Origin of the sequence: Sodalis sp. RH21 (genome assembly GCF_047324175.1) — a bacterium.
Lineage (GTDB): Bacteria > Pseudomonadota > Gammaproteobacteria > Enterobacterales > Enterobacteriaceae > Acerihabitans.
Map to the genome: position 1 here is coordinate 2,475,791 of NZ_CP178732.1, position 57,671 is coordinate 2,533,461.

At 55.3% G+C, this 57,671-nt stretch carries 48 protein-coding genes, 1 tRNA gene and 1 pseudogene (2 of these 50 running past the window's edge); 23 read left to right on the forward strand and 27 right to left on the reverse strand.

Annotated elements, in window-relative coordinates; genetic code table 11:
- The 5 genes and pseudogenes from ACL2XP_RS11370 to ACL2XP_RS11390 form a co-directional block, all read right to left on the reverse strand.
- Positions 1-1,183, reverse strand: partial view of a hypothetical protein gene (locus ACL2XP_RS11370; protein ID WP_413738613.1) — the 5' portion only. Its footprint begins 1,526 nt before the window's first position; 1,183 of the gene's 2,709 nt are visible here — the first part of the coding sequence; the start codon lies at positions 1,181-1,183; its stop codon lies beyond the left edge, outside the window.
- 238 nt (positions 1,184-1,421) lie between these two features.
- Positions 1,422-1,888, reverse strand: a pseudogene (locus ACL2XP_RS11375) (SOS response-associated peptidase family protein).
- 575 nt (positions 1,889-2,463) lie between these two features.
- Entirely contained in the window at positions 2,464-2,649 is a 186-nt protein-coding gene (locus ACL2XP_RS11380; protein WP_413738614.1) for a type II toxin-antitoxin system RelE/ParE family toxin, read from the reverse strand.
- Between the two features lie 130 nt (positions 2,650-2,779).
- The gene (locus tag ACL2XP_RS11385; RefSeq protein ID WP_413738615.1) at positions 2,780-4,027 is read right to left on the reverse strand and encodes a DUF1835 domain-containing protein; all 1,248 of its coding nucleotides are present in this window, start codon (positions 4,025-4,027) and stop codon (positions 2,780-2,782) included.
- A 334-nt stretch (positions 4,028-4,361) separates the two neighbouring features.
- On the reverse strand, positions 4,362-4,673 hold the full coding sequence (locus ACL2XP_RS11390; protein WP_413738616.1) for a hypothetical protein: 312 nt from the start codon (positions 4,671-4,673) through the stop codon (positions 4,362-4,364).
- Between the two features lie 794 nt (positions 4,674-5,467).
- On the opposite strand from ACL2XP_RS11390, the gene ACL2XP_RS11395 reads away from it, so the two are divergent.
- Both ACL2XP_RS11395 and ACL2XP_RS11400 read left to right on the forward strand, forming a co-directional pair.
- Positions 5,468-5,890, forward strand: a complete 423-nt coding sequence (locus tag ACL2XP_RS11395) for a sigma-S stabilization anti-adapter protein IraP (protein WP_413738617.1) — start codon at positions 5,468-5,470, stop codon at positions 5,888-5,890.
- A gap of 185 nt (positions 5,891-6,075) precedes the next feature.
- Positions 6,076-6,279 (forward strand): hypothetical protein, encoded by a 204-nt coding sequence (locus tag ACL2XP_RS11400; RefSeq protein WP_413738618.1) that lies wholly within the window; start codon positions 6,076-6,078, stop codon positions 6,277-6,279.
- 102 nt (positions 6,280-6,381) lie between these two features.
- On the opposite strand, the gene ACL2XP_RS11405 is transcribed toward ACL2XP_RS11400, so the two are convergent.
- The 5 genes from ACL2XP_RS11405 to fliD all read right to left on the reverse strand — a co-directional run bounded on the left by ACL2XP_RS11405 (position 6,382) and on the right by fliD (position 9,557).
- Positions 6,382-6,543: a YnfU family zinc-binding protein gene (locus ACL2XP_RS11405; RefSeq protein ID WP_413738619.1), complete on the reverse strand. Its 162-nt coding sequence runs from the start codon at positions 6,541-6,543 to the stop codon at positions 6,382-6,384.
- Between the two features lie 155 nt (positions 6,544-6,698).
- Positions 6,699-6,953 (reverse strand): CsbD family protein, encoded by a 255-nt coding sequence (locus tag ACL2XP_RS11410; protein ID WP_413738620.1) that lies wholly within the window; start codon positions 6,951-6,953, stop codon positions 6,699-6,701.
- Between the two features lie 220 nt (positions 6,954-7,173).
- Positions 7,174-7,557 (reverse strand): flagellar protein FliT, encoded by a 384-nt coding sequence (gene fliT, locus ACL2XP_RS11415; protein ID WP_413738621.1) that lies wholly within the window; start codon positions 7,555-7,557, stop codon positions 7,174-7,176.
- 140 nt (positions 7,558-7,697) lie between these two features.
- Positions 7,698-8,087, reverse strand: coding sequence for a flagellar export chaperone FliS (gene fliS / locus ACL2XP_RS11420; protein ID WP_413738622.1), 390 nt, complete (start codon positions 8,085-8,087; stop codon positions 7,698-7,700).
- A 42-nt stretch (positions 8,088-8,129) separates the two neighbouring features.
- Positions 8,130-9,557: a flagellar filament capping protein FliD gene (gene fliD / locus ACL2XP_RS11425; protein WP_413738623.1), complete on the reverse strand. Its 1,428-nt coding sequence runs from the start codon at positions 9,555-9,557 to the stop codon at positions 8,130-8,132.
- Positions 9,558-9,921: 364 nt separating this feature from the next.
- Between fliD and ACL2XP_RS11430 the strand changes: the two genes are divergently transcribed.
- The 3 genes from ACL2XP_RS11430 (at position 9,922) to fliZ (ending at position 13,108) form a co-directional block, all read left to right on the forward strand.
- Positions 9,922-11,583, forward strand: a complete 1,662-nt coding sequence (locus ACL2XP_RS11430) for a flagellin (RefSeq protein WP_413738624.1) — start codon at positions 9,922-9,924, stop codon at positions 11,581-11,583.
- A 213-nt stretch (positions 11,584-11,796) separates the two neighbouring features.
- A complete protein-coding gene (locus ACL2XP_RS11435; protein ID WP_413739129.1) occupies positions 11,797-12,519 on the forward strand; it encodes an RNA polymerase sigma factor FliA in 723 nt (240 codons plus the stop codon).
- 79 nt (positions 12,520-12,598) lie between these two features.
- A complete protein-coding gene (gene fliZ / locus ACL2XP_RS11440; RefSeq protein WP_413738625.1) occupies positions 12,599-13,108 on the forward strand; it encodes a flagella biosynthesis regulatory protein FliZ in 510 nt (169 codons plus the stop codon).
- A 26-nt stretch (positions 13,109-13,134) separates the two neighbouring features.
- Here the strand turns inward: fliZ and putA are convergent, their stop codons facing one another.
- Positions 13,135-17,100, reverse strand: a complete 3,966-nt coding sequence (putA, locus tag ACL2XP_RS11445) for a trifunctional transcriptional regulator/proline dehydrogenase/L-glutamate gamma-semialdehyde dehydrogenase (protein WP_413738626.1) — start codon at positions 17,098-17,100, stop codon at positions 13,135-13,137.
- A 361-nt stretch (positions 17,101-17,461) separates the two neighbouring features.
- Between putA and ACL2XP_RS11450 the strand changes: the two genes are divergently transcribed.
- Both ACL2XP_RS11450 and phoH read left to right on the forward strand, forming a co-directional pair.
- On the forward strand, positions 17,462-17,761 hold the full coding sequence (locus ACL2XP_RS11450) for a hypothetical protein (protein ID WP_413738627.1): 300 nt from the start codon (positions 17,462-17,464) through the stop codon (positions 17,759-17,761).
- A gap of 64 nt (positions 17,762-17,825) precedes the next feature.
- A complete protein-coding gene (gene phoH / locus ACL2XP_RS11455) occupies positions 17,826-18,617 on the forward strand; it encodes a phosphate starvation-inducible protein PhoH (RefSeq protein ID WP_413738628.1) in 792 nt (263 codons plus the stop codon).
- A gap of 87 nt (positions 18,618-18,704) precedes the next feature.
- Here phoH and ACL2XP_RS11460 read toward each other — a convergent pair.
- From ACL2XP_RS11460 to ACL2XP_RS11475, 4 genes are all read right to left on the reverse strand, one after another.
- Positions 18,705-18,794, reverse strand: a tRNA-Ser gene (locus tag ACL2XP_RS11460).
- Positions 18,795-19,071: 277 nt separating this feature from the next.
- The gene (locus ACL2XP_RS11465; protein WP_413738629.1) at positions 19,072-19,920 is read right to left on the reverse strand and encodes an ATP-grasp fold amidoligase family protein; all 849 of its coding nucleotides are present in this window, start codon (positions 19,918-19,920) and stop codon (positions 19,072-19,074) included.
- Positions 19,889-21,211: a flippase gene (locus tag ACL2XP_RS11470; protein ID WP_413738630.1), complete on the reverse strand. Its 1,323-nt coding sequence runs from the start codon at positions 21,209-21,211 to the stop codon at positions 19,889-19,891. Before ACL2XP_RS11470 ends, ACL2XP_RS11465 begins: the two co-directional genes overlap by 32 nt.
- 370 nt (positions 21,212-21,581) lie before the next feature.
- Positions 21,582-22,415: a winged helix-turn-helix domain-containing protein gene (locus tag ACL2XP_RS11475; protein ID WP_413738631.1), complete on the reverse strand. Its 834-nt coding sequence runs from the start codon at positions 22,413-22,415 to the stop codon at positions 21,582-21,584.
- Between the two features lie 954 nt (positions 22,416-23,369).
- On the opposite strand from ACL2XP_RS11475, the gene ACL2XP_RS11480 reads away from it, so the two are divergent.
- Positions 23,370-23,996: a molecular chaperone gene (locus ACL2XP_RS11480; RefSeq protein WP_413738632.1), complete on the forward strand. Its 627-nt coding sequence runs from the start codon at positions 23,370-23,372 to the stop codon at positions 23,994-23,996.
- 7 nt (positions 23,997-24,003) lie between these two features.
- On the opposite strand, the gene ACL2XP_RS11485 is transcribed toward ACL2XP_RS11480, so the two are convergent.
- The 3 genes from ACL2XP_RS11485 to mdtH all read right to left on the reverse strand — a co-directional run bounded on the left by ACL2XP_RS11485 (position 24,004) and on the right by mdtH (position 26,708).
- Positions 24,004-24,582, reverse strand: coding sequence for a lipoprotein (locus tag ACL2XP_RS11485; RefSeq protein ID WP_413738633.1), 579 nt, complete (start codon positions 24,580-24,582; stop codon positions 24,004-24,006).
- Between the two features lie 72 nt (positions 24,583-24,654).
- Positions 24,655-25,302 carry a glutaredoxin 2 gene (gene grxB / locus ACL2XP_RS11490; RefSeq protein WP_413738634.1) on the reverse strand — a complete coding sequence of 216 codons (648 nt, stop codon included), beginning with the start codon at positions 25,300-25,302 and terminating at the stop codon, positions 24,655-24,657.
- A 200-nt stretch (positions 25,303-25,502) separates the two neighbouring features.
- Positions 25,503-26,708, reverse strand: coding sequence for a multidrug efflux MFS transporter MdtH (mdtH, locus tag ACL2XP_RS11495; protein WP_413738635.1), 1,206 nt, complete (start codon positions 26,706-26,708; stop codon positions 25,503-25,505).
- A 306-nt stretch (positions 26,709-27,014) separates the two neighbouring features.
- Here mdtH and rimJ point away from each other — a divergent pair, with 306 nt between their 5' ends.
- The 4 genes from rimJ (at position 27,015) to murJ (ending at position 39,250) form a co-directional block, all read left to right on the forward strand.
- Positions 27,015-27,599 carry a ribosomal protein S5-alanine N-acetyltransferase gene (rimJ, locus tag ACL2XP_RS11500; RefSeq protein ID WP_413738636.1) on the forward strand — a complete coding sequence of 195 codons (585 nt, stop codon included), beginning with the start codon at positions 27,015-27,017 and terminating at the stop codon, positions 27,597-27,599.
- Between the two features lie 31 nt (positions 27,600-27,630).
- Complete coding sequence (locus ACL2XP_RS11505) at positions 27,631-28,581, forward strand: Gfo/Idh/MocA family protein (RefSeq protein ID WP_413738637.1); 951 nt, start codon at positions 27,631-27,633, stop codon at positions 28,579-28,581.
- Between the two features lie 467 nt (positions 28,582-29,048).
- Positions 29,049-37,571, forward strand: coding sequence for a GH36-type glycosyl hydrolase domain-containing protein (locus tag ACL2XP_RS11510; protein ID WP_413738638.1), 8,523 nt, complete (start codon positions 29,049-29,051; stop codon positions 37,569-37,571).
- Positions 37,572-37,714: 143 nt separating this feature from the next.
- A complete protein-coding gene (gene murJ / locus ACL2XP_RS11515) occupies positions 37,715-39,250 on the forward strand; it encodes a murein biosynthesis integral membrane protein MurJ (protein ID WP_413738639.1) in 1,536 nt (511 codons plus the stop codon).
- 28 nt (positions 39,251-39,278) lie between these two features.
- Here the strand turns inward: murJ and ACL2XP_RS11520 are convergent, their stop codons facing one another.
- Together ACL2XP_RS11520 and ACL2XP_RS11525 are read right to left on the reverse strand one after the other, a co-directional pair.
- Complete coding sequence (locus tag ACL2XP_RS11520) at positions 39,279-39,662, reverse strand: tautomerase family protein (protein ID WP_413738640.1); 384 nt, start codon at positions 39,660-39,662, stop codon at positions 39,279-39,281.
- A gap of 10 nt (positions 39,663-39,672) precedes the next feature.
- A complete protein-coding gene (locus tag ACL2XP_RS11525) occupies positions 39,673-39,984 on the reverse strand; it encodes a carboxymuconolactone decarboxylase family protein (RefSeq protein WP_413738641.1) in 312 nt (103 codons plus the stop codon).
- Positions 39,985-40,099: 115 nt separating this feature from the next.
- Between ACL2XP_RS11525 and ACL2XP_RS11530 the strand changes: the two genes are divergently transcribed.
- Positions 40,100-41,005 carry a LysR substrate-binding domain-containing protein gene (locus tag ACL2XP_RS11530; RefSeq protein ID WP_413738642.1) on the forward strand — a complete coding sequence of 302 codons (906 nt, stop codon included), beginning with the start codon at positions 40,100-40,102 and terminating at the stop codon, positions 41,003-41,005.
- Positions 41,005-41,616 (forward strand): LysE family translocator, encoded by a 612-nt coding sequence (locus ACL2XP_RS11535; protein ID WP_413738643.1) that lies wholly within the window; start codon positions 41,005-41,007, stop codon positions 41,614-41,616. The genes ACL2XP_RS11530 and ACL2XP_RS11535 overlap by 1 nt, the downstream gene beginning before the upstream one ends.
- Positions 41,617-41,699: 83 nt before the next feature.
- Here ACL2XP_RS11535 and argS read toward each other — a convergent pair whose 3' ends face one another.
- On the reverse strand, positions 41,700-43,430 hold the full coding sequence (gene argS, locus ACL2XP_RS11540; RefSeq protein WP_413738644.1) for an arginine--tRNA ligase: 1,731 nt from the start codon (positions 43,428-43,430) through the stop codon (positions 41,700-41,702).
- Between the two features lie 649 nt (positions 43,431-44,079).
- On the opposite strand from argS, the gene ACL2XP_RS11545 reads away from it, so the two are divergent.
- Complete coding sequence (locus tag ACL2XP_RS11545; protein WP_413738645.1) at positions 44,080-44,640, forward strand: VOC family protein; 561 nt, start codon at positions 44,080-44,082, stop codon at positions 44,638-44,640.
- Here ACL2XP_RS11545 and ACL2XP_RS11550 read toward each other — a convergent pair.
- Entirely contained in the window at positions 44,637-45,797 is a 1,161-nt protein-coding gene (locus ACL2XP_RS11550) for a MalY/PatB family protein (protein ID WP_413738646.1), read from the reverse strand. The two genes, ACL2XP_RS11545 and ACL2XP_RS11550, sit on opposite strands and share 4 nt — an antisense overlap.
- A gap of 131 nt (positions 45,798-45,928) precedes the next feature.
- Between ACL2XP_RS11550 and cutC the strand changes: the two genes are divergently transcribed.
- On the forward strand, positions 45,929-46,687 hold the full coding sequence (cutC, locus tag ACL2XP_RS11555; protein ID WP_413738647.1) for a copper homeostasis protein CutC: 759 nt from the start codon (positions 45,929-45,931) through the stop codon (positions 46,685-46,687).
- Positions 46,688-46,780: 93 nt separating this feature from the next.
- Here cutC and cmoB read toward each other — a convergent pair whose 3' ends face one another.
- The 4 genes from cmoB to ACL2XP_RS11575 form a co-directional block, all read right to left on the reverse strand.
- Entirely contained in the window at positions 46,781-47,752 is a 972-nt protein-coding gene (cmoB, locus tag ACL2XP_RS11560) for a tRNA 5-methoxyuridine(34)/uridine 5-oxyacetic acid(34) synthase CmoB (RefSeq protein WP_413738648.1), read from the reverse strand.
- Positions 47,749-48,492, reverse strand: a complete 744-nt coding sequence (gene cmoA, locus ACL2XP_RS11565; RefSeq protein ID WP_413738649.1) for a carboxy-S-adenosyl-L-methionine synthase CmoA — start codon at positions 48,490-48,492, stop codon at positions 47,749-47,751. Before cmoA ends, cmoB begins: the two co-directional genes overlap by 4 nt.
- A gap of 94 nt (positions 48,493-48,586) precedes the next feature.
- Positions 48,587-48,982, reverse strand: coding sequence for an MAPEG family protein (locus ACL2XP_RS11570; RefSeq protein ID WP_413738650.1), 396 nt, complete (start codon positions 48,980-48,982; stop codon positions 48,587-48,589).
- Positions 48,983-49,084: 102 nt separating this feature from the next.
- Positions 49,085-49,942: a DUF72 domain-containing protein gene (locus ACL2XP_RS11575; RefSeq protein ID WP_413738651.1), complete on the reverse strand. Its 858-nt coding sequence runs from the start codon at positions 49,940-49,942 to the stop codon at positions 49,085-49,087.
- Positions 49,943-50,272: 330 nt separating this feature from the next.
- Here ACL2XP_RS11575 and ACL2XP_RS11580 point away from each other — a divergent pair, with 330 nt between their 5' ends.
- Both ACL2XP_RS11580 and ACL2XP_RS11585 read left to right on the forward strand, forming a co-directional pair.
- Entirely contained in the window at positions 50,273-51,565 is a 1,293-nt protein-coding gene (locus ACL2XP_RS11580) for an AAA family ATPase (protein WP_413738652.1), read from the forward strand.
- A complete protein-coding gene (locus ACL2XP_RS11585; protein ID WP_413738653.1) occupies positions 51,565-52,335 on the forward strand; it encodes an HNH endonuclease in 771 nt (256 codons plus the stop codon). The genes ACL2XP_RS11580 and ACL2XP_RS11585 overlap by 1 nt, the downstream gene beginning before the upstream one ends.
- Before the next feature lie 293 nt (positions 52,336-52,628).
- Here ACL2XP_RS11585 and ACL2XP_RS11590 read toward each other — a convergent pair whose 3' ends face one another.
- On the reverse strand, positions 52,629-53,195 hold the full coding sequence (locus tag ACL2XP_RS11590) for a hydrolase (RefSeq protein WP_413738654.1): 567 nt from the start codon (positions 53,193-53,195) through the stop codon (positions 52,629-52,631).
- 344 nt (positions 53,196-53,539) lie between these two features.
- Between ACL2XP_RS11590 and aspS the strand changes: the two genes are divergently transcribed.
- From aspS to ruvA, 5 genes are all read left to right on the forward strand, one after another.
- Positions 53,540-55,330, forward strand: coding sequence for an aspartate--tRNA ligase (aspS, locus tag ACL2XP_RS11595; protein WP_413738655.1), 1,791 nt, complete (start codon positions 53,540-53,542; stop codon positions 55,328-55,330).
- Positions 55,331-55,774, forward strand: coding sequence for a dihydroneopterin triphosphate diphosphatase (nudB, locus tag ACL2XP_RS11600; protein WP_413738656.1), 444 nt, complete (start codon positions 55,331-55,333; stop codon positions 55,772-55,774). It begins immediately after the preceding gene.
- A 23-nt stretch (positions 55,775-55,797) separates the two neighbouring features.
- Positions 55,798-56,541, forward strand: coding sequence for a YebC/PmpR family DNA-binding transcriptional regulator (locus ACL2XP_RS11605; RefSeq protein ID WP_413738657.1), 744 nt, complete (start codon positions 55,798-55,800; stop codon positions 56,539-56,541).
- 43 nt (positions 56,542-56,584) lie between these two features.
- Positions 56,585-57,106, forward strand: a complete 522-nt coding sequence (gene ruvC, locus ACL2XP_RS11610) for a crossover junction endodeoxyribonuclease RuvC (protein ID WP_413738658.1) — start codon at positions 56,585-56,587, stop codon at positions 57,104-57,106.
- Positions 57,107-57,210: 104 nt separating this feature from the next.
- Positions 57,211-57,671: the 5' portion of a Holliday junction branch migration protein RuvA gene (ruvA, locus tag ACL2XP_RS11615; RefSeq protein WP_413738659.1), read on the forward strand. 157 nt of this gene lie beyond the right edge of the window; the window shows 461 of its 618 coding nt (coding positions 1-461); its start codon is at positions 57,211-57,213; the stop codon falls past the right edge of the window.

Here is a 57,671-nt window from a genome sequence, read left to right on the forward strand (position 1 = left end):
GGCGCAGTCCATTCCAGTGAGCTTCAAGATGTATACGTGTCGCGTGATCGAGTATAGGATTAATGTTTTTTATTTGATGATCGAAATGTGAATGGATCATGGGGAAGTGGCTATCGAGTCCGCTTATCCAATTTTGGGTCTCTCGCATCATCTCTTCTGCGCGGGATTTTAAACGTTCTGCAAGTTCGATGGTTTTATTCGCGTAATTTAATTTGGCTTCAGAACAGCGATTTCGGTCTTCTTTGCTCTTGTTAGCATTATTATATTTAGCTATTGTTTGATTATGCTCATTTTTTATGCAAGCAATTTCATCCTTCATTTCTTGCATAAAGTTATCTATTTTTTGCCGCCGATCCTGACTTATCCCTGCTCGCAGTTGTCTGTCTTGAGCGTGATGATGCTGGGTTTCCTGTTGATGTTTTTGCTCCAATGCCAATGATGTAGCGCGCTGTCGAGCTTCTTCCGCCTGGCGATGTTGCTCCGCAACCAGCCTGTTGTGCTCTTCGTTGCGCCTGGCTATTTCTTCTTGCAGACGACATTGTTCTGCCATGAGATTGTTCTGCGCTTCAGCTATTTTGGCCATTTCCTGCTGGAGCTGCCGTTCATATTCTTGCTTTTGTTGTTCTGCTAAATTATTTGCTCTCTCCCAAGCTTTTGCTGCACCTGTCTGAGCTGCCGCAATGCGCATGGATGCCATGGTTTTTGCCATTTGGCCTTTGAAATTTGCCTGTGTGTTTTGTATGCTTCTTGCTATTGCCGCATCTGAATGTTGTCGTTGTTTGGTGAATGAAAGTTGTAATTTATTCTGGAGGTCTAGCTGTAGGTTTCTATTTCTCTCACTTTCAACTTTCATATGATTCAGGGTAAATTGCTGGCCTTCTATCAACCTCCTTACCTGCTGTTGCTGTGCATCCAGCCTGGCCGATTCGGCAGCAGTAGCTTTTAAGCTTGCAAATTGGGCCTCGGTAATCATTCTTTGCGTATGTGCAGCTTGTTCTTGAGCACCTGTATGAATAGGTACTACATTATCTGGATATAAGGTATTGGTTTGAGCACTATCGGTAGGGTTGTTATAAACACCACATAATATACTACTAAATCCTTTAGACTTATCAAAAGGTATATTTATGCAATCTTCTGTTGTTGCAGGGGGATTGGCATAAACAGTTAGAGTTTCGTCCATGATATTTCCTGGTTTAATCTGTTAATTATTGATTTAAAATATTAATGACATTTCATGGTGTTGAAATGCGTCATGCAAACGAGATAAATTAACCACAGAAAAGATCACGGAATGTTAAATGAAATTGAGATAATAAAATAAGCAATTGGCAATATGATGTGATTAGCTGACTAATAATATAATGTGTGGCGGTATTGGGCGGCGGCTGTAATTAATGAGGCATGACTAGTTCATGTTTTTAATGGGTTGGCGACGGTACCGGGTTATCGACGCGCTTGATAATCGACTCGTTGTTGTTGTGACTATTTCCCACAGCTTTGCCCACAGGATGAAATGCAAAATCATCCGCCGGTATGGCGCCGTCATGCGCCAGCTCTTCGACGCGTTTCTCGCGTTGTCTCGGGCGATAGCCATTCAAGGGACGCTTCTCGCGTCATAACTAATGGCCGGTGGCCGCCGTCTCGACGCGTGCATTAATCAGGGGAGGGAGACCAGCTTCTTTGGTCCAGGCGGGCTGGTATCCCCACATAACCGGATCGATTGCAATTTATCATCGCGCGGGTTCAGCAACAGAACGCGAATGCCGAGGGCCACGTTGTGCTGGCCGAGAGGTTCGCCATCCAGGGCACCCACAAACTCGACGTCAGGCTTAAGGGATTCGAGGAATTTCTCTCTGGTATCGCTCGGGGAAAATCGGCCGCACATGATGGCAGTCTTTGTGGAAGGTGATCACTGAAGTATAGATGGCGGTTCAATCACTGCGGTCTGCTGTGATGAACAATATGCGTCAGGGGAGTTTGATGATACACCGGTGATGTAAGCGTCTGGGGGCATGTAGGGGGCAAAAAATTACCGCAACTATTCGTAACGATGCGAGCGCATAGGACGGACATTGCGGTAATGCTCTGCTACAACGTACTTATGCGCCGAGATTCTAAGTTGTTAATTTATCAAATCATATTATGAATATGTCGGTGTAGTGGTGTTAAGTTATTAATTTATAATATTAATCTTGCGCGCTTTCTCTTCGAGGCATGGGTGGGGTAAAAGCTGATAATTTCTGATTTAACAGCTCTACCTGCCCACTGTTGTTTTCAGGCATCGCCATATATGGTGAAAATCAATTGAGCCGATGCATGGCCCATTTGCGCTGCGATAAACGTGGGATTGGCGCCAGCGGCTACGGAAGAGCAGCATGATAGAGGGAGTATCCAAAGAGAAAACGCGTAAGACGATCCCCGGATGCGCTGGGTTATGCACTCTGGCCATGATTGTCCCCATCAATGGTAGTCCTGATAGTCAACGAGGATAGCGTCCTCACCGTCAAATCTAAACGTCAGCCGCCAGTTGCCGTTAACGGATATGGCCCAATGCCCGGCAAGGTCGGCGCCTTTTAATGGGGGCAGTTTCCATCCCGGCGCGCTCGTCCGGACACGCGCGCCCAGCAACCCCGATAAGCAAAGCACCTAGCTCCGCGATGCCGGCCAGGACGGGATCGTTCAGTCGAAATGGCCCACCTGTTCGACCAACGCGTATCCGGTCGCGATGTTAAATGCGCCCCACAGGACGTTGAACTGGGTAGTCCCTCACCGGGAGTTAGTCGCGCCACACAGGATAGGAATTTACATCAATCATCCAGTGAGGTCGGCCAGGTTGTATACATACTCCGCCTACCCATCGCTCTTGGGGCGCAAGGTCAGGCCAATAAACCTTTCCGCTCAGGACATTATGGCCTAACGGGGTCAGCTTCAACGTGCGTTTAGGCCAATCCGGATGAGCGTCTGACTCGATCAGTAATGGTGTCGGGGAGTCGATAAAAGGCCGCATGACCGCGTAAAACATCAAATCGCCCAGGAAAGGTAACGGTTCTCGCTTATCCATAAGCTCGGCGAATACTGTGCCGAACGTCGCCGGCCCTGCCTCATCTACAAGTTGCAAGGACAGGCGTTCCGTCAATGATAATCCGTCGCGGATGCCCGGCAGTTCTTGTAATTGCCGCAGCAGCGCCGGAGCGAGGAAGGGCAGGCATTTTTGCGGGCTGTGGGCCAGGTTCGCCAGTTTGATGGGGGAAGCGGCGCAATACGCCGACCAGGCCTGCCGAGCCAATTGAACAGTTTCTTCATCAATGAGCCTGCGCTGTGGCCACAACCACGCCAGTACGTCAGGCGCCAACTGGCCAATGCCCTTGAAGCGACGTACGCCGGGTATGCGATCAACTTCTATAAGTTCGAGCTTGGCCGGCAAGCTCTCAAGACCTGCCAGCGCGCGAATCAAGAACAGCTGGTCATAAGCATCCGCCTCGCACCAGAGGACATGGCGATCGCCACTGCCCAAGAGCTTGAGGCTGGTGTACTCGTCGTCTAGCCGATGTATCACATCGGCGCTATTTATCCCAAACGCTTGGCTTATATATTGGCTCCGGGTAGCCTTGTATTTCTCTATAGGTAAGTCCTGGACCGGCCCCATGCATAACGGGTCGGTCAGCATTTGAAAGGCGCCCTTGAAACCGGCCAAACGCAGACTGTGCGCAATATCGTTTCCGCATCGCCAGTGGGTGGTTCGAGCTTCATCGCTGGCATCAAAGTCCGGATGGCGAGCAGCGAAATCAATAGCATCGACATGCGCCTTGAGCTTAGGCCAGCTACTGAAACCTAATTGTCGGGCGATCAGCCATTGGGCGTCAGATAGGGTCGGAGGAGAGAGCGCATTTCTGCCGGCGAGCTGGGAAAGTTGCTCGGGATCAGCACCTTTTTTCATCCGTTGGAGAAGCTCCTTGGCGCGTTTGCGTTGCTGCTCAAGGTTGATTCTGCCGTCATTGGACAGCGGCATAGCAGGTCGGGACATACGATCTCCTTGTACAAACCTTGTCCGCTTTAAGGTTGGGAGTCGTAATGATGTGATGTTGAATCAAAGTCTTGGGCGCAGCCCTTTCCGCGGATGGTGGCGTAGATAGCGCCTTGCGGGAGTATAGGTAATTGGACGTTTGATTGCAACGGAGGAACTGGTCCAAATTCATCGAACCAAGGCGTAGCCCCGGGGCCGGCGTAGCCCATCGGTGATGCGACTAATGATGGGCTGTCAGCGGCGGGCAGGCGTGGGATGGCGCGACGGGGACGTTTTTACGTATCTTGGCTAATGACGCGGATAAGTTCCGCAGCCGTGAGGCGGTGTTTAAAGGTTAATTCATTAAACATAAATATCCCGGTCCGGTAAAATAGGTGTCATCGTACTTTTTAGGATGCGGATGATAACCGATGGCTTTGCCATTGCCATCGCGGGAACAGCTTTGATCTCCTTCAGCCTGCATGTTTTTTGGTATGGAACCAAATAAACTCGAATCATTCCAAAACTGATGCTTTTGAGCGGAAGACGTGACAATTTTCGGCGACGTGCTCGAAGGTTTATCCCCTGGGGTTCCGCTTAAAAAAGCGCAGCCCGAAGTCAAAATAATACATAAAGCCAGTGGTGCTATAAAAAAAGATCGATTCATTTTTATTATTCCTGAGAATGAATGTGTTGATTGAAATTTAAATACGGGTTTTTGCCGTAAAAAAGTTTTTATCTGTTAGCCGTGGCATTTTTGTCAAGCATTATAGCGGCGTAAGTTTGCCCGTTAGTTTTTAAATATTCAATCCTGGTCATATAAAAGATGCGTGAAATTTAAATTTTAATAATAGATTTATATATAAAATGAGGATGTGAAATTTATTAGTAGGTGATTGTGATAAGTGAAATTATTCATTAAATAAAATAGTTCGATAATTATCTATTGCGATAAATTTTTTGTAATCATCTGAATTTAATGATTTTTTATAATGAAATTTACGGATTTGAGATGATTTTAGTCAAGATATAACTGCGGATATCCGGCGTCCCATGTCTTGGCGTCTGTGATGGTTCTCCTCCTTACTCCCTCTGTTTTCTTGCCGGCTAGGTACACGGAGGGTGCAACTGAAGGCGCTTTTATATTAATTTCCATCCGGTTTCATCATCTAACACTGCCTGTTTCATTGGCGCGCGGGTCCTGGTTTACAATATATATTTCCCACTGAGCGCCATGGCCTGATGACGATGGTTTGCGGAGGTTTTCTGCTGAAAATCGGTTAAATCGGCCAGATAGGGTCGAGTAATGCCGGTCGCATTCTCTATTCCTTGATTATGGGCAAATGGTGCTACTTGAAAATTTCTCGGGTCATATCATGCCCCTATGGTATAAGGCCTCACAAACGGCAGAGGCGGGTTTGTGGTACAATGCCTCCTCCTTTTCGAGTGGGAAAAGATAGCATGAATGATTTAATCATCCAGATTCTAAATAAATTGGCCCGCACCGACGCTAAAATGAAAGATTTGACCGCCCTGGTGGAGGCGCAGTCGCTGCTGCTGGCGGCGCTGGTCTTAACGGTGGGCAAGGGCAGTTCTTCGGTAATGTCGGTTAATATCCAAAAGGCCATTTCTTCGGCCAAAGAGGCTTCCGAAGAGATAATGCAATCGGACGCCGATCTGCTGTTAGCGCATTTTGTCAGGTTGATTTCGGTGACGCAGTTTATCGAGGCGAATGCCGAGGTTGACGTTGAGGCCGGCGACGAGACCAGCGCCAGAGCCGCTATCGATATCATTGCCGAGGCTGGTATTGAGACAAATGCGGTGACAGGTGGCGAGACAAATACCGCTCCGGCGGCCCTGAGCCCGCAGCCGGCAGAAGAGTAGTGCATCCGGCCCGCCTTTTACCCGGGCCTGGACAGTGCGTGGCGCCTTTGCGGTGCAACCATTTCATTGTGGGTTTTCTGCATTCCCGCCTGTCCTGGTTCCTCCTCCCTTCATCTTTCTGACATAAAACGACCGCATAATATGGTTTTTTAACCTGCGGCAAGATGAAGAGTATCGGGACGGCCATGGCTTTAACGCAAACAGAGTTACCAGCGGCGCATGAGATTATCAGTCAACTGATTGGGCAAGCCATCCTCGATCTGCATAGGCATGGCAAAAATATCCACCAATTGCAGATAGTCAATTATCTGATGGCGCAGCAGGAAAAAGAGGCGGACGAGACCCGGCGATTCTTTTTGGGCGTGGCGGCGGGGTTGCTGGCGTTATAATAACGCTTATATTTGATTAGCCAACATCATTACCCTATGCCGATTAATTACGCCCCTTAACTTGCATAACTACGAAATATTTAATAATTTACGAAATAAGAGTTATTTGTCTTTCGGCAAAAAATAGTGGCCGCATTTTGGGCAAACGAGGGTGACATTTTTACGCATTTTGTCTGCGGGTTGCATGGCGACATGTTTGCATTCCGGACAAATTACTTTGACAGTGGTACTGCCTAATTTTTTTAGCGCATCAAAGATAGACATAATATTCGCCGCAGTTGTACTTGATTTTTCATAATACCACTTCGCGCGGCGGATAGCTCGCTGTGCTTGGCCCGGCACAAAAAACGGCAGCCTCCCATGGGATTAGCTGCCGTTGATTGCCGGTCAGTGCACGGCTGGCTGGCGCCTATTTGGCCTTAATGACGGCGATGCCCCAAAATCTTCGCCAACAGAAAACCTATGCCGCTGGCGATTAACAACGCGGGAATAGGATCGTTGGTGGTTTTTTCTTTGATGGTATCGATGCAGTCGTTAACGCTATACGACGCCTGCGCGGCATACTTGCGGGCTTTCCCTTCAAGGTGCAGTGCGCGATCGCCGGTTGCCTTGCCGAACTCTTCCTGGCCTTTACCCGCGGCTTCTTCCGCTTTATCTTTGGCTTTATCAAACATCGTTATCATCCTTTTTTAGTGGGAACCCTTTAAATATAGGCGGGTTTGGCAAGTTTTCCTGCTTTTTGGACCATTTAACGACGTTTTTGGGAATTATCTTTATTTTTTGCGCAATGCCGCCTGTCGGCGCCCTAAGGGGGCCAGAGCAAAACGAGGCCTGTAGGTTAAACAGGTCCCGTTTTCGATATGTTCGTCATGCCAGCCCGGCGCCGGGGTAAAATTAGCCGGTGGTTTTTATTTCGCCAGGCAAGATGGACGCCAGGTCGGAAAATTTATGGTAGGCTGAATTAAGGGTTTGCTGACGCGCCGATTGGCTAATTAATTCTTTTAACTGGCGCATGCGGGCCTGAAGTAATTGATTGACTTCATTTTCATTATCTAACAGCTGGCGTAATAATGTGGTGATATTATCTTGTATCAACGCGGGCAGGGTTTGCTCTATGCCGGCGTTGAGTTCAGAAATGTTTGATACAGCCTGCACGTATTTTTCTTCAATGTAGACCAACGCATCCCATTCTGACTGACGAGCCATCGACAGCATATTTTCGCTTAACACAAGAATGTGCTGATAATGGGCTAAGAGGGCGGGGCAAGCATCCATCATGGCTATCCTAAAAATTATTGTACATATATATTGGGTTAATTATGCTCATTTTCTAGCTATTTTTATCTCACACCCTGACGTGCCGGGATAACCATGATTAGAAACGAAACATGAATAAAATCGTTAAATGGGCAGTTTTATTATGATTGGGCCATATCCGGCGAAATCTGTTTCCAGGCATCGGCAATGTCGGTGAGCAGCACGCGAATTTGTGTTAATAGTCCGCGATCGTTATGCAGGTTAACCTGGATCAATTGCCGGCAACAGTAATCATACAAATCGGCCAAATTACGGCTCAATTCACCGCCTTTTTCCATATCCAGACCCAGCTTCAGGCCGCTGCTGATAATATCGATAGCTTTGGACAGGGCGTTGCCTTTAGCGGCGATATTGCCCTGTGCCATATAAATATCCGCTTTCACCAGGGCGCTGAGCGCCCCGTCAAATAAGAGAGTGATTAGTTTGTGCGGGCTGGCGCTCATCACGCTGCTTTGCAAGCCCACTATCGCATAAGCTTGTGAACCATACATGGTTGTTATCCTTTTTTCGACATTACGCACATGCATCAGCCGCTATTTACTGCTGGACATGTTGGATATGGCATCAAATTGCTGGGTTAAATAGTTGGCGGTGCTGTTTAACGAGTTAACCAATACATCCAGCTGGGTAAACTGCTTTTTATAGCGGGCGATATTCGCATCGATACTGGACTGCACCTGGGTGTATTGCTTATCCAGGCCAGTAAGCACATCGCTCAGGCTGTCTTGCGCATCGGCGATGGTGCCATGGTCTGCGGTAAACGACGTCAGGATGGTGGACATTTGCGTCGCCAGCCCGGTGGTCTTGCCGTCGCCGATAAAAAAGTCCGCCACTTTGGCCGGATTATTCGCCAGGTTTTTCACCAGCGCCGTTTCGTCGGTGGTCAGGGTGCCGTCTTTATTAAGCGTTACGCCCAGTTGGTTCAGCACCTTAAACGTATCGTTACTTTGCGCCGAGCTGATCGCGGTTTTTAACTGGGTTTTAACCGAACGCAGTACGCTGTCGCCGAGCAGGGCGCCATTGCTGGCATCCTGGGCGGAGCCCGACGTCACCGCCGTATATTTGGTCAGGGTATTAAAGGTGGTTTGCAGCGTATTGTACGCCGTTACCCAATCTTCCACCGCCTTGGCCGAATCGGTGGCGCTTTGGCGGATAATCAGGTTTTGCGCGGTATCGTTGGTGGCGGCCAGGGTCAGGGTGACGCCCTGGGGCACATCGGTAATGGTATTGCTGCTGCGCACCACCGTAATGCCGTTCATGGTCAGTTCGGCATCCTGGGAGGCGGTGGCCGCCATGCCCGAGGCCGCTCTGTCGGCGTCGCTGTCGGTGGCGGCGCTGCTGTAGTTCAGAATGCCTTTCAGCGTGTCATCGCCGGTCACGCTCAGGGTCATGTTGGACGCGGTGCCGGTGGTATTGGACGCCACTACCAGTTGATAGCCATTATCCTTGGACTGCACGATACTGGCGGTCACGCCGGCGCCGGACGCGTTGATGGCGTCACGTACGCCGGCCAGGGTGGTCTGCGCATCGGTCAAGGAGATGCTCACTTCCTTGCCGCTGCCGACCTGGATACTGAGTTTGCGATCGGTACTGCTGGCGCCGATCTGTGATGTGGTATCGGAGAAAACCTGTTTGGTGGCCAGTGATTGGGCCGTTGCCAGCTGCGTAACTTTGATATTGTAACTGCCGCTTACCGCGCTATCGCCCACCGTGGTGGTAAATCCGGTGGTGGCGCTGGCGACTTTTTTGGTATAGAGCGTTTTATCGGTCAGCGCCTTGGTGGCGGTATTAAAGGTGTCCAGCGCGGTTTTCAGCGTGCCGTAGGCGGCAGTCGTGGCGTTGATGCTGGTTTTTTTGCTGGTGATTGGATCTAAGCGCTTATTTTCGTTGGTGGTTAACGTATCAAGCAGCGTGCTTAAATCCAAATTCGATCCTACGCCCAATGAACTGATGCTGGCCATGCTATCTCCTGAGGGTTACGTGTTAGGCGTAGCGGTTATCGGCATATAAGGCCAGAAGTTTACCCCGATTTTATAATTCCCATGGCGGGGAAAGAGGGCGCGTTCGGGGCTAATTCCGGCTATTGAGGGATGGCGGCTAACTTGATGCGCAAGGGCGACGATCGTGTTGACCGGCCTTTATAAAGGGCAGCGGGGGCGCTGGCGTCAAGGCCGTGGCGGGCAGGGCGGCAAGTAAATTTACAGTTTTAGCTAAAGGTTGTCCGGCCCTCGCCGATACATGTTGGGACGGTCATTAACGGTAATCTGTTTTGATGCCCGAATTATTTTACCCAGTCCTGATGCATGTTTTATAAGGAACATTACCATGGCACAAGTTATCAATACGAACAGCATTTCCCTGCTGGCTCAGAACAACCTGAACAAATCTCAGTCTTCGCTGAGCACCGCTATCGAACGCCTGTCATCAGGCCTGCGCATCAACAGCGCCAAGGACGATGCCGCCGGCCAGGCGATCTCCAACCGCTTTACCTCCAACATCAATGGCTTGAACCAGGCGTCGCGTAATGCCAACGACGGCATCTCCCTGGCGCAGACCACCGAAGGCGCGCTGGACGAAATCAATAGCAACCTGCAGGCCATCCGTACCCTGACCGTGCAGGCGCAGACCGGCACCAACTCTTCCAGCGATTTGCAGTCCATCCAGGACGAAGTCACCCAGCGTCTGGACGAAGTTGATCGTATCTCCAAACAAACCGACTTCAACGGCGTAAAAGTACTGAGCTCTGACAAAAATTTGTCAATTCAGGTAGGTTCCAACGATGGTGAAACCATCGATATCGCATTGAAAAAAATTGATGCCAAAAGCCTGGGTTTAGGTACGTTTAACGTTAACGGCACGCAGGGTCAAACCACCGCAGTGACCAAAGCCGGCACTTCCATGACGCCAACCGCCGTCGTTCTTAACACCGACAAGTTCGGTGCTGATACGATCAAATCGGTCGCGTTAAAAGATAGCGATGGCAATGATGTTACCGCCGCATTGAGCAAGGACAGCAGCGGAAAATATGTCGCCACCACGGATAAAGGTTACTATGCCGTAGATGAAGCCAGTCTTTCCATTGATGCTTCCGGTAAATTAAGCGGCACCGTGGGTAGCTTCACTACTGCCGAAAAAACTACGACGACCGGCACTACAACTACGCCGAAAGTATTAACTACCAAGACATCTGCTGATTTACACTCGGGTGCTGCTGGTACTACCACCACCAAATTCACCGATAGTGCCGGAGTGGCTTTGACCAACTCGGATAATATCACTGTTCAACAAGATGCCGATGGCAATTACTATGCCATTGATACGACCAACGGCACATACGCGACAATGGCTACTGCTGACGCCACAAGTGGCGACTATGACGACACCAACACAGGCGATGAGACGTTAACTCTTAAAGTTTCAGGTACATTTACTGCTGGGGTGCCTAGCGATACGACAACTGGTGTGCCGACTACTTCTTATGTTACTACTGCTAGCGCATTTGAAGGCACGGACGTCACTAAGGTTAATCTTGCCGATAGTAACAGCATCAGCAGTACCAAATTTGCAACCAGTAACCTGGTTTCAGATGAAAAAGGTAATTACTATGTTCAGGATGCTGATGGTACTTCTTATGCTGCAAAAGTGTCCATTGACACTAACGGCGTCCTGACCGCTACCGCTGATTCGACCAAAGCGATTAAAAACACCGGCACCGATAACGCGCTAGCTACTCTTGATTCGGCACTGTCAACCGTTGATACCATGCGTTCCAACCTGGGTGCGGTGCAAAACCGGTTTGATTCCACCATCAATAACTTGGCTAGCACCACCAGCAACCTGAGCGAAGCGCAATCCCGTATCCAGGATGCCGACTACGCCACCGAAGTTTCCAATATGAGCAAGGCGCAGATCCTGCAGCAGGCGGGTACGTCCGTACTGTCCCAGGCCAACCAGGTTCCGCAGACCGTTCTGAAATTGCTGCAATAATTTCAGCCGGCTATCAAATAAACCTCGCTTCGGCGGGGTTTTTTTTGGCTATTGCATTTTGAACTGCTCTTTACTATTTGCCGGTAACAATAATTCCGTTCAATGTGCGCAAGATCTAAATAGAGGGGTAATAACGCGACTATTCCGGCGATTGATCGCCGCCGCTAACCGGATAATAACGGCGATAACAGGATCAATGTAGGGTTAGTCATGGTGAGCGATCTGTATACTGCCACGGGCGTAATAGATAAACAGTCCCTATGGCAGCGCTATATTCCTTTGGTTCGTCACGAGGCCCTGCGATTACAGGTTCGGCTGCCTGCAAGCGTGGAACTGGATGATTTGCTACAGGCGGGAGGCATCGGCCTGCTCAGCGCGGTGGAGCGCTATGACTCCCTGCAGGGAACGGCGTTTACCACCTATGCGGTACAACGCATTCGCGGGGCGATGCTCGATGAACTGCGTAGCCGCGACTGGGTGCCCAGGAGCGTGCGGCGCCATGCGCGGGAAGTGGCGCAGGCCATTCACCAGACCGAGCAGCAGCTCGGGCGGGTGGCCTCCGAACAGGAAGTGGCCCAGACGCTGAATATCAGTTTGGCGGAGTATCGGCAAATATTGCTCGATACCAATAACAGCCAATTATTTTCTTATGACGAATGGTGTGAAGATCACGGCGATAGTGCCGATAACCTTATGCCGGGTCACGAAGATGCTAATCCGCTCCATGTATTAATGGAAGGGAAATTACGTGAACGGGTTATCGAGGCCATTGACGCGCTGCCGGAAAGAGAAAAAATGGTTCTGGTCTTGTATTACCAGGAAGAGTTGAACCTAAAGGAAATAGGGGCCGTTCTCGACGTCGGCGAATCGCGGGTCAGCCAGTTGCATAGTCAGGCCATTAAGCGCTTGCGTGCGCGATTAAATAACGATCTTTGACGCTGGATAATAAGCGCGGGCGTATTTTTTCAAACACGAATTTACCGCACTCCTGTTTCCAGGCAGTAGGGAAAACGACATGTTAGCCAAAGTTGGAAAAAAGCGGCCTCTGAGCCGTTATTTAAAAGATTTTAAACACACCCAGACCCATTGCTGTCAATGCGCCAAACCCCTGGATCGCATGACGCTGGTGTTTCGCGGGCAAATTATCAATAAAGAAGCTATCGCCGGCATGGATCAATTGATCGACGATAGCGTATGGCAAAGCCTGAGCCAGGAACTGACCGCGCTGTGCCGTTTTTGCAGCGTAATATCCTGCGACAGCGCGGCGAACTATTTCGATATTAAAGCCTTTAAGCAATATCTCTTTGAACAGACGGCAATGAGCCATAGCACCATTCGGGAATATGTTGTGCGCCTGCGGCGGCTGGATGAAATATTGGCGGCGAGGAATTATCCCCATGATAAATTCGAGCGGCCAAGCGGGGCGCAAACGCTAATTGAGGATGTGCCCGACGCCGGACAAAGCAATTATCGTATTGCGCTACGCAAATACGATCAGTATCTGAACTGGCAGCGCAATTTTTAATTCCACCGTGTGGTATCGCGCCGATGTCAGCCTAAAGTCATCAAACTGGCGTTGCCGCCGGCGGCGGCGGTATTGATGCTCACCGCGCGCTCCACCAGCAGGCGCTCCAGCATAATGGCCGTTTCGCCGCGCGCATAGCCATGTACCTGAATCAACGGGCCGGGTCGCTGCGCGATCTTGGCGCATACCGGCAGCAATTGGTCCGAGTCGCCGTGAAACAGCACCGCGTCGATGGGGCCGTCGGCCGCCAGCCAGTCGGCATTGACGGTAATTCGCTGTTGTACCGCCGCCGGCAGGGTCGTGAGCAGCGTACGGACCAGCGCCGTGTCATTCCACAAAATCCCGGCCCCCAGGCTGGTGGCCGCCGCCAGTTGATTAAGCAGATCGTCTTCATCGTGCGCCAGGCACAATACGTGCTCGCGCGGCAGCAGGCGATAGGTATTCTGTTCACCGGTAGGACCGTTAAGCTGGCGCACCGTACCGGCCTGGGACAATTCGCCAAAACGGCGCCATAGCGCCGCTTGCTGCGTACGCCGCCCCTCGTCGGCCCAGGCCACCAGCGCCTGGTGGGCCGCCGGTTCCGGCCGCGGCATGGCGTCCGTTTCCTGCGCGCTATCAAGCGCGCGCAGCGAAGCAAGGGGTTCGTCCGTCCGGCGCCGGGATAACAGCCGATAAAGGTAAAGCGGGCCGCCGGCTTTCGGACCGGTGCCCGACAGACCCTCGCCGCCGAAAGGTTGCACCCCCACCACCGCGCCGACGATATTGCGGTTAATATAGCAATTGCCCACCCGCGCCCGCCCGATCACCCGGTTAATGGTCTCGTCAATGCGGGTATGCAGCCCCAGCGTCAGGCCGTAGCCGCTGGCGTTAATGTCTTCGAGCACCCGCGGCAGTTCATGGCTGCGATAGCGCACCACATGCAATACCGGACCAAAGATCTCCTTAGCCAATTGCCCGACGTTATCCAGCTCGATAAGCGTGGGCGGGACAAAGGTGCCGAAGGCATTATGCTCCCTCGCGCTGGCGACGGCGCCTTCCGGCTGCCATACCCGGTGTCCTGCCTCGCCCATGGCGGCGATATGCTCCCCGATCGACCGCGCGGCGTCGGCGTCGATGACCGGCCCGATATCGGTGGCTTGCAACTGCGGGTCCCCCAGGCTGCATTGTTCCATCGCCCCGCGCAGCATCCGCAGCGTCCGGTCGGCCACATCCTCCTGGATGCATAACAGGCGCAGCGCCGAGCAGCGCTGCCCCGCGCTGTCGAACGCCGAGGCGATAACATCGTTAACCACCTGCTCGGTCAGGGCGGATGAATCCACAATCATGGCGTTTAGGCCGCCGGTTTCCGCGATCAGCGGCACCGGCCGCCCTTGCGGGTCCAGCCGCGCCGCCAGGGTGGTTTGCAGGCTACGGGCCACGGCGGTTGAGCCGGTAAACATCACGGCGCGCACCCGCGGGTCGCCCACCAGCAGATGGCCGATGGTTTCACCGTCGCCGGGCAGCAGATGCAGCACGCCCGGCGGTATCCCCGCTTCGTGCAGGATAGCGACCGCCCGGGCGGCCACCAGCGGCGTTTGTTCCGCCGGTTTGGCCAGCACGGTGTTGCCGGCGGCCAGCGCCGCCGCCACCTGGCCGGTAAAAATCGCCAGCGGGAAGTTCCAGGGGCTGATGCAGACCACCGGACCCAGCGGGCGACAGCCATCCTGTGCAAACGCGCCAAGCTGGCTGGCGTAGTAGCGCAGGAAATCCGCCGCTTCGCGCACTTCGGCGATGGCATTGGCGAAACTTTTGCCCGCTTCCCTGATCAATAAACCGATCAGCGCCGGCATGCCGTGTTCCATCAGATCCGCCGCCCGGCATAGAATCGCCGCCCGTTGCGTCGCGGGCGTGGCCGCCCATACCGGGCCGTTGTGACCGGCGCTGGTAATGGCCTGACTGGCCTCGGCGGCGCCGGCATCGCGGCACTCCCCGACGCAATCCCGGCGATCGGCGGGGTTAAGGATCGGCCGCGCCGGGTGGTCGGGCATCATGGCGGCCGGGGGCGGGTCGGTCAGGGGCTGCGCGCGCCAGGGCAGAGTGCCGCCGTTAAGCAGCGCGGTGGACAGCGAGGCGAGGCGATGTTCGTTGGCCAGGTCGATACCGGCCGAATTCAGCCGCGCGGGACCATAGAGATGGCGGGGCAGGGGGATGCGTGGATGAGGCAGGCCTATCTGCCCCTCCTGTTCCCCCATGGCCTCGGCTTCATCCACCGGGTCGGCGATCAGCGCCTCCAGCGGCAAGGTACCGTCGGCGATACGGTTAACAAACGAGGTATTGGCGCCATTTTCCAGCAGTCGCCGCACCAGGTAGGCCAGCAGGGTGGCGTGAGTGCCTACCGGGGCATAAATCCGGCAGGGGCGGTTGAGTTTCCCAGCGGCGATGCTGCCCACCACCCGATCGTATAACGGCTCGCCCATGCCGTGCAGGCATTGGAATTCGTACTGGCCGGGATAATAATTCTGGCCGGCCATATGATAGATCGCCGCCAGGGTCTGGGCATTATGCGTGGCGAACTGGGGATAGATATGGTGGGGCACCGCCAGCAATTTGCGGGCGCAGGCCAGATAGGCGATGTCGGTATAGACCTTGCGGGTATAGACCGGGTACCCCTCCAGCCCGTCAACCTGGGCGCGTTTGATTTCGCTATCCCAATAGGCGCCCTTAACCAGCCTGATCATCAAACGCCGCCGGGTTCTCTGCGCCAGATCGATAAGTTCGTCGATCACCAGCGGACAGCGCTTCTGATAGGCCTGGATGACAAAACCAATGCCGTTCCAGCCGGCCAGGTCGGGCTCAAAACAGAGCTTGGTCAGGAGATCGAGGGAGATCTCCAGCCGATCGGCTTCTTCGGCGTCGATATTAATGCCGATATCATATTGCCGCGCCAGCAGGGTGAGGTTGAGCAGCCGGGGGTAGAGCTCATCCATCACCCGGGCATACTGGGCGCGGCCGTAACGCGGGTGCAGGGCGGAAAGCTTGATGGATATTCCCGGCCCCTCATAAATCCCGCGGCCGTTGGAGGCCTGGCCGATGGCATGAATCGCCTGCTGGTAGGACAGCAGATAAGCCTGCGCGTCATCGTCCGTCAAGGCGGCTTCCCCCAGCATATCGTACGAATAGCGGAACCCCCGTTGCTCCATCGGATGCGCGTTGGCCAGCCCTTCGCCGATATTTTCGCCCGTCACAAACTGCTCCCCCATCAGGCGCATGGCGACATCCACCCCTTTGCGAATCAGCGGTTCGCCGCTTTTGCCTATGATGCGGTTAAGGGAGCGCGACAAACTGGCCTCGTTATGGGTAGCCACCAGCCGGCCGGTAAAGAGCAGGCCCCAGGTGGCGGCATTCACGAACATGGAGCGGCTGCGCCCCAGATGGCTTTGCCAGTCGCCCTGGCTGATTTTGTCGCGGATCAGGGCATCGCGGGTGGCTTTGTCGGGTACGCGCAGCAGCGCCTCCGCCAGGCACATCAGCGCCACGCCCTCCTGGGACGAAAGGGAAAATTCCTGTAAAAATCCCTGTACCATGCCCGCGCGTCCTGCCTGCGTTTTTTGGTTACGCAGCGCTTCAGCCAGGCGGCGGGCCAGGAGGGTAATGGCATGCGCCAGCGGGGCGGGTTGCCGCGCCTGGGCAATCAGCCAGGGGACCGCTTCGGTTTCTGGCCGGCGCCAGGCGGCGGTAGTGGCGGAGCGCAATATGGATTGAGGTAAAATCTGCTCGGCAAAATTAAGGAACGGCTGGCGTGAGTCCGCCGGCGGCGGAGGAGGTAGCTCGCGATCTTCCGGGGTTGCCTCCGCGTCGGGCGCGGGGGCGGCATCGCTTTCCAATAAATCGAGATAATGGAAGATGGCATGTTTAATCAACCAATGCGGCGTGCGGTCGATGCGGCGCGCCGCTTGTTTAATGCGTTCCCGGGCGGCGTCGTCAAGCTTGACGCCCATCGTAGTCGTGGCCATGGCGCTGTTTCCGCGAGCAAAAGATGCTTCACTATCGCCAATGTTGCAACTTTGTGCAACCAGGTTAATAAACAATTATCTTATAGTGAAAACGCGCCTTGTGCCGGTAGGCTAATTTGTAATAATTGATGTTTTTGATCGGTCATGTTTTAACCGGAAACCATGGCGCTAATTAATTTTTTTCCCTGTTTCATAAAGGCGTTATATAACGCTGGCGGCGCGGTTGGGATAGGAGAACATAAAGGCAGATGGTTATTAATTGCCCGGTCGGCAAAAAAAAAGTTGCATAGGGGCGGCAATCTGTTGCAATGTCATTATACTCAAGACATCAAGTGTGGATTCATAAACGCGGGGATTGCTGATGACAATGTCCTTTTATGGGCTGATGACACCGCAACATGCTTTACCAGCCGCCTCCCTGGTCTCCGGCGGTTGCCATTCCGACACTTGCTACTACGATATCTATTATTTTAATACCACACTGCCTACCGTTTTATTGCTTACCCCTACTTTAATTACGCCTCAGCGTTACCGATTAATTCCCTATTTTACCCCCGATGGAAATCGCGGCGCGTCCGGATGGTTAACGCGCATGCGCCAAGATATTTCATCATATTTTATGGCTATCATTGGCTTGAAAGGAAGCCACAACCTCATCTGAATGTGTAGCGTAATCACAAGGCTTACGCCCTGTGAATGGTGAAACAAACTGTAAGGTGCCACTTATGGGAAGACAAAAAGTAGTGATCAAAGCTCGTCGTGAAGCAAAACGTGTTATCCGGCGTGAGTCGCGCAATCACAAAATGCGCGAAGAGGACTCGGTCACTTCTCTTGTTCATATGAGCGGGATTGAATCGATTGGCATGGCGCGCGATAGTCGCGATACTAAGTTAATTGAGGCACGAAATGAAGTTCAGGAAGCTTACTTAACGGCCATTGAGACCAAACAGTTAATATTTGCAACCGGTGAGGCTGGGTGTGGCAAAACCTTCCTCAGCGCCGCCAAGGCGGCAGATGCGTTAATCCACAAAGAGGTTGAACGTATTATTGTCACCCGGCCGGTATTACAGGCCGATGAAGACCTCGGTTTCCTGCCCGGGGATATTGCCGAAAAATTCGCTCCTTATTTCCGCCCGGTTTATGACATTTTATTGCGCCGGTTAGGGTCGTCTTTCATGCAATATTGCCTGCGCCCGGAAATCGGCAAAGTGGAAATTGCCCCTTTCGCGTATATGCGGGGACGAACGTTTGAAAATGCGGTAGTCATTTTGGATGAAGCGCAAAATGTTACGGTTAATCAAATGAAGATGTTTTTAACCCGGCTGGGGGAAAACGTCACGGTAATCGTCAATGGGGATATTACGCAATGCGATTTGCCGCGGGGGGTTAAATCAGGTCTGGCGGATGCTCTGGAACGCTTTACCCAGGAAGATGAGATGATCGGTGTGGTGCGTTTCGGTAAACAGGATTGCGTGCGCTCGGCATTGTGCCAGCGTACGCTTAATGCCTATCAATGAGGATTAAGACGGCCGGCGGCCGGTGATGGACTAAAAACGCTAAACCAAAAAAAGCCCGGATAGAAATCCGGGCTTTCTTTTTAATTTTGGCGGTGAGAGAGGGGTTCGAACCCTCGATACGATTTCTCGTATACACACTTTCCAGGCGTGCTCCTTCAGCCACTCGGACACCTCACCACGTTGTTGTCGCTGCTGTTGATGTAATTCAGTACATGCTTAACTACATCTTTAACTACATCTTTAACTACAGGGGCAACGGGGCGGTACTATAGGGATTCGCCCCATTCTGGTCAAGTATAATTTTTCAATGTTCAGCTGTTTGCTCAGGCTTTGAGCATATGGGCCGCATCGTTATTAAAATATGTTATTGCGTGGCCCATTAGTCTTTTGCCGGCCCGCCTGCGGTCAATTTGCGTAATTGGCAGACTTTGGTTAAACACGCAATTTCCCCCGATCAGTCGGTAAAAAAGCTGCCCCATTGATGCTGGACGCCTTCCGGGTACATTTTACACAGCCCCGCGCCGGGGGTGAAGGTGAGTTCGCCAAAATAGACGCTGCCGTTGGTTTCGTAAAAATCTACCCTGACATAGGAAAATTCTTGGGCAATATGTTTAGCCAGGGAAACCATCTCAGCCAGGTTTTTGGGCGCGGCCATGGGGACCGGATTGTTCGGCAGGCCCATGCGTATATCGGTCTTGTTCCATTGGGTATCAAACACATCCCGGCGATGCACGCCGAAGCGGTCATAATCCACCTGAATAAAGATATGCATTTCCCCCTGTTGGTTAAAACAGTGAAATTTCACATCGTTTGGCACTTTGCCATCTTCTATCAGCAGTTGCTCCACCATAATGTAAGGCTGGATTTTTTTATAATGTCTTTCACGAGTTACTTTATAGAAATTACTTTTGGTCCATTGCTTGGTTAGCGCGCTTAACTGGGCAAAAGTGGTTTGCATTTTATCAAAGACCACCAGGTTAAAACCCGAGCCATGATTGGCTTTGATCACGAACGATTCCGGCAGACCGTCATAGATGGCCTGGGTTAACTCGGTGCAATAGGCATGTAGATTAATCAGGTATTTTTCGCCAATGGAATTCGCTATATAATCACGAACCTTTAATTTATCCGCCAAGTCAGTATAAATGGTCTTGGGCCTGAAATTACGGAGAGTGATCTTCTCGCTAAACGTGGTGGGCTTGGAGAAGTTCGGCCATTTTTTAAACACTCGCGCATATTTTAATTGATGATACAGCATATCTGGGAGTAGTTTAGTGGCTTGTCTGGCGATTGGATTTAACATGGTTTTTTACCTCTATTATTAAAGCAGGGATACTTTTGTAGGCACCAAATAAATGATTTGTGACTAACCCTTTTTTAAACATGGCATTAAGCAAAAAAAGCGATATAGCCTCGGAAAACAATGTGGATAGTGCGGCCCCGGTTATGCCGAATAACGGAATAAAATGATAATTAAGGCCCACGTTCAATAAAGCCACGATGGGCATCTTCATCGCCATAAATCGATACCCCGCATGCATAATGATGATGCGATAAGAAATGGTGCCCAATACGCCACACAGCGAGGTCAATGCGCAGATCGGCAAAATAGCTGCGGAAGCCATGTAAGCCTCGCCATAAACCAACCGTATGATTTCTTTGCTGAATAATGCGATTATTATGATTACCGGCACGGATAGCGACAGGGTAAGCATATACAGCAAACGGATCCGGCCATTGGCTTTCTGCGGGTCTCTTTCGCCCGCAATCAGGCTCATGAACGAGGTGATGAGGGCCATTGGCACCAGCACCCACCCTTGGCTAATCGCCATGGCCGCGCTATATAATCCCACCGCATGGTAGCCGATGAATTTTGCCAGCATAATTTGATCTATGCGGGTATAAATAACAATTGCCAGGCCGGATACCGCCAGCGGTAATCCAACCTTCAATAAATAAATATTATAAAATTTTAAATATTTTAACTTCAGCGGTTTCTGGCGCGCATAGCGCTTGGCCATGTGACCGCGGCTAAATATCACTTTTCGCACTAGATAAGGGAGCAGGGCGCGTACCGCGACTGAACCCGCAAACCACGTCAAGCCTAACTGAAAATGAACAAAGGCCAGATTAAGCGCCACAAAAATGACCAGCGCCGTGTTATTAATGACTAAATTAATTTTCGAAGCCAGCGTCGCGTCATAGTACAATTTATAAATATCACGCAGAGTAAAAAAACTGCTAATCAATAATATCGCCAAAATTTTCGTTTTATCTGCCGGCAAAGTCTGGCTCGCCCAAATAAACAATCCGGTGCTAAAAAACAAAAAAAGTATAAATTTTATCCGTAAAGAGGCAATCATCAGCGTCATACCGCTAAGCGGTTTCTTCGCAATTCGATTGAATAAAATATTATCGCTGCCTAATTGAATGAAAGGAAGAATTAAGGCAATGATTGAAACTAAATAATTTAATGTCCCAAAATTATCCGGTCCTAAATAACGAGCAACATACATGGCAGAGATGATGCCCGCACCGGCGAAGCAAATTTTCTCAAGAATGATCCAAAAAGAATTATAAATTATTGCTTTCATGATCCTCGTGGCAGTATTGAAGGGCTGTAGTCATCGTCGTACATGCATGATTGACAATTGCATTATCATGAAGGCAGCTTGAGACGCTCTTCACGACTTATGCTTCAGCCTAAAAATAATGTTTGCCGAGTGACTAATATAAGAATAAACGCTGGGTTAAACAAATAAAAAAAGATGAAATGGTATGTTTAATACAGAAATTATTATTGAGTTTATATGAAATATACTTTGTTTATAAAATTCATATAACATTTTATTGTGTTTTATATCATTGGTCTCATCGACGCATGAGGAAATAACATAAAAAAGGCCCGAAATGGCTTTCGGGCCTTTTAGTGAGAGAAGTAACGCGATAGGGCAGGGGGTTAGATCATCTTATATTGACTGCCTGGCAATCAGCGGTGTCTATGGCGAATTTGGTGGTGTAATGTTCACAACTGGCTTCATCTGAAAAAAACTTTCCATAACCTAGCGGACAAGTCAACGATAGGACATTTGCGCGGCTCAGGTTGGCTAATCCCAGAGTGTAAGAGGATATGGGCGCCTTGAGAATGGATAAGGAACATAAGATGACTACTGCAAAGACAAAGAAACCTAAAAAGCTAATAACTATTTCATTTTTTTTATGCTGAATCATCAACAAACAAAGATAAGTAATACTTTTTAACTTATTCGATCGAATTAATGACGTTTTGCTTACGCTACGAGCCGATCTGGAATGAGAAGGCAGCGCCCAGATTGGTGCACAATATAACTCTTCATCGCGATCATGCCCTTTGTACCGATCATGCTCATTGCTACGGGGGATATTCGATCTTTTCCCTGCTGAAATGTCTGCCACCTGAGAGGTGTCATGCTGCGGCTCGGGTGGGCTGATTTCGGCAATGAACTCCTCGTCTGAGTTAATAGTAATTCTTTGTTTTTCCTCAATTATATAGCCAATCCTGGGAATGGTTTTAATAATTTGATGATTTTCATCGCCAATCTTTTGACGTATTGATTTTATAGTTTGATTGATCGTTGAATCTGAGCAATAAGTGCCTTTCCAAATGGTATCAATCAACTCGGCGCGGGTGAGCACTTCCGGTGATTTTTCAAGTAATAAGAGTAGGATCTGATACTCTTTCCAGCGTAGCCGGGTACGAAGATCGGTTGGAATTTTCACATCACCCTGATTTATGGTTATTGTTTGTGACAGTTTCATCTGCAAATACCTCGAGGTAACTCTTTTTCTTATACATGCTGTTGTGAACGTTACGCTAGGTGCTGAAATTTTCAAGATATAGAATATTGTATTTTCTAATATTTTATCTTTTTCATAAATCCGTTACCTGCTCATGCCTACCTCCTAATAAGGTTTATCTTAAAGAAAATTAATACGAACCATAGAAACAATAGACGAGACCAGAAATTATAGTGAGGGTAATAAATCTGAATTTCGAACAATGGGTGGGTTGGTAAGTTGTATATAAAATTATAAAACCTAATATTTTATATGGTTATTTATTTTTTTTATCTAAAATTTTGCCTCATTTATTTCAGGAATGTTCATTTTGGCAGCAGTGCAATCGCAAGTTAATGCGCAGTTGCATAAATATGCAGATTGGGTGCTGCTGCTACCTGAAATAATGCATAGAATAGTTGTTTAATTCCAGCCTAATACAGAATATAGGTAAGGGTATGATCTTATCACGTCTGCTTATACCAGCAGCATACTTTTACTCTTAAAAACGACTGTTGAGTCACAAATCCTGCATTAATATTCTTTTTATAAATTTTGGTCTTAGTTTTCAACTAATTGATTTATAAGATATACCTTTAAATGAGATAAAATAAAACAACATTTTACTTTGCCGCTTCGCTGTCATTTCGGCCATACAATGTTCATTTAAGGGGAGGGATATTTTTTTTAACGCAGGATGGGAAATGTCTGGGAGGTGGGTCAAATTCTGCTTTATAAAAAACGCGAATCACAGGCTAAACAGCACAAAATGTTACAGCACGCCGCAGCTTTGTATCACAATTTGCCCTTGCCGGCCTGGTGCCGCCACGTTCGGCTTTGTATTGGCGCGGCATCCGCAAAACGCTGTTCTATGCATTGCGCAATGCATTATTTTATGCCAAGGTTCGCGCCGGTTTAGTAAAACGGGTATATGGGATGAACGATTTCTCTATGGTTTGCCGGGTGTTGGGGACGTTATTTTACCGTCAGCCGCAGGATGCCACGCTGGCGCCGCTGATGGCGCTAATTGCGGAAGGTAAGCTGGCGGCCCATTGGCCGCTTGAGCAAGATGAACTGTTGGCGCGGTTGCAGCAAAGCTGCGTTCCGGCGGGTCTGGCCGAGGAATATGCGCGGCTATTTATTGGCAAGTCGGTTATTGGCAACACGGCTATTAATGGTACGGCTATTGATGGTACGGATAGAGAGGGTGCGCTTATCGGCGAGGCCGCGCGCGTATCGCCCCTGCGTTCGGCGTGGTTGCCGGCGGACGCGGCCGATGTGACGGCGTTCTTGCAGCAGCTCGGCATGCCTCGCGGCGACGGGCCTGCGGATCACTTTGGCGCCTTATTGCTGGCCGCTTCGTGGCTGGAAGATCATGCGCAGCAGGATGAAACCGCCGCCCAGCGCCGGCTGTTCGACCTCTATTTGCTGCCCTGGAGCGATCGGTTCCTGGACCAGGTGGAAGCCTGCGCCGCCGGAGACTTCTACCGCGCCCTGGCGATAATATCCCGCGAAGCCCTGCAAGCCATGCGCGAAGAACTGGACGAAACGCCCGCAGGTTGAATACGCATCAATAGCTAAAGGGGATGACCAACGCGCCGGGTATAACGTCTATACGCTGGGCCAGCCGTTTGGCCAATGCCTCGTTCTTATCGCGATCCGCGTCCAGCACATAAGCGGGCTGCGTGTCGAAATAGGACTTCAGGGCGAGATCGAGATAAGGGCTCAGCGCACTGAATGTCGATGCCAGCGTTTCCGGCTGTACCCGGTAATCCAGCAGGCGCATGTCGCGCAGATAAATCGCGCCCCTCGATTTGTCATAGTAAGGCTGCGCCTGCAAGGTCAGCTGCACATCGGCCCGTTGCGACCCCCAGAGCGTATCGATGTCCACCCGGGCGTTGCCGGATAGCCTGACCTTATCCGCTTCAGTACGGCCGATTTGGCTGGCCAGATCGGTCACCTCGATGCGGGCATCGGCCACGCCGGGAATGCCGATATTTTTTTTGAAATCGCTATGCTTTTGCAGATAGGTATTCACTTCGCGTTCGCTGATGGTGTATTGCGTAAGCTTATTACAGCCGCTGAGCAGCATGCTCGCGGCCATTGCGCCGAACAGCCACGCCCGCGCCGTCTGTTTAGGTTTCTTCATTCCCGTCCCGAAAAGTCTGGCCAAACCGCCCGGCGCCGTTGTCCACCGGCCATCGGCGCCGGGCGGTAAAGCTTATTGGGCGACGCTGGTCAACAGGTTAACCTGCGTCTGTTTGGCCATATTGTCGCGGTAATCCGCTACCCGGGTCGGCCAGTCCAGCCCGGCGACGATGGTCAGGGAGCGCAGCCGGGCGAATAAATGGATATCGTCATCGGACAACTCGCCGTTGCAGGCGTTGGCTTGCTGGATCAACGGATCGAGCTCGCGCAATTGCTGGCTGACCTTTTTTACCAGTCCCGGCGTATGGGACAGATGTTCTTCGAAGCTGCCGTTGGCGGCCTCTTTTTTGGTAATGAAATAACTGCGCGCCGCCGGGGTGGAGAACTCTTCAAACGGGGCATTGGCGTTTCGCGGCAAAACCAGCGGGTAGGATGATTCATGATTGGTGGCCAGCCATTGACCAATGGCGGCGTTAAGCGGCCCGGTCAGCAGCGGCTGGCCATACTGCCGATCGATGAAATGGACGATATCCATACTTTCGGGCATAAAGCTGCCGTCGTCTTTTTGTAAGATCGGCACCATTTTTTTACCTACCATACCGATAGGCGTGGCTTCGTCGTCATTGAGAAAGACCTTCAGTTCGACGGGAACATTCTTCAGGCCGAATATCGATCGGGCTTTAACGCAGAATGGGCAATGCTCATAGATATAGAGTTTCATAATGAGGCTTCTTCTCCTGGTTGATATATCTTGGCATAGTGGCGGCATAGTGGGGCCGTGTAACGCAATAGCCGTGGCCGTCCGCTAACGTAAATCCATGCCGGTAGAGGTAATTATGGGTTAACCCTTGCTATATAACCATATTTATCGCCCCGTTTGTCCGGCCAGCAGCGGACAAATACGGCCCGCGGTTGGCGTACTTAGCGCCCGCTAAGCATGGCCGGTTCAATGCCGCGCTGGTGAAACTGCCGGTACAGGCCGAATAGGGTGGCCAGCCCGATGAGGCCCAGCATCATCCAGGGCAGCTCCGGGAGATCCAATTGCATACCGACATCGTATAACCAACCGCCGCCGCTGTATCCGATGGCGCCTCCCAGCGCCAGGCCCAGCCGGCTAAAGCCCAGATAGCTGCCCCTGGCCCGACCGTCCGCCAGCGAGGCGCCGAGGGTTTCCCTGGCGGGCTCGGCGATGATTGAGCCTACGTAAAACAGGCCGATTAAACTAAACAGAACGTGCAGGCTGCCGGCCATACCGATAGGGAACAGGCTGAGCGTCATGATTAGCAGGCCCGCCATCAGCCTGACCTCCAGGCTGAACCGTTTTTCACTCCAGCGGGCGATGGGATAGAGCAGGGTAAGGGACAGCACCGCTTCGATGGCGTACATCCATTTTACCGCCGAAGGTTGTCCCGACACTTCGTTGACCCTAATCGGCAACATCAGCATCACCTGCACTGCCAGCATATAATAGCCGGTCAGCGTCAAGACATAGGTGACGAACCGCCGGTCCCGCAGCACGCGCCGCATGCCGTCCAGCATAGGCGCGCGCACGGACGAAATGCGATAGGCAGGCAGCAGCCAGCCGTTGAATATCGCCGCCAGGATAAACATCAGCGCGCCCGCCCAGCAGACCAGGTGAAAATCGTATTTCAGCAGCCAACTGCCGATCAGCGCCCCGATCACCGAGCAGGCGCTATCTTGCATCATCAGAATGGAAAAGAACCTGCCCCGTTCATGGGGCCGGGTCAGCTTGACCACCAGCGCGGTGCGCGGCGGGTCAAACAGCGTTCCGCCCAGGCCTGAAAGCGCGCAGGACAGCCAAAGTACCCAGGGTTGATCCGCAATGGCCATCAGGGCGAAACCCAAGGCGCGCAACAGCATGCCGGTGATAATCATGGGCTTGGCGCCCAGGCGATCGGCGATAGCGCCGCCAAAGATGCCCAACCCCTGTTGAATCAGCTGGCGCAGCCCGAGGGCGATGCCCACCAGCAGCGCGGCCCAGCCTAATTGATCGACGAAGCGGATGGAAATAAGGGGAAACACCACAAAAAAACCCAGGACGACCAACATATTATCCAACAGGAGAAAATACTTACCCAAGCTCCGAGCTTGCGACACCGATGACATACTTCACCACGAACCCAATGACCTATTATGAGAACCTTATTCTGACCGCTATGGGTGAATAACGATAGCCCGGCGGCAGGGATAATTTTTTTATCGAAAAATGATGGCAGAACCGTTAATTTATGAGGGGGATCACTTTCCCACGGTTTAACGGCAAAAAAAGTGTATGCCGCTAATTGTACTGTGGTGAAATGGCCGGGTCGAGGCCGCGGCTTCGCTTACAGCGACCTCTTTAAGGGCGCGTCGGCCAATGACCGGGACGTCGACCCGACATGCTTATCGAATTGCCCGGATAGCGGAGGAAAGATGTTTGGCTATCGCTCAGCGTCGCCTAAGGTGCGACTGGTTACCGCCAGGCTGGTGGTGCGTTTGGTTCATGAACGCGACGCGTACCTACTGGCTGAGTATTATGCCGCCAACCGGGACTACCTGAAGCCCTGGGAACCGGTTCGTGATGAAAGCCACTGCTTCCCTTCGGGCTGGCAGGCCCGCCTGGGCCTGATTACCGAAATGCACCGGCAGGGTACCGCTTACTATTTTATCCTGCTCGATCCGGAGGAAAAAGAGGTGTACGGCGTGGCCAACTTCAGTAATGTGCTGCGTGGGTCGTTTTATGCCTGCTTTCTCGGTTATTCGCTGGGCGAAAAATGGCAGGGCCAGGGGTTAATGTATGAAGCGCTGCTGGCCGCCATTCGGTATATGCAGCGCCATCAGCAAATGCACCGTATCATGGCCAACTATATGCCGCACAATCAGCGCAGCGGTAACCTGCTGGCGCGCCTGGGGTTCGAGCAGGAAGGCTTTGCCAGGGAGTATCTGCTGATCGACGGCCAGTGGCGCGATCATGTCCTGACGGCATTGACCTATAGCGCTTGGACGCCGGGTCGTTAAATATCTTGCTTGAAAGCTTGCCGGAGAGAGTATGACCTTACGCATCGGGATCGTGGGACTGGGCGGTATCGCGCAAAAAGTCTATTTGCCGTTATTGTGCCAAACGGAAAACTGGCAGGTGGTCGGCGCCTTTTCACCCAATCAACAAAAAGCGCATGCCATATGCGCCGGCTATCGCATCGAATGTTTCTCCAGCCTGGACGCATTGGCGCAGCGGTGCGACGCGGCGTTTGTACATACCAGCACCGCCACCCATTTCGCGGTGGTGGGGCAATTGCTGGCGCGCGGCTTACATGTCTATGTGGACAAACCCCTGGCGCAGACGCTGGAGCAGGCGGAGCAATTGGTCGCCCTGGCGGCCCATAAGCAACGGGCTTTGATGGTGGGGTTCAACCGGCGTTTTGCCCCGCTGTATCTGCGCTTAAAACAATCCTTGCGCCAGCCGGCCTCGATCCGGATGGATAAACACCGCGCCGACAGCGTAGGCCCTCAGGATATGCGCTTCACGCTGCTTGATGATTATCTGCACGTGGTGGACACCGCGCTGTGGCTGGCGGACGGCGAGCGTGCCGGCGGCGGGGCGGCAACCCTGGCCTGCCCCGATCGGCCCGGCGGCCCGGTCCTGGAGAGCGGGGTGCTGCAAAGCAATCCGGCGGGCCAGCTGCTGTATGCCGAGCATCATTTCAACCATCGGGGCTGCCTGGTTACCACCAGTATGCACCGCCAGGCGGGCAGCCAGTGCGAAACCGTCGGCGCGGTGGACGCGGGGGCGGTGTATCGCATCGAAGAGATGCGCGTATGGCGCAGCGAAAGCCAGGGCGTTATCAGCGAATTACCGGTGCCCGCTTGGCAGACCATCCTGGCCCAGCGGGGGTTTACCGGCGCGGTACGGCATTTTATCGATGCGGTAAGCAACCAAACCCCGCCGGCCATCAGCGGCGACCAGGCGTTGCTTGCCCAGGCGTGGGTGGCGCGTTTATAACTTCACGGCCCCATTTTTCCCCGCGGGACCTGTTTTGCTTTGATTTAATGACTCACTAAGCAACTTGATATCATCGCATTGGCGAAAATCAAGGTTATGGTCCATATTCAGAGTACCCGATATGCACGCGCCGCCTGGCGGCGCGATCAGGGGGCGGTTTATTGCCCCCATGCGGATGCTTGCATTTCTTTTTTGCCGTTAAGGCATTCCTTACTCAGGCATGGTTAATCACATGCGCGGCACCACGCGCGGTGCCTCTTACCAGGGTGATGTCGCCGCATATGACGGCGACGAATGGCTTTGTCCTAATGTGCTCCGCTATCGAGCGGCCAGCGCCGCTGGCGCGGCGGTGAGAACCGCCGCGGGATGGCGGGGGACGGTCATTGCATTGAATCCATAATACGGCATGTTGCACGTATATTATTATTGGTTATGCCCGTGGCAAGAAGCCGCGGGTCGAGGCTGCTATGAAAAATTTATTGGCTGGGATATTTCGTTTCCGCGAGGCCTCGTCACCGTGGAATGACACTTCTCCCGTCAGAAGAGAATTGTTCGGCGTCGAACGGCTGGAACAACATGCACAAACCCTGGCGATGGCACAAACGGTTACCGCTAACCCCCCCTCCGTATCGTCGCTGCGCCTGCGGCTCAATGATAACGCCGCGGTATTGCTGGCGGCTTACCGGGCCAGCGCCCAGGAGCTGGAAAAGGGGCGTACCGTGGTGCCCGCCGCCGAATGGCTGCTGGATAATTACCATTTAGTCGAAGCGCAGATCCGCGAAATCCGCGAAGATTTGCCGCCGAGTTTCTACCGCCTGTTGCCCAAATTGGCAGAGGGTCCTTTCGCCGGTTACCCGCGCGTCTTCGGCCTGGCCTGGGCATTTATCGCCCATACCGATAGCCATTTCGACCCGGAAAATCTCAAGCGTTTTATTAATGCCTACCAACGGGTGCAGCCGCTCACCATCGGCGAACTCTGGGCGGTGGCCATTACCCTGCGAATTGTGCTCATCGAAAATCTGCGGCGCCTGGCGGATCAAATCGGCGAGGGGCGTAAAGCCCGCCAGAATGCCGAGGAACTGGCCAACCGGCTGCTGGCCAAGGGTAATGCGCAGGCGGCGATGGAAGCGGCGCACCTTTCCCGCTACACCACGCCGCTTAATGAGCATTTCGCCGCGCAGCTGGCCAAGCGCCTGCGCAATCAGGACCCTCGCACCACGCCCGCGGTGGCCTGGCTGGAAGAGCGTTTAAATCAGCAGGACAGCTCCATCGAGCTGATTGTGCAAAACGCCCAGCAACGGTTGGGCGCCTCCAACGTGACGGTGCGTAATATCATCACCAGCATGCGCCTGATTTCCGATATCGATTGGGCCACCTTATTTGAAAGCGTAAGCCTGGTGGACGACCGTTTACGCCAGTACAGCGCGTTTGACGAAATGAACTTCACTACCCGCAACCTGTATCGCAGCGCCATCGAACAATTGGCCAGGGGGTCGAGCTGGAGCGAATTGGAGATAGCCTCGCGGGTGCTGGAAGTGGCCCGCGACGCGGCGGCCGGCCAGACCGACCCTCTCGAAGCGGCCCGACTGGGCGATCCCGGCTACCATCTGATTGCCGGCGGCCGTTTGGCCCTGGAACGGGTCATCGAATTTACCCCGCCCTGGCGGCTGCGGATCAACCGTTTCGCCATCGAGCCGGGCATCACCGGCTATGCCGGAGCCATCGTGGTGGTCACGCTGTTATTGGCGGCGGGGGCGGGCGCGGCTTTACATCCGTCCCTCCAGGGCTTCGGCTGGCTGACGATATTCATCCTGCTGGGGCTGCCCGCGTTCAGCGATGCCGCCAGCGCCCTGATTAACCGGCTGGTCAATTGGCGTCTCGGCGCATCGCCGCTGGCCGGTCTGGCATTAACCGACGGGGTGCCCACCGCATTGCGCACCATGATCGTGGTGCCGGTGCTGCTCACCGACGAGCGGGATATCAATGAACAAATCGAACGGCTGGAAGTGCATTACCTGGCCAGCAGTACGGGAGATTTAACCTTCGCCCTGCTGTCCGATAGTTTGGATGCGCCGCAGGAAACCCTGCCCGGCGACGCGGCGCTGCTGGCCTGCGCTCAGGAGGGCGTAGCCCAACTGAACCAGCGCCACGGTCCCGGCCCGGCGGGCGCGCGGTTTTTGCTGCTGCATCGTCGCCGTTTGTTTAATGAGCGCGAATCCTGCTGGATGGGCTGGGAGCGCAAACGCGGCAAACTGCATGAACTTAATCTGCTGCTGCGCGGCGCAACGGATACCAGCTTTATCCCGGGCAGCCACGTGCCGCAAGGGGTGCGCTATGTCATCACCCTGGATGCGGATACCCGGCTGCCGCGCGAAACCGCGCTGCTGCTGGTGGGTAAAATGGCCCATCCCCTCAACCGGCCGAAATTCGACCCGCAGCGCAAGCGTATCGTCAGCGGCTACGGCATTTTGCAGCCGCGCATTACCCCCTCGCTGCCCCTGGGCAATGAAGGTTCCGTTTATCAGCGGGTCTTCTCGGGGCCGGGCGGCATGGACCCTTATGCCTCCGCGGTATCCGATGTCTATCAGGATCTGTTTGGCGAAGGTTCGTATACCGGCAAGGGTATTTACGATGTGGATGCGTTTGACGCCGCCTTGGACGGGCGAATTCCTGAAAATACATTACTTAGCCACGATCTGTTCGAAGGTATCTATGCCCGCGCCGGCCTGGCGTCCGACGTGGAGCTGGTGGAAGATTCCCCGGCCCGTTACGACGTAGTGGCGAAAAGACAGCATCGCTGGACGCGCGGCGATTGGCAACTGTTGCCCTGGATCGTCAACGGCCGCGGCGGGTTAAGTCCGGTGCCGCCCGTCGGCCGCTGGAAAATGATCGATAACCTGCGGCGTTCGCTGCTGGCGCCGTTTAGCCTGGTCGCCCTGGGGTGGAGCTGGTTATTGCCTCAACCGCTGGCGATCTTGGCGACGGCGATGATTGTCGCCGCCATCGCCGTGCCGTCTTTATTGCCCATCGCCTGCGATTTATTGCCGCGCCGCCGCCGTGTCCCGCTGCGCAAGCATTTACGCAACGTCGCCATCGATTTGCGTTATGCGCTGTTGCGCATCCTGATGCAGGTGGTGTTTTTAGCCGACAATGCCTGGCGCATGCTCGATGCTATCGTCCGATCATTATCCCGGGTATTTTTCAGCCGCCGCAAACTGCTGGAATGGACCACATCGGCCCAGACCGGCGGCAGCCCGCGCTTAAACCTGCTCGGCTTCTACCGGCAAATGATCGGCGGCATCATCCTGGGACTGGCGATGTGCGCGGTAATCGCCTTTTTCGCGCCGTGGAGCTGGCCGACCATCGCTATTTTTGCGCTGTTATGGCTGCTGTCGCCATTGATGGCCCTCTGGGCCAGCCGCGCGCCGGTCATTGCCCCGCAGGCCGTCCTGGCCCCGGCGGATGCCCAGTCGCTGCGCCTGACCGCCCGGCGCACCTGGCGCTTTTTTGAAACCTTTGTCACCCCGGTGGACAATATGCTGCCGCCGGATAATTTCCAGGAAGAACCGCGGCCGATCGTGGCCCACCGGACTTCACCCACCAATATCGGGCTGTATCTTTTGTCCACCGTGGCGGCGCGCGATTTTGGCTGGACCGGCACCCACGACAGCCTGCGGCGCCTTGAAGCGACGTTCGAGTCGCTGGATAAATTACAGCGCTATCGCGGTCATTTCTTTAACTGGTATGAAACCCGCAATCTGGAAGCCCTGGCCCCGGCCTATGTCTCCTCGGTGGACAGCGGCAATCTGGCCGGCCACCTGATCGTATTGGCCAACGCCTGCGAAGAATGGCAGGGCGTCGCCGTGGCGCCGGGCTGGCGGGATGGGGCGCGGGATCATTTGCTGCTGATCCGCCGGGCATTAAAGAAATCCCCCGATCTGGCCGAGCTGCCGCTGGGCGTATTGCTTGATGAAATCGCCCGCCAGCTTGAACTATCGCCGTCGGATGACGGACTGCTGGCTGACCTGGCCGCGCTCACCGAAGAGGCGCATGGACTGGTCTACGATCGGGACATAGACGCGGACGAAAAGCCTGAACCGGCCCTGCTGTTTTGGCTGGAAGCGCTGAAAAACGGCATTGCCGGCCACAATGAGGATCGGCTGCTGTCGCTGTCGGAACCGGCGGTAATGCACCTGCGCCTGCAATCCCTGGCGGATCGCGCCCGCGCCCTGGCGCTGGGCATGGATTTCCGTTTTTTGGTGGACGATGAACGCAAGTTGCTGTCGATTGGCTACTCTTTTACCGATAATCAGCTCGATAGCAGTTGCTATGATTTATTGGCTTCCGAAGCCCGCCTGGCCAGCCTGTTCGCTATCGCCAAAGGGGATATCCCCACCCGGCACTGGTTTCGCCTGAGCCGCGCGGCTATCCAATCCGGTAAAGGGACGGCGCTGATTTCGTGGTCGGGATCGATGTTTGAATATCTGATGCCGTCGCTGGTGATGCGGGCGGCGGCCGGTACGCTGCTGGAACAGACCAACCGGGTCGTGGTGGCGCACCAGCAGGCTTACGGTCAGGCCCTCAAGATTCCCTGGGGCGTCTCCGAGTCCGCCTATAACGCCCGCGATTTGGATTTTACCTATCAATACTCCAATTTCGGCGTGCCGGGGCTGGGGTTGCAGCGCGGCCTGGCGCAAAACCAAGTGATCGCCCCGTACGCCACCGCCCTGGCCTCCATGGTGGACGGCCGCGGCGCCATGCTCAATTACCGCCGGCTGGCGGAGATGGGCGCGCGCGGGGAGTATGGCTTTTATGAGGCGCTGGACTTCACGGCCGCCCGGCTGCCGGAAAACCAGAAAGTGGCCATTGTGCGCAGTTATATGGCTCACCATCAGGGCATGACGATCGTCGCGCTGGACAACACCCTGCTGGGAGGCGTCATGCGCGCCCGGTTCCATCGCGAACCGATGATCCAAGCCAGCGAACTGTTATTGCAGGAACGGATGCCGCGCGAAGTGGCGTTGACCAAACCCCATGCGGAAGAAGTCAAAAAAGCCGTGGTCAAATCCGCTCAGGAATATGTCATGCAGCGCCGCTTCTCCGCGCTGCCGGCCGGCGCGCCGGTCACGCATCTGGTATCCAACGGCCGCTACGCGGTAATGCTCACCGTGGCCGGCGGCGGTTATAGCCGTTGGGGCAATATCGCCATCACCCGCTGGCGCGAAGATGTCACCCGCGACGACAGCCGCTCTTTTATCCGCTTTCGCGATCTGCGCAGCGGCAAGGTATGGTCGGCCGGCCTGCAGTTGCAGGGAATGACCACCCAAAGCGAGCGGCGCATCCGCGCCTTGAAAGGAAAATCCTTCAACCAGGTGATTTTCAGCGAAGACGATGCCACCTTTATCCATCACGACCGCACCCTGACCACCACGCTTAATGTGCTGGTGTCCGGCGAGGATGACGGCGAAGTCAGGCGCGTGATGTTAACCAACAGCGGCCGCCGTACCCGCGAAGTGGAATTGACGTCGTATTCGGAAATCGTGCTGGCGCCGGACAATACCGATATTGCCCACCCGGCGTTTGCCAAAATGTTCGTGCAGACCCATTATCTGCCGGAATTTACCGCCCTGGTGGCTACCCGCCGCACCCGCACTCCGCAGGAACCCCACGTTTGGGCGGCGCATTTGGCCATCGTGGAAGGGGAGAGCCTGAGCGATCCGCAGTATGAAACCGACCGGGCGCGGTTTATCGGCCAGGGAACTTCGCCGACCTTCGGCGATGCCATCCTCGGCCGGGAGCCGTTGTCCAATACCGTCGGCACGGTGCTTGATCCCATTTTCTCCCTGCGCCGCCAGGTGCGTATTCCTTCCGGCAGTTCGGTGCGCGTGACCTTCTGGACGCTGGTGGCCTCCACCGAAGAGGAGTTGATGGCGCTGATTGACAAGCACCACGACCGCAGCGCCTATAAACGGGCCAAGACCCTGGCCTGGACCCAGGCGCAGGTCCAGCTGCGCCATCTGGATATCAATGCCGAGGAAGCCGCCGACTTCCAGCGCCTGGCGGCGCCGCTGCTCTATGCCGACTCGCGTTTCCGCGCGCCTTCCGACACCATCATTCGCGGTTCCGGCATTCAATCCGCCCTGTGGTCGTTGTCGATTTCGGGCGATCTGCCCATCGTGCTGCTGCGTATCGACGATGTCCAGGATATCGCCCAGGTGAAACAACTGCTGCGCGCCCATGAATATTGGCAAATGAAGCTGCTCAGCGTCGATTTGGTGATCATCAACGAGCACTCCTCGTCCTATTTACAAGACTTGCAAATCGCCATTGAAACCGCGGTACGCAGCAGCCAGTCCCATCCCCGCTATGCCGGCGACGCCAGGCGCGGCAATGTCTATACGCTGCGCGCGGATTTGATGAGCCAGGAAGCGCGGATGCTATTGCAGTCCATAGCCCGGCTGGCGCTGCTGGCGCGGCGCGGCCCTATCGGCAGCCAATTGGCCTCCCTGGAACTGCCGCCGGTGACCCTGTTGCCGCAGAGCAAATTGCACTTGCCGGCGCCCGGCCCGCTGCCCGTGCCCGCCGATTTGGCGTTTTTTAACGGCACCGGCGGATTTGCCCGGCATGGACGGGAATATGTGGTGGTAATGGATGGACAAACCCGTCCGCCCGCGCCCTGGATCAATGTGATCGCCAATCCCGATTTCGGCTTCCAGGTGTCGGCCCAGGGCGGCGGCTATACCTGGGCGCAAAACAGCCGTGAGAATCAATTGACCCCCTGGCTGAACGACGCGGTCCTGGACAGCGGCGGCGAGGCGTTGTATATCCGCAACGAAACCACCGGCGAATTATGGAGCCCCACCGCCCACCCCATTAATGACGGCGGCCGCTATCTGGCGCGCCACGGTTTCGGGTATTCCCGTTTCGAGCATAACACCCTCGATTGCGCGGCGGAGCTGTTGCAATATGTGCCGTTGGATGATGCCATCAAGATTTCCCGGTTAACCCTGCGCAACCTGGGCGATCAGACGCTGCATCTGTCCGTTTCCGCCTATGTGGAATGGGTGCTGGGCACCTCGCGCAGCGCATCGGGGCCGTTTCTTATCAGCGGCCAGGAAGAAAATACCGGCGCCATATTGGTGCGCAACTCCTGGGCTACCGCCTTCCAGGGCCAGGTGGCGTTCGCCGATCTTGATGGACGGCAGGATTCATTTACCGCAGATCGCACCGAATTCCTCGGCCGCAACGGCGCCATGCAAGCGCCCGCCGCTTTGGTGAACGGCAGCCGCCTCAGCGGCGCCAGCGGGGCGGGTTTTGACCCTTGTACGGTATTGCAGACCCATATCGAAATAGGCGTAAATCAAAGCGTTGAAGTGGTGTGGTTTATCGGCCAGAGCGACTCGGCGCAAAATGCCCGGTTACTGATAGAAAACTACCGCGCCGCCGATCTGGATGCGGTATTGGCTCAGGTTACCGAACATTGGCAACGGCGATTGGGCGCGATACAAGTGACTACGCCCGATCCGGCCATGGATATCATGCTTAACGGCTGGCTGCTGTATCAGACCCAGGCCTGCCGCATCCAGGCCCGCTCCGGTTTCTATCAGGCCAGCGGCGCCTATGGCTTCCGCGATCAGTTGCAGGACGGTATGGCGCTGACCTTCGCCCAGCCGGAGCAAACCCGCGGCCATTTACTGCGCGCCGCGGGCCGCCAGTTTATCGAAGGCGATGTGCAGCATTGGTGGCTGCCTCACTCGGGCCAGGGGGTGCGTACCCGCATTTCCGATGACCGGGTGTGGCTATCCTACGCCGTGGCCACTTACATCGCCTGCAGCCGGGATGAAGCGGTGCTCGATGAAGTGCTGCCCTATCTGGAAGGGCCGCGCCTGGCGCCTGGCGAGCACGATGCCTTTTTCCAGCCCATGGTGGCCGCCGAAAGCGCGACGTTGTACCAGCACTGCGTGCAGGCGATGGAACAGTGCCTGACCCTGACCGGTGAACACGGTTTGCCGCTAATGGGAACCGGCGACTGGAATGACGGCATGAACCGGGTGGGCGAGGGAGGCAAGGGCGAAAGCGTTTGGCTCGGCTGGCTGCTGATTCGCACCATCGCGCTGTTTGCTCCCTGGGTCGGCGCCCGGGAACCCGAGCGGGCGGCGCGCTGGCAGGCCCATGCGCAGTCCGTGCGCCAGGCCATCGAGCAAGACGCCTGGGACGGCGAATGGTATCGCCGGGCAACCTTTGACGACGGCACCTGGCTTGGCAGCAAAGATAACGACGAATGCCGCATAGACTCCATAGCCCAATCCTGGGCCGTATTATCCGGGGCGGCCGAGCCGCGGCGGGCGGCCACGGCGATGGATTCCCTCGATCGCTTATTGATCCGCCGCGAGGATAAGCTGGCGCTGCTGTTTACCCCGCCGTTTGATCAAACCGCCCACGATCCGGGTTATATCAAAGGCTATCCGCCCGGACTGCGCGAAAATGGCGGTCAATATACCCATGCCGCCATGTGGGCGATCCTGGCGTTTGCCGGCCTGGACCGGGGGGATAAAACCCATGAACTGTTTGCCCTGCTTAACCCGATCAATCACGCCTCGACGCCGGAGCAGGTGGCGCGCTATAAGGTCGAACCCTATGTGATAGCCGCCGATGTCTACTCCGTCGCGCCTCATGTCGGGCGGGGCGGCTGGACCTGGTATACCGGTTCAGCGGGCTGGATGTACCGCGCCGGCGTCGAGGGGATTCTCGGCATCCGGCGGGAAGGGGATATCTTGATTATCGATCCTTGTCTACCGGCCGCCTGGCCGGGTTTCGACGCCGAAGTGCTGGTGCTCGATACCCGCTTTAGCATTGAGGTGACCAATAGCGGCCGGCATCCGCGCGGGGTCAGCGAGGCGCTGCTGGACGATCGGCCGCTGGAACTGGTGGGGCATCGGGTACAAACGCCATTGGATGGCGGAACCCATCATCTGGTGCTGAAGTTATGATAGCGCTTACCGGGAGTAACAACTCTCGGTAGCGATTTTCTGAAGTCAGGGTAGACTAGGCGCACCACAAAAGGATAGGGATGTCGGCGGGGCTTGGCAATGCAACGAACCCCGACACCCGGGCGCTGTAGAAAAATAACACCATGAATTTATTAAGATCGCTGGCTGCTGTCAGTTCCATGACCATGTTTTCGCGGGTGCTCGGTTTTGCCCGCGACGCTATTGTCGCGCGTATTTTTGGCGCCGGCATGGCGACGGATGCATTTTTTGTCGCATTTAAACTGCCCAACCTGCTGCGGCGCATTTTTGCCGAGGGGGCATTCTCGCAAGCCTTTGTGCCGATCCTGGCTGAGTATAAAACCCAGCAAGGAGAAGAGGCGACCCGCACTTTTATCGCCTATATTTCCGGGCTGCTGACCCTGGCGCTGGCGCTGGTCACCGTAGCCGGCATGCTGGCGGCCCCGTGGGTCATCATGGTTACCGCGCCGGGTTTTGTCGATACGCCGGATAAATTTGCCCTGACGTCTTCGCTGCTGCGCATTACTTTCCCCTATATTTTGCTGATTTCCCTGGCGTCCCTGGTGGGCGCCATTCTTAATACCTGGAATCGTTTTTCGGTGCCGGCATTCGCCCCTACGCTGCTTAACGTCAGCATGATCGGTTTTGCGCTGTTCGCCGCGCCCCATTTCCATCCACCGGTGCTGGCCCTGGCCTGGGCGGTGGTGGCCGGGGGCGTATTGCAGCTCGGCTATCAGCTTCCGCACCTGAAAAAAATCGGCATGCTGGTTATGCCGCGCCTGCAGTTTCGCGATGCGGGGGTCTGGCGGGTGCTGCGTTTGATGGGGCCGGCGATCCTCGGGGTTTCGGTCAGCCAGATCTCGCTGATTATCAATACCATTTTCGCCTCGTTCCTGGTCTCCGGCTCGGTCTCCTGGATGTATTATGCCGATCGCCTGATGGAGTTTCCTTCCGGCGTGCTGGGGGTGGCGTTGGGCACCATTTTGCTGCCGTCGCTGGCGCGCAGTTTTTCCAGCGGCAACCATGATGAGTATTCACGCCTGATGGATTGGGGGCTGCGGCTATGCTTTGTCCTGGCTTTGCCGAGCGCGGTGGCCCTGGGGATTCTGGCTAAGCCCCTGACCGTGGCGCTGTTTCAGTACGGACGGTTTTCCGCCTTCGACGCTTCCATGACGCAGCGCGCGCTGATGGCCTATTCGGTAGGGCTGATCGGACTGATTATGGTGAAGGTGCTGGCCCCGGGGTTCTACTCCCGCCAGGATATTAAAACGCCGGTGAAAGTGGCGATTATCACGCTTATCTGCACGCAGCTCATGAACCTGGTGTTTATCGGCCCGCTGAAACACGCCGGGCTGTCGCTCTCCATAGGCCTGGCCGCCTGCCTGAATGCCGGCCTGCTCTACTGGCAATTGCGCAAGAAAAACTTCTTCCAGCCGCAGCCGGGCTGGGCCGGTTTCTTAATCCGGATGTTTGTCGCCGTGGCGGTCATGGCGGCGGCGCTGCTGGGCATGATGTGGGTCATGCCCGACTGGGCGCAGGGCAATATGCTGGCGCGGCTGCTCAGGCTGGCGCTGGTGGTGGCGGTAGGGGTGGTGGTGTACTTCGCCACGCTGGGACTCCTGGGATTCCGCCTGCGGCATTTTGCCCGTTCGGCCGGGTAATCATAACCTCACGGGGCCGAACCCCGGCTCACGGCGGGGCAAACATTGCTCCGCCGCCAAATGACCAATCCTGCGGACGGTTCAAGGTGATGACGATCATCACATCCTGCGGCCTGACGTGCAGCTTTTGCTCCAGCGTCTCGGTCAACCGGCGATAGAACATCCGTTGGGTATCAAGGTCGCGCCGCCGGCCGGCGATAATCTGCAATAATATAAAATCCTCGGAACGCGGCCCGCAAATATAGTCGCGATCAACCACCAGCGACTCTGGGGGAACTTGATCAATCACCTGGAAACAGTCGCCGGGCGGCACGTCGAACCACGCCACCAGATTTTGCTGGAGCAAAGATGACAGGTCCTGGATAAACGCCGGCGCTCTGCCTTGGCGCAGCGTAATACGAGTGAATGGCATATTGCACTCCTTAAGATTGAGGCCAATTGGCCAGCGAGGCCAGGGCGGACGCCGCCGCCGGCCAGCCGGCGTAAAACGCCAGATGGGTTACTAACTCGGTTAATTCCGTTTCATTTACGCCGTTATCGCGTGCCAGCGCCAAGTGATAGGGCAATTGTTCCGTTCGCGCCAGCGCCACCAATGCGGCAACGGTTATCAGGCTGCGGTCCCGGGGCGTTAATTCCGGCCGCTGCCAGATATCGCCGAATAAAACCTGTTCGGTGATTTGCGCCATCTTGGGCACCAGGCGGGCCAGATCCTGTCGGTCGAGGGATTTTTTCATGCGCTTGTCCTGTGGGTTTCGGGTTGCTGGGGTGTTCAACGCCAGCTTAGAAGGTTATGATGGTTTTTAAAATCGGTATTAACAGCATCAACCATCCCGAAATACAGGACTGATAATGGGCGAACCGCGACGCATCACCTTTGATTTGGACGCCTTACGCAGTTTTGTCGCCGGCGTAGAATTAGGCAGTTTTAGCCTGGCTGCGCAGCGGCTGCACCGATCCACCTCCGCCGTCAGCGCCCAATTGAAAAAGCTGGAGCAGCAAAGCGGCGCCATATTGCTGCAAAAGCGCGGCCGCGGCCTGGCGGTAACCGCCAGCGGCGAAGTCATGCTGGCCTATGCCCGCCGGTTATTGGAACTGAATGACGAAGCCGCCGGGGCCATTACCGGCCAGGATCTCGACGGCAGCGTGCGCATCGGTATGCAGGAAGACTTTGGCGAAACCCTGCTGCCCGCTATTTTAGGGCAGTTTTCCCGCGCCCATCCCCAGGTGCGAATCTCCGCCAGAATCGGGCGTAACGCCGAGCTGCTTGACGGCATTATTCGCGATGATCTGGATCTGGCCCTGAGCTGGCAAGGGGAACCGACCACGGCCCATGCCCGGCAACTGCAATCGGTCGCGCTACACTGGATCGGCAGTCCACGCTGGGAACCGGGGGCTTATCTGGGGAGTAATGAACCGCTGCCGCTACTGGTGTTTGATGCGCCCTGTATTATGCGCAGCTTTGCGACGGCCGCGCTCGATCGCGCCGGCGTCCCCTGGCGCGTCGCGTTCACCAGCCGCAGCCTAAGCGGTATTTGGGCGGCCGCCAGCGCGGGGCTTGGCATTACGGTGCGCAGCGCCATCGGCAAGCCGGATACGCTAAGACTGCTGGATCATCCCGCGCTGCCCGCACTGCCGGCGCTGGGGATTGTGCTGCACCAAAGCCATGCGGAGTTGCCTGCGGCCACCGCACGCCTGGGGGAAATTATTTGCCGGCAACTGGCCGCAGGGGCATTCACCCGCCAGGAGATCGCATAATGGAGTGGAATGCCGTCATTGCCGTATTGAGCGTTTATATCGTCGGGGTGGTCGTGCCGGGCCCGAATTTTGTCGCGGTGGCCCATACCGCGGCCTCGGCTACGCGCTCGGACGCCCTGGCGGTGGCGGCCGGGATAGTCGTGGTCAATTTATTTTGGGCGAGCTGCGCCATACTCGGAGTGGGGTTGGTGTTTGCCGCTTTCCCCTGGCTGGCGCTGGGGGTGAAGATCGCCGGGGGGCTTTATCTTATGGCCTTTGGCCTCCGCCTGATTCGGCGTTCCCATCGCGCTGCGCCGGCAACGGGCATCACGGCTGACCGCGGATTCCGCCGTTCCTTCCTGCAAGGGTTCGCCACCAATATCGCCAACCCCAAGTCCATCGCCTTTTATGCGGCGGTGTTTTCCTCCGCGACGCCGGCCCATGTCGCCTGGCCGACCTTTTTAGCCATGCTGGCGGTCGTGGGCGTAGTGGCGACGTCCTGGTACGGGACCGTGGCATTATGCCTGTCGCTAAAACGCGTAGCCGTGCTGTATCGGCGGGCTAAACGCTGGGTGGATCGCTGCTGCGGCGCGGTGATTATGCTGTTGGGACTGCGCCAGCTGCTGCGCTGATTGGGGCGTCGCCCGGTTAACGGCGAAAAAAAACCGCGCGCGGCCGGAGCCGTGGCGCGGTTGTCAGTCCGGTACGAATGCAGTTACATCCGTTCCACCGTTTGAATACCCAGCAGCTCCAAACCCTGCTTCAGGGTTCTGGACGTCAGCAATGCCAGCTTCAGGCGGCTTTGCTGAATGCCGTTATTATCGGCATTAAGAATCGGACAGTGTTCATAGAAGCTGGAGAACAGCCCCGCCAGATCGTAAAGATAAGCACACATGACATGGGGCGTGCCGTCGCGGGCCAGCACGGTGACCGCTTCTTCAAATTGCAGCAGGCGCGCCGCCAGCCGGGTTTCCTGCTCGGCTTCAAGAATGACCGGCGAGGTCAGTTGCCCTTCGTTCAGGCCGCTGCGCTTGAACACCGACGCCACCCGGGTATAGGCATATTGCATGTAAGGCGCGGTATTGCCTTCGAAGGCCAGCATATTATCCCAGTCAAAGATGTAGTCGGTCGTGCGGCTTTTGGAGAGATCGGCATATTTTACCGCGCCGATACCGACTACCTGCGCCAGCGTTTCCAGTTCCTGCGGCGACATATCCGGATTTTTCCCGGCGATCAGGACGCGGGCGCGTTCAAGCGCTTCATCCAGCAGGTCGGATAGTTTAATCGTACCGCCGGCGCGGGTTTTGAACGGCTTGCCATCCTTGCCGAGCATCATGCCGAACATATGATGTTCCAGCGGCACGGACTCCGGCACATAACCGGCTTTGCGCACGATGGCCCAGGCCTGCATCAGGTGCTGGTGCTGGCGGGAATCGATATAATAGAGCACCCGATTCGCCTTCAGGGTCTCATAACGGTATTTGGCGCAGGCGATATCGGTGGTGGTGTAGAGGTAGGCGCCATCCTTCTTTTGGATGATAACCCCCATCGGCTCGTCTTCCTTGGTCCTGAACTCCTCCAGATACACCACCGTGGCCCCGTCGCTCTCCACCGCCAGTCCTTTGGCCTTCAGGTCGGCGACGATGCCCGGCAGCATGTCGTTATACAGGCTCTCGCCCATGACATCCCGGCGGGTCAGCGTTACGTTCAGGCGGTCATATACCTGCTGGTTTTGCGCCATGGTGATATCCACCAGCTTGCGCCACATGCGGCGGCAATAATCATCGCCCGCCTGCAGCTTGACGACATAACTCCGGGCGCGCTCGGCGAAATCGGCGTCTTCATCATAGGTTTTTTTCGCTGCGCGATAAAATTCTTCCAGGCTGGATAACTGCATTTCCGGTTCGCCCCGGGACTGGATTTTTTCCAGATAAGCAATCAGCATCCCGAACTGCGTGCCCCAATCGCCCACATGATTGGCGCGAATCACCTTATGGCCGAGGAATTCCAGCGTACGTACCGCCGCATCGCCGATGATGGTGGAACGCAAATGGCCCACATGCATTTCTTTGGCCACGTTGGGCGCGGAATAATCCACTACGATGGTCTGGGGCGTTACCGGGGTAATATTGAGATGCGGGGCGGCCAGCGTGGTCTCAATCTGTGCCGCCAGCCATTGCCGGTCAAGAAAAATATTGATGAAACCGGGGCCTGCAATCTCGATTTTTTCCGCAATACCGTCCAGCGCCAGCAGCGAAACCACGTGTTCCGCCAATTTCCGCGGCGGCATGCCGAGCTGTTTGGCGATGGCCATCACGCCGTTGGCCTGGTAATCGCCGAACTGCGCCTTGGCTGATTGGCGCACCTGCGCCTCGCTGGCGGCGGGCGCCCCGGCCGCAGTTAACGCTTGACTGACTTTGTCTGAAAGAAGTGCCTGAATATTCACCGTATTACCTTTCTTACTCACGTCGGAAGCGAGGAACGCCGCTCCATGCTTCCGGCAACCTGATAAAACGACCGCCCCCCGCCGCTGCGCACAGGGCGTGGATGCGAACCGTAAAGTAAAAGAAACAACGCTTATACCATAATCAGCGCCGCGAGTCAGTACGGCCGACCGCGCTCAGGACTAAGTAATCGCAGTGTTGGGGAGAAGGAGAGGGTGGGATACCCGTAAAAGAAAGGGATTAAGCTATCGATTACGAGATTTACGGGATGCGCCCAGCTGATTGCGATTGCGGGTGCGCAAATGCTGTATAATTGAAAATATCGCTACAACAACGAGTATTAGGCATAATATTAATAACAGCATAATTATGTACTCACATTATAATATATTGCGAAAATAACGTATTTCCTTGGCATATACAATCCACCCGATGAGCTTTAAGATTATACTTAGCATTAAATGTCCATTGCCGTCGCGCAATGCGGCAACCGCCTTTTTGCCATTTTTTGCCATTGATAGTTGCGCGGTGGAATTAAAACAATATGTCAATAATCATTAAGATTATGCAAATAAAAAACGAAAAATGTAATCAAATAAATTATCGGCGCTTTTTTTATTTTTATGTATGACAATTATTAGGAATTTTCCCATGAATTGGAATGCCATATCGCAATTAGCGGATCTGGTTGAGGATTTAACCCGTTTTGAACAGCGCCTATCGGCGTTGGCCGATAGGCTCGGACTTCCTTTACATATTTATAACATTGATCATATCGCGCTGCGCTGCCGCCAGGATGCCACGGCGCAGCGCTGGTTCGACGGCTGGCAGCAATGCGGGCGCTGCCTGAAGAACAGCGAATTCAACGGGCGCAACATCGCGCTATTCGAATTGCATCAGCCCCTGGCGCTGGGGCCGGTGCGCATTGACTGCGTGGAATTACCCTGGCCGGGGCAGCGCCGCTACCCCCATGAAGGCTGGGAGCATATCGAAATCGTCCTGCCGGTGCCGGCGGAGGACTTGCCGCGCGCGGCTCTGGCGCTATTGGCCGATGCGGCGCTGGCGGCGCCGGATATCAGTATCCGCCACAGCGCGCCCCGGGACATCCTTGAGCGCCTGCCCAACCCTACGCTTGCGGTGACCGACGGCCAGGTTACCATTAAATTTCATCCCCATAGCCTACGCGCCATCGTGGCCAGCGAAGCGCGCTAAGCCTGCGGGACCGGCTCGCGGCGGGCGATGGCCCGCTCCATGCGCTCCAGCGCCTGCATCAGCAAGGCGCGGGGACAGCCGAAGTTCAGCCGGATGAAATCAGGGGCGCCAAAATCGGCCCCCGCCGACAACCCCACGCCCGCCCGCTCAAAAAAGCGCTGCGGATGGTCCACGCCCAGTTCGCTGGCGTCTATCCAGGCCAAATATGTGGCTTCGGGCACCGTCATATGCAATCCGGGCAGCGCGGCGACGCGTGCGGCCAGCCAATCCCGGTTGCCGCGCAGATACTCCAACTGCTCCGTCAGCCAGGGCTGGCCGTCGCGCCACGCCGCCGTGGCGGCCGCCAGCGCCAGGACATCCACGCTGGGCACAATGCCGCTGCGCTGGGCCGCAAAGCTCATGCGCAGGCGGGGGTTGGGAATTATGGCCAGCGATGCCCCCAATCCAGCGATATTGAAGCTTTTGGACGGCGACAACAGGGTGATGGTCCGCTGTTCGGCATCCTTGTTCAACGAGGCGAACGGAATATGCCTGACGCCCGGTTCGAGCAGTAGATCGCAGTGGATTTCATCGGAACAGACCCACAGGTCGTGCCGCCGGGCAAAATCCAGCTGCTGTTCCAGCTCATCTTGCCGATAGACGGTACCGCCCGGATTGTGGGGGTTGCATAGCATCAGCATTTTTTCCGTCCCGTCCAGGGTCCCCGGCAGCCCGGTTAAATCCAGCAACCAGCGCCCTTTTTGTAATCGCATGGGGGCCAGGCGTTCTTCCCTGCCCGCATTGCGCGCCGCGGATCGAAACGGCGGATATATGGGCGAGGGGATAATAATGCTGTCACCCGGCTGCGTCAGCGCGCGCGCCGCCAGATTAAGACCGCTTACCAATCCGGGTAGAAAAACCAGCCACTCCGGTTCAACATGCCATTGGTAACGTTCCCGCATACGTTCGACCACCAGCGCGGCGAGTTCCTTGGGCGGTATGCCGTAGCCGAAGACGCCGTGGGCGACCCGGGATTGCAAGGCGTCGATGATACACGGCGGCGACCGGAAATCGGTATCGGCTACCCAAAGCGGAATAACGTCTTGTCCATCATACTTTTGCCATTTATAACTGTCGCTGTGACGACGGTCGATACTTTCGTCAAAGTTGAATGCCATAGTTCTTCCCTTGAATGATATATAAGAAAGACGATAAATAAACGTTTATCGCTAACGCCGATCAATGCCGACTCCCGGATAAGCGCGGTTGCATAACCCTCTTATCCTGAGGTGTAAATAAGGAGTATACAATGCCTAAATTGGAAGTCTGCTGTTATAGTCTGGAGTGCGCATTGACTGCGGAGCAGGCGGGCGCAGACAGGATCGAACTGTGCTCGGCGCCGAAAGAAGGGGGGCTTACGCCGTCATACGGCACGCTTAAACTGGTCCGGGAAAAAGTGGCGCTGCCGGTGCATCCCATAGTCCGGCCCAGGGGCGGCGATTTTTGCTACAACCAAAGCGAGTTCGACACCATTCTGAGCGATTTGGCGCGGGTGCGCGAAATGGGTTTCCCGGGGGTGGTGGTGGGTGTGCTGGACGCGGAAGGTCATATCGATTTGCCCAGGATGCAGCGCATCATGAGCCAGTGCGACGGCCTGGCGGTGACCTTCCATCGGGCCTTCGATATGTGCTTTAACCCCTATCAGGCCCTGAAACAATTAACCGAACTCGGCGTGGCCCGCATCCTCACTTCCGGCCAGCAGCAGAACGCCGAAATAGGTTTAGCATTATTAAGGGAACTGACCAACCAAAGTCGTGGTCCAATCATTATGGCAGGCGCTGGCGTGAGGTTGACCAATTTGCATAAGTTCCAGCAAATCGGTATCCGTGAATTGCACAGTTCGGCGAAACAGGTTGTCCCGTCCGGCATGCGTTATCGCAAAGCGGGGGTCAGCATGAGCATCGACAGCGAAGCGGATGAGTTCACCCAATACTGCGTGGACGGCGATATGGTGGCGGCCATGAAGCATGCGCTTACCCTGCCGAGTCCCGCCCACCGGCCGGCCTGACCACTGATTTTGCCGCGCACACGAACTAACCCACGTGATGCTTGCAAGTACCAAGCCCCAACCTATTTCTTGGGGCTTTTTTTTAAGCGGATTTCAGGGCTTGCGGGCAATCACCACGGCGCGCAGCGGGGCGGGATAACCTTCCACAGTCAGGCGCGGGTCGTCCGGATGCAGGAAATCGGCCAATGATTCGCTGGTCATCCACGGGGTGCGGCGCTGTTCGCCGGTGGTCGTGGCCGACATATCCGCCAGGCGGACCTGCTCGAAACCACATTTTTCCAGCCAGAGCATCAGCGCCCCGGCCGACGGGATAAAAAACACATTGCGCATTTGCGCATAGCGTTCGCCCGGTACCAGCACCTGCTGGGCATCGCCTTCAATCACCAGCGTTTCCAGTACCAGTTCGCCCCCGCTGATCAATTGATTTTTCAACTGCAGCACATGATCCAGCGGCGAGCGCCGGTGGTACAACACACCCATGGAAAATACGGTGTCGAAGGCCGCCAGCTCGGGCAGTTGTTCAATTCCCAACGGCAGCAGGTGCGCCCGCCGATCGCCGCCGAGCAGTTTTCGCACCGCTTCGAACTGGCATAAAAACAGCTGCATCGGATCGATGCCTACCGCCAATTGCGCGCCGGCGCCGACCATGCGCCACAGATGATAACCGCTGCCGCAGCCCACATCCAGGATGATTTTTCCCGCCAGCGGATCGATATGCGGCAAGACGCGCTCCCATTTCCAATCGGAGCGCCATTCGGTATCTATCTCAATGTCATAAAGCGAGAATGGCCCCTTGCGCCAGGGCATCAATTGACGCAGCAGGCTCTCGATTCCCTCTTTTTGTCCCGCTGGCAGGGGAAACTCGCCCTGGGCCGCGACCCCATGCAGCAAATCCAACCGCGCCGGCGTCAACTGCGGCAGGCGTTCAACCGCGTTAAACCAGTGTTTGAATTTGCCGTGCAGGGAGTCGCGCTGCCATGCGCTTAGCTGCGAGGGCAGCGTATCAAGCCAGTGGCTGAGCGGACTTTTGGCTATCAATTGGTAAAAATCGCCAAAATCGGTCATGCCGCCGTCCCCGGTTTAAGCGCAATTAACGAGCCGAAATTAAAACATTGGAACCAGACCTCGGCGTGACCGAAACCAGCCTGGCGCAGCCGCTCTTTATGGGTTTCCACCGTATCGGTCAACATGACGTTTTCCAGCAGGCTGCGTTTTTGGCTGATTTCCAGCTCGCTGTAACCATTGGCGCGTTTAAAATCGTGGTGCATGTTAAACAGCAGTTCACCGATGCCGGGATCGGTAAAACTGAATTTCTCGGACAACACTACCGCGCCGCCGGGATTAAGGCCGGCAAAAACCCGGTCAAGCACGGCTTGACGATCGCTGGGTTCCAAAAATTGCAGCGTGAAATTCAGCACCACCAGCGAGGCGTTTTCTATCGGCACATCGCGAATATCCGCCTCTATCACCTCTACGTCGGTGGTGGCGCGAAACGCCGCGATGTGGCGGCGGCAGCGATCCACCATGGCGGCGGAATTGTCCACCGCCACGATCCGGCAGCCTTCGGCGATGATATTGCGGCGCATGGAAAGGGTAGCGGCGCCGAGGGAGCAACCCAGATCGTAGACCTGGGACGCGGGCGTGACAAAGCGCTCCGCCAGCATGCCAATCATGGAAATAATACTGGAATAACCGGGCACCGAGCGCTGGATCATGTCCGGAAACACCTCGGCCACGCGTTCGTCGAAGGTCCAGTCGCCCAATTTGGCTATGGGCGCGGAGAAGAGATTATCGTGGTTTGTCATTAGAATATCGGGAATGTTCAGGGAAAGCCGCTATTCTAACAGATTGATGGCACAAATCATGCCCCGCCGCCTTTTGCGCGGTGAAACCCCCGTTTTAACGCCAACTGAAAATCAGCTCCCAGGGCAAGTACCATAAATTGAGCAACACCATCACGATCAGCGCGGTATAGGTGGCGCTCATGCCGGTGCGGCGCAGTTTGAATTCCCGGTGGCGCAATCCCAGCGAGTGCATGATCCGGCCCGTCATCAGCATCAAGCCGCACAAATGCAAAGACCAGTTAGGCGCGCCGTTCATTTCCAAAATCACCAGCAGTACCAGGCCGATGGGAATATATTCCACCGCGTTGCCGTGTACCCTAATGGCCGTCTGGAGTTCATAAAACCCCCCGTCCCCATAGGCCACGCGGTATTGCGTACGCAGTTTTACCACATCCAATGACAATTTTATCAACAGCATAGCGCCGAAAACCACATAAAGCGCACTAACCATCTTCCACTCCATTACCCTTGTGCCGAACAGCGTGCCAAATAATAGCCTGACTCCGGCGCGCTGTCGTTAGTTATCCTCTTAAAAACAGGGGGTTTGTAACGGTTAAAACAGCGTTTCCTGCCGCGGCCAGGGCGGCATGGGGCCGAGGCCGGGTATGCTGGCCGCCAGCAACGGCCATAAATGCTGGGCCAGGCGCGGGGCGTAGCCGATATCCGGCGTATGGATAAACAAAAACGGCGTGCGGCTTTGCTGCCATAACGCCAGTTTTTCCAGCCAGGGCTTGAACAGGCGCAGGCTGTCGTCCATATCGTCATTGCCGATATAGCGCACCAGCGGCCGGTCCGCGGTCAGCACGGCATGCACCGGCACGCGGGGTTTTTGCCGCTGCGCGGCCAGCATGGCGGGGGATTTGACCGGCGCGGCGGCCCCGGCGCCGGGATGACCGCCGTCGCCGCCATAGGGCTGGTGTACCGGACGGCTGTCCAGCACCACGCGATTGACGCCGCGCTCCTGCAAGCCGCGGTTAAGCTGGCGTTCATCCTCGCCCTTGGTAAAAAAAAGCGGGTGGCGCACTTCTACGCCATAACTGAAATCCGGCGGCAGGGCATCCAGAAAAACCCACAGCGCGTCCAGATCCGCCGGACCAAAGGCCGCCGGCAATTGCAGCCAATATTGGCCGATGCGCCCGGCCAGCGGCTCCAACACCTGGTAAAATTGCGCCAGGGGCTGGCGGAAATCACGCAGGCCGCCCTGATGGCTGATGGTGGCCGGAAATTTAAAGCAAAAACGAAAGCTGTCCGACGTCATGGCGCGCCAGTCCAGCACGCGGGCCGGATCGGGCAGGGCGTAGAGCGTGGTATTGCCTTCCACGCAGTTGAAATACCGGGCGTAATCCGCCAGGCTGTGCAGGCCAATCCGGTCCCAGGCCGTATGATGCCACTGGGGCAAGCCGATATACATAGCGGTGAATCCTTTTATTGCCTCTCTCTTTAGCCTAACGCGACTGCGGCACGGCGGCAAGAATAGCGGCGCAGAAACCCACGGCGTTTATCGTCCGCCGCCGTGCGGCAGGAAAACTATTTCATCGGTAACCGATTCGATCGGCTTATCGTAAATCATTCCCGACGCCAGCTTATTCACAATATTAAATATGCATTCAATTAAGCGCCGTTTTTACCAGTAATTTTATTTATTTACCAGCGGCGTTATTTGACGGGTGAACCGTGTTTTTATAGACGCGTCGCAAACAATACCGCATAATAAAAACAGAGCGAACCGACAGATATTTATATGAAAATATTAACTATGTCTTTATGTAATTTTAAATGTTTCGAATCATTAGACTTGAAACTTAATGAGCACTTCAATGTTATTATCGGCGATAACGCCACCGGTAAAACCAGCATCCTTGACGCAATTTCTTTTGCCCTGGGCACGTTTTTGATCGGCGTGCGAAAAGTGACCGGCGACAGCGCGATTGAAATCAGAACGCTCAAACAGCAGGAAAAACGGAAAATCCTGACGGAACATGTCCTTAATTACCAGTTGCCCTTTAACGTTAAATTACGCCATACCCTGCAAGGGGTCGAATACTGCTGGGCGCGGGAAACCAACAAAGTCACCGGGGGCGCCACCTCCTTTAAAGATGCCAATGATATGATTAAGCATGCGGAGCGGTTATGTAAAAATATCTATGAAGCCAACGACCAGACCACTTTGCCGCTCATCGCCTATTACGGCACCGCCCGCTTATTCAGCGATAAATCCCAGCGCAGCCGCGCTTCCCGTGCCACCGCCCGCACGGAAGGCTACGCCGCTGCCCTTGACCCGCAATGCCTGCAAGAGCATTTTGTCTCCTGGTTTGCCGACTACGAAGATTCCATATTAAAATTCGCCAAAGAAAAAAGCTTATACACCGCCTTTACCCATACCATCACCACCATGGTGCCGGATTGGGAAAAAATACATTACAGCTGGGCGCATAACTGCATCCTCGGCAAAATGGAAAATGGCACCTGGACCCCTTTCGACATGCTGAGCAGCGGTTATCGCAGCATTGTCAGGCTGGCCGCCGATATCGCTTACCGGGCGATAAAATTAAATCCCCACCTGCGAGAACGGGCCGTATTGGCAACCGAAGGCGTGGTGCTCATCGACGAGCTGGATATGCACCTGCACCCCTCATGGCAGCGTGAAATCGTCCGGTTATTTAAAACCGCCTTCCCGCGCATCCAGTTTATCGTCACCACCCATTCTCCCTTCATTATACAATCCGTCCAAAATCACGAGCTGATAAAATTGGCCGAATGCCGGCTGGAAAACACCGCCGGCAATACCAATATGAAGGGCCTGGAAGATATCGTGGCTGATGAAATGGACGTGGAAGACGTCCGCAGAAGCAGAAGGTTTGTCGAGTACCAACAGCTGGCGGAACGGTATTTTTCCCTGCTGGAAAACCCCAATCACGCCCCAGAGCAGATCGGCGCGATAAAACACGCGCTGGATAATATTGAGCTTGAATTTATGGACAACCCGGTGCTTGCTTTGTTATTAACCACCGAGAGAAAACTGAAAGGAATATAATGCGGCCGGTTAATAAAAGAGAATTCGCCGCAGGCCAAGCGGAATATCATCCTTACGGCACCGCCAAAAACGATCTGATTAGCGCTCTCGGCGGTTATTGCAGCTATTGCGAACGTCAAAGCTATTCCTGCGGCATAGACGTTGAGCATATCAAGCACAAACGGCGCTATGCCAACCGGGCAACCTTATGGTCGAACTTTTTACTGGCCTGCAAAAATTGTAATTCGGTAAAAGGAACCCAGCCGGTCAAGGGAATGTTTTTTCCCACCATCAGCGACACATTTCGCATCTTTGCCTATCACCAGGACGGCAGGGTGGACGTCAACCAAGCTTTCCTCACCCAGCCCGCCGACCGGCAAAAAGCCCAGGCCCTAATCCGGCTGGTGGGCCTCGACCGCAGACCCGGCCACCCCGATTACAGCGCCAAAGATAAACGCTGGAGCGATCGCAAACAAACCTGGGCGCTGGCGCAGCGATACCTGGTCCATTACCAGGCGGGTAACATCGATACCCAGGTCATCATTGATTTGGCTAAACTCAGCGGCGGCTGGTCAATCTGGATGACGGTATTCAAATACCTGCCCCCGGTATTAACCCGCCTAATCAACGAATTCCCCGCCACCCGCGCCAGTTATTTTATCCACTATCTCCAACCGAAACCCCGCCCGGTCGCCACCCCCGCTGAAACGGTATCCATGCCAACCGGCGCGGTAAACCCGCCGCCCACCGGGATGGATACCGATCAGGCGCCGCGCCCGCTGCAACGGTAAAACGCCAACCTGCCGGGCGCCGGACTTGAAGCCAACAGGACTCCGCACCCGCTGAAACGGCACCCATGCCGACCGGCGGGGAAGCGTGCCGTGGGGGTCGAAGCGGCCATGGTTTTCCTGGCCGCCGGAGCGCCCCCTGGCGCGGTAAACCCGCCGCCCACCGGGATGGATACCGACCAGGCGCCGCGCCCGCTGCAACGGTAAAACGCCAACCTGCCGGGCGCCGGACTTGAAGCCAACTGGACTCCGCGCCCGCTGAAACGGCACCCAGGCCGCTCCCGCGGCCTCCCTCCCTAGAACGCCGCCAGCACCTCCTCGCTACTGCGCACCCGCCCAATACGCGGAAAAATATTCTGCACGCTATTATCATGCTGCTCCTTGCTCTGCGTACTGCACACATCCTCCACCAACACCAGATCATACCCCATCTCCCAGGCATTACGCGCGGTGGACTCCACCCCGATATTCGTCGCAATACCCGCCAGCACTATCGTCGTAATCCCCCGGCGGCGCAGTTGCAAATCCAAATCGGTACCATAAAAAGCGCCCCACTGCCGTTTAGTCACCCGGATATCGCTATCCTCCACCCCCAGCGCCTGCGGAAACTCCCACCAATTATCCGGCAACGCATGTCCGGCGTTCGGCGCATCCACCTGCTGCTTCGGGGCATCGGCGAAATCCGGCGACCAACCCACCCTGACCAGCACCACCGCTGCGCCGGCCTGGCGAAAATGCGCCGCCAGCCGGCCGGCTTTGCCCACTACCTGCTCGCCGCTATAGGGGCCTTTGGCGAAAGGCACGATTCCTTCCTGTAAATCGATAAGAACCAATGCGCTACATTTGGGGTCAAGTTTCAGCATAATGCATCTCCGAAGGGTAAATGAATGTGGAATCAGGCCGTTATCTATTCAGATCGGTAACCAGAGAGGGTATGTTAGAAATGTAACGCGATGACAGCGCCCGGCCGGTAAATTTTGTTAATAAATATGTTAATGAAACATTATTTAACCAGCCGGTCCCCGGGCGTTGCAGACGGGCTTATCCTATGAATGAATTTCCTTTATAATGACCGCCTTTCGAACGCCGGCAAAAGACCAATGCATCGCCGCCATCCGCGATGGCCTGGGTGTGACCCAATTAATGAATAACAGCCTTACCGCGTAACCGAACAGGACGGCATGGGCTGAATATTAAGGATATTGTTATGCGTACTGTATATTGCGGGCAGCTCAACCTGTCCCATGTTGGCCAGGAAGTGACCCTGTGCGGTTGGGTCAACCGCCGTCGCGACCTCGGCGGGCTGATTTTTATCGACATGCGGGATAGGGAAGGGCTGGCCCAGGTGTTTTTCGACCCCGATCGCCAGGAGGCATTCAGCCGCGCGGCGGAACTGCGTAACGAATTCTGCATCCAGCTGACCGGCACGGTCAGAGCGCGTCCCGACACCCAAATCAACAGGGACATGGCCACCGGCGAAGTGGAAGTCCTCGCCACCACGCTTACCATTATCAACCGTTCCGACCCGCTGCCTCTTGACTCGAACCAAAATAATACCGAAGAGCAGCGCCTTAAATACCGCTACCTGGACCTGCGCCGTCCGGAAATGGCGGAGCGGCTTAAATCCCGCGCGCGCATCACCAGCTTTGTCCGCAGGTTCATGGACGCCCAGGGGTTCCTGGATATTGAAACACCGATGCTGACCAAGGCCACGCCGGAAGGCGCGCGCGACTACCTGGTGCCGAGCCGGGTGCATAAAGGCAAATTTTATGCCCTGCCGCAATCGCCGCAGCTATTTAAACAGCTGTTGATGATGTCCGGCTTCGACCGGTATTACCAAATCGTCAAATGTTTTCGTGATGAAGACTTGCGCGCCGACCGCCAGCCGGAATTTACCCAGATCGACGTCGAAACCTCCTTTATGAGCGCCGTCCAGGTGCGGGAAGTCATGGAACGCCTGATTAGCGAACTGTGGAAGGAAATCAAAGGCGTTGATTTAGGCGCCTTCCCGGTTATGACCTACGCCGAAGCGATGCGCCGTTTCGGGTCGGATAAACCCGATCTGCGCAACCCTATGGAAATCGTTGATGTCGCCGATCTGGTCAAGGATCTGGAATTTAAAGTGTTCTCCGGCCCGGCCAACGACAGCAAAGGCCGCGTAGCGGCGATTCGCGTTCCCGGCGGCGCGGGATTAAGCCGCAAGCAAATCGACGAATACGGCAAATTTATCGAAATCTACGGCGCCAGGGGCCTGGCCTATATTAAAATCAACGAGACCGCCAAAGGCCTGGACGGGGTACAAAGCCCCATCGCCAAATTCCTCAGCAACGACGTGCTGGCGGCCATCCTGGAGCGCACCGGCGCACAGGACGGCGACATCATTTTCTTCGGCGCCGACAGCATTAAAATCGCCACCGATGCCCTGGGCGCGCTGCGTCTTAAGCTCGGCCGCGATCTGAAACTCACCGACGAGAAACGCTGGGCCCCGCTGTGGGTCATTGATTTCCCGATGTTCGAAGATGATGGCGAAGGCGGCTTGGCGGCGATGCACCATCCGTTTACCGCGCCGCTGGCGATGAACCCGGACGAGCTGCTGTCCGCGCCCCTGGATGCCGTGGCCAACGCGTATGATATGGTAGTGAACGGCTATGAAGTGGGCGGCGGGTCGGTACGTATCCATCGCAGCGAAATGCAGCAGACCGTATTTGGCATTCTCGGCATTACCGAACACGAACAGCGTGAAAAATTCGGTTTCCTGCTCGACGCGCTGAAATATGGCACGCCTCCCCACGCAGGCCTGGCCTTCGGCCTGGATCGCCTGGTGATGCTGCTTACCGGTACCGATAATATCCGTGATGTCATTGCGTTCCCCAAAACCACCGCGGCGGCCGACCCCATGACCGATGCCCCGAGCTTCGGCAATGCGGCCGCGCTGGCGGAATTGTCCATCGCCGTTATCGGCAAGGGCAAGGAAGCCGCGGAACGCGGGCAGCAATAAATGGCCTGGAAACGTCCCGTCTCGGTATTAATTGTGATTTATGCCGGCGACAGCGGGCGGGTGTTAATGATGCAGCGGCGGGACGATACCGGGTTCTGGCAGTCGGTCACCGGCAGCCTGGAAGGGGATGAAACCCCGGCCATGGCGGCCAGGCGCGAAGTGAAGGAAGAAACCGGCATTGATATCGACGCCGAACATCTGGCGCTGGTGGATTGCCGGCGCTGCATCGAATTTGAAATTTTCAGCCATTTGCGCCACCGATATGCGCCGGGAGTGACGCGCAATACAGAATATTGGTTCAGTTTAACGCTACCCTCGGAGCGAACGCCGCAGATTAGCGAACATTTGGCTTACCGCTGGCTGCCGGCCGCGCAGGCCGCATCGCTGACCAAGTCCTGGAGCAATCGGCAGGCGATTGAAGAATTTGTTATTTATCCGGCCTGATAAGGCTTATTTCGGAGAGATTTATGGCAGGTCATAGTAAGTGGGCCAATACCAAGCATCGTAAAGCGGCTCAGGACAGTAAACGTGGCAAGATTTTCACCAAAATTATCCGTGAGCTGGTAACGGCGGCCAGGCTGGGCGGCGGCGATGTCGGGTCCAATCCCCGCCTGCGCGCCGCGGTGGACAAAGCGCTGGCCAACAATATGACGCGCGATACGCTCAACCGGGCCATTGCCCGCGGCGTCGGCGGCGACGATGATACCCAGATGGAAACCATCATCTATGAAGGGTATGGTCCCGGCGGCACGGCGGTGATGGTTGAATGCCTGAGCGACAATCGTAACCGCACGGTAGCCGAAGTCCGCCACGCCTTTACCAAAACCGGCGGCAACCTCGGCACCGACGGTTCCGTGTCTTACCTGTTCACCAAAAAAGGGGTGATTTCGTATGCTCCCGGCTTGACGGAAGATCAGGTCATGGACGCGGCGCTGGAAGCCGGTGCGGAAGACGTGGTGACCTACGACGACGGCGCCATCGATGTTTATACGTCGCCGGAAGATTTCGGCCGGGTCAAAGATGCCCTGGAAGCCGCGGGATTGCATGCCGATTCTTCCGAGGTGGGCCTGATTCCCTCCACCAAGGCGGATCTGGATGAGGAGACCGCGCCCAAACTGCTGCGTCTGATCGATTTGCTGGAAGATTCCGACGACGTGCAGGAGGTCTATCATAACGGCGAGATCTCCGACGAGGTGGCGGCAACGCTGTGACGGTGGTCCGGTTCGGAAATCGCCGCCGGTGCGGTGGCGGGGCATGACCATTATCCTTGGCATCGACCCCGGTTCGCGCATTACCGGGTATGGTATTTTACGCCAGCAGGGGCGGGTGCTCACCTATCTTGGCAGCGGTTGCATCCGCACCAAAGTGGATGATTTGCCCACCCGCCTCAAACTCATCTATGCGGGCGTCAGCGAAATCATCACGCAGTTCCAACCGGATTTTTTCGCCATCGAGCAGGTGTTCATGGCGAAGAATGCCGACTCGGCGTTAAAGCTGGGGCAGGCGCGCGGGGTGGCGATCGTGGCGGCGATGAATCACGAACTGCCGGTATTCGAATACGCCGCGCGGCAGGTGAAACAAACCGTGGTCGGCGTCGGTTCGGCGGATAAAAGCCAGGTGCAGCACATGGTGCGGGTGCTGCTGAAGCTGACCGCCAGCCCCCAGGCCGACGCCGCCGACGCCCTGGCTATCGCCATCACCCACTGCCATGTGAATCAAAATGCGGTGCGCATGGGCAATAGTCGGTTAAATCTGGCGCGCGGCCGCTTAAGCTGATCGCCGGCCATCAAGTCCCGGGCTGGATATTCATCCAGCCATTATTATGTTATAAACTTTATCCATTGCTTACTGAATAAATAGCCCTGAAAGGAAGGTTTACCGTGATCGGACGTCTTAGAGGCATCATTCTGGAAAAACAGCCGCCGCTGGTGTTGCTTGAAATCCAGGGGGTGGGTTATGAAGTACATATGCCGATGACGTGTTTCTACGCGTTGCCCGAAACCGGGCTGGAAGCGATCATTTATACCCATTTTGTGGTTCGGGAAGACGCGCAGCTGCTGTTCGGTTTTACCAACAAGCAGGAGCGGGCGCTGTTTCGCGAACTGATCAAGGTCAACGGCGTCGGTCCGAAGCTGGCCCTGGCCATTCTTTCCGGCATGTCGGCCCAGCAATTTGTCAATACCGTCGAGCGCCAGGAAATCAGCGCGCTGGTTAAACTCCCCGGCGTCGGCACCAAAACCGCCGAACGCCTGGTGGTGGAAATGAAAGATCGCTTCAAGGGCATGAACGGCGATCTGTTCGCCCTGGGCGGCGGCGATATTCCCCTCGCGCCGGCGGCCAG

What these genes read in the sequence shown, in the direction of transcription:
- ACL2XP_RS11385 (WP_413738615.1), bottom strand. Translation starts at nt 4,027, where the DNA reads ATGTCCCGACCTGCTATGCCGCTGTCCAATGACGGCAGAATCAACCTT.
- ACL2XP_RS11390 (WP_413738616.1), bottom strand. Translation starts at nt 4,673, where the DNA reads ATGAATCGATCTTTTTTTATAGCACCACTGGCTTTATGTATTATTTTG.
- ACL2XP_RS11395 (WP_413738617.1), top strand. Translation starts at nt 5,468, where the DNA reads ATGAATGATTTAATCATCCAGATTCTAAATAAATTGGCCCGCACCGAC.
- ACL2XP_RS11400 (WP_413738618.1), top strand. Translation starts at nt 6,076, where the DNA reads ATGGCTTTAACGCAAACAGAGTTACCAGCGGCGCATGAGATTATCAGT.
- ACL2XP_RS11405 (WP_413738619.1), bottom strand. Translation starts at nt 6,543, where the DNA reads ATGTCTATCTTTGATGCGCTAAAAAAATTAGGCAGTACCACTGTCAAA.
- ACL2XP_RS11410 (WP_413738620.1), bottom strand. Translation starts at nt 6,953, where the DNA reads ATGTTTGATAAAGCCAAAGATAAAGCGGAAGAAGCCGCGGGTAAAGGC.
- fliT (WP_413738621.1), bottom strand. Translation starts at nt 7,557, where the DNA reads ATGATGGATGCTTGCCCCGCCCTCTTAGCCCATTATCAGCACATTCTT.
- fliS (WP_413738622.1), bottom strand. Translation starts at nt 8,087, where the DNA reads ATGTATGGTTCACAAGCTTATGCGATAGTGGGCTTGCAAAGCAGCGTG.
- fliD (WP_413738623.1), bottom strand. Translation starts at nt 9,557, where the DNA reads ATGGCCAGCATCAGTTCATTGGGCGTAGGATCGAATTTGGATTTAAGC.
- ACL2XP_RS11430 (WP_413738624.1), top strand. Translation starts at nt 9,922, where the DNA reads ATGGCACAAGTTATCAATACGAACAGCATTTCCCTGCTGGCTCAGAAC.
- fliZ (WP_413738625.1), top strand. Translation starts at nt 12,599, where the DNA reads ATGTTAGCCAAAGTTGGAAAAAAGCGGCCTCTGAGCCGTTATTTAAAA.
- putA (WP_413738626.1), bottom strand. Translation starts at nt 17,100, where the DNA reads ATGGCCACGACTACGATGGGCGTCAAGCTTGACGACGCCGCCCGGGAA.
- ACL2XP_RS11450 (WP_413738627.1), top strand. Translation starts at nt 17,462, where the DNA reads ATGACAATGTCCTTTTATGGGCTGATGACACCGCAACATGCTTTACCA.
- phoH (WP_413738628.1), top strand. Translation starts at nt 17,826, where the DNA reads ATGGGAAGACAAAAAGTAGTGATCAAAGCTCGTCGTGAAGCAAAACGT.
- ACL2XP_RS11465 (WP_413738629.1), bottom strand. Translation starts at nt 19,920, where the DNA reads ATGTTAAATCCAATCGCCAGACAAGCCACTAAACTACTCCCAGATATG.
- ACL2XP_RS11470 (WP_413738630.1), bottom strand. Translation starts at nt 21,211, where the DNA reads ATGAAAGCAATAATTTATAATTCTTTTTGGATCATTCTTGAGAAAATT.
- ACL2XP_RS11475 (WP_413738631.1), bottom strand. Translation starts at nt 22,415, where the DNA reads ATGAAACTGTCACAAACAATAACCATAAATCAGGGTGATGTGAAAATT.
- ACL2XP_RS11480 (WP_413738632.1), top strand. Translation starts at nt 23,370, where the DNA reads ATGAACGATTTCTCTATGGTTTGCCGGGTGTTGGGGACGTTATTTTAC.
- ACL2XP_RS11485 (WP_413738633.1), bottom strand. Translation starts at nt 24,582, where the DNA reads ATGAAGAAACCTAAACAGACGGCGCGGGCGTGGCTGTTCGGCGCAATG.
- grxB (WP_413738634.1), bottom strand. Translation starts at nt 25,302, where the DNA reads ATGAAACTCTATATCTATGAGCATTGCCCATTCTGCGTTAAAGCCCGA.
- mdtH (WP_413738635.1), bottom strand. Translation starts at nt 26,708, where the DNA reads ATGTCATCGGTGTCGCAAGCTCGGAGCTTGGGTAAGTATTTTCTCCTG.
- rimJ (WP_413738636.1), top strand. Translation starts at nt 27,015, where the DNA reads ATGTTTGGCTATCGCTCAGCGTCGCCTAAGGTGCGACTGGTTACCGCC.
- ACL2XP_RS11505 (WP_413738637.1), top strand. Translation starts at nt 27,631, where the DNA reads ATGACCTTACGCATCGGGATCGTGGGACTGGGCGGTATCGCGCAAAAA.
- ACL2XP_RS11510 (WP_413738638.1), top strand. Translation starts at nt 29,049, where the DNA reads ATGAAAAATTTATTGGCTGGGATATTTCGTTTCCGCGAGGCCTCGTCA.
- murJ (WP_413738639.1), top strand. Translation starts at nt 37,715, where the DNA reads ATGAATTTATTAAGATCGCTGGCTGCTGTCAGTTCCATGACCATGTTT.
- ACL2XP_RS11520 (WP_413738640.1), bottom strand. Translation starts at nt 39,662, where the DNA reads ATGCCATTCACTCGTATTACGCTGCGCCAAGGCAGAGCGCCGGCGTTT.
- ACL2XP_RS11525 (WP_413738641.1), bottom strand. Translation starts at nt 39,984, where the DNA reads ATGAAAAAATCCCTCGACCGACAGGATCTGGCCCGCCTGGTGCCCAAG.
- ACL2XP_RS11530 (WP_413738642.1), top strand. Translation starts at nt 40,100, where the DNA reads ATGGGCGAACCGCGACGCATCACCTTTGATTTGGACGCCTTACGCAGT.
- ACL2XP_RS11535 (WP_413738643.1), top strand. Translation starts at nt 41,005, where the DNA reads ATGGAGTGGAATGCCGTCATTGCCGTATTGAGCGTTTATATCGTCGGG.
- ACL2XP_RS11545 (WP_413738645.1), top strand. Translation starts at nt 44,080, where the DNA reads ATGAATTGGAATGCCATATCGCAATTAGCGGATCTGGTTGAGGATTTA.
- ACL2XP_RS11550 (WP_413738646.1), bottom strand. Translation starts at nt 45,797, where the DNA reads ATGGCATTCAACTTTGACGAAAGTATCGACCGTCGTCACAGCGACAGT.
- cutC (WP_413738647.1), top strand. Translation starts at nt 45,929, where the DNA reads ATGCCTAAATTGGAAGTCTGCTGTTATAGTCTGGAGTGCGCATTGACT.
- cmoB (WP_413738648.1), bottom strand. Translation starts at nt 47,752, where the DNA reads ATGACCGATTTTGGCGATTTTTACCAATTGATAGCCAAAAGTCCGCTC.
- cmoA (WP_413738649.1), bottom strand. Translation starts at nt 48,492, where the DNA reads ATGACAAACCACGATAATCTCTTCTCCGCGCCCATAGCCAAATTGGGC.
- ACL2XP_RS11570 (WP_413738650.1), bottom strand. Translation starts at nt 48,982, where the DNA reads ATGGTTAGTGCGCTTTATGTGGTTTTCGGCGCTATGCTGTTGATAAAA.
- ACL2XP_RS11575 (WP_413738651.1), bottom strand. Translation starts at nt 49,942, where the DNA reads ATGTATATCGGCTTGCCCCAGTGGCATCATACGGCCTGGGACCGGATT.
- ACL2XP_RS11580 (WP_413738652.1), top strand. Translation starts at nt 50,273, where the DNA reads ATGAAAATATTAACTATGTCTTTATGTAATTTTAAATGTTTCGAATCA.
- ACL2XP_RS11585 (WP_413738653.1), top strand. Translation starts at nt 51,565, where the DNA reads ATGCGGCCGGTTAATAAAAGAGAATTCGCCGCAGGCCAAGCGGAATAT.
- ACL2XP_RS11590 (WP_413738654.1), bottom strand. Translation starts at nt 53,195, where the DNA reads ATGCTGAAACTTGACCCCAAATGTAGCGCATTGGTTCTTATCGATTTA.
- aspS (WP_413738655.1), top strand. Translation starts at nt 53,540, where the DNA reads ATGCGTACTGTATATTGCGGGCAGCTCAACCTGTCCCATGTTGGCCAG.
- nudB (WP_413738656.1), top strand. Translation starts at nt 55,331, where the DNA reads ATGGCCTGGAAACGTCCCGTCTCGGTATTAATTGTGATTTATGCCGGC.
- ACL2XP_RS11605 (WP_413738657.1), top strand. Translation starts at nt 55,798, where the DNA reads ATGGCAGGTCATAGTAAGTGGGCCAATACCAAGCATCGTAAAGCGGCT.
- ruvC (WP_413738658.1), top strand. Translation starts at nt 56,585, where the DNA reads ATGACCATTATCCTTGGCATCGACCCCGGTTCGCGCATTACCGGGTAT.